The organism is Arthrobacter sp. KN11-1C, from assembly GCF_052180225.1.
In the GTDB taxonomy this organism is placed as follows: Bacteria; Actinomycetota; Actinomycetes; order Actinomycetales; family Micrococcaceae; genus Arthrobacter.
This window is the reverse complement of the sequence record NZ_CP197467.1, coordinates 4326065-4383735: the sequence shown is the minus strand read 5'-3', so window position 1 is coordinate 4383735 and position 57671 is coordinate 4326065. Positions and strand designations below refer to the sequence as shown.

Below are 57671 nucleotides of genomic sequence, written 5' to 3'. Positions count from 1 at the left end.
CCCACAGGAACACCAGATCCGGCTTGATGGCGAGGCACTCCTCCATCACCCGTTCGACGTCGTACACAATGCCATCGAACGTGCAGTTGGTGAGGGCAAGCATCTTGACCTCGTGGAGCCTGCCGGCCCGGCGGTAGTCCAGGAGCATCCGCTTGATGCTTTCCAATGGAACCGCGCCATAGAAGGAGAAGTCGTTCAGCGGGTAGGCGTCCAAATAGGAGACCTGCGCGCCGGCCAGCACGAGGGCGTAGTGGTGCGATTTGTGGCAGTTCCGGTCCACCAGGACGACATCGCCGGGTGCCAGAATCGATTGGTGCACGATCTTGTTGGCGGTGGATGTTCCGTTGGTGACAAAGAGCGATTTCTGGGCACCAAATGCCCGGGCCGCCAGCTTCTGGGCCTGCTTGAGGGAACCATGCGGATCCAACAACGAATCGAGCCCGCCGGACGTGGCCGAGGTTTCCGCGAGGAGCAGGTTGAGGCCATAGAACTCACCAAGATCGTTGATCCACTTGGAATGGATGACCGATCCGCCCCGGGACACCGGCAGGGCATGGAAAACGCCCGCGGGTTTACGGCTGTATTGCTGGACCGCGTGGAAGAACGGCGCCTCATATCGCTCCGCGATGCCGGCCAGCAAGGACAAATGGAGCTCCAGCCCATCCTGGCGGCGGAATATCCGGCGGAATCGGCGGGTCAAGGAACCGGCGAGTTCTTCGATTCCGACCCCAGCCACGAGGTACAGATCAAGTTCTGGGCGGAGTTGGCCCAGCTTCTCCGCCAAGCTCAGGATGCGGTCCAAGGGACGCTGCGGGAGCGACTTCCCCAGGAACCGGTCCAAGAAGCTGCGCACATCCCGGCTCAGGCGCTGCCTGCTGTTCGGGACGAATCCCGGACGCAGCACGCACGCCTGGATGTCGGGGTTGAGCAGGACAGCCACGATGGCGTCCTCGAAGCTCGGCACGAACACGAGCTCGTAATTGAAGGCGTCGGCGGGGCGCCGCTGGCTATGCAGTTCCGTTTGAAGGGCTTCACGGTCGGCGCTGGAGACGTCATCGATCACGAGAACCTCGAACCGTTTGCGCGATTCGGCGGGTTCTTCCACCCGTTCCGTTTCGCGTTCCGGGTCCTGTGCGGGTTCCTGGGCGTGGTGGTTGTGGCCGGCGACGCGTCGCGCGACCGGCTCGATGAGGTTCAGCGCCTCGAGGTATTCTCCAGCCTCCAGGATTCGCCGCAATTCCATGACAAATTGCCGCCCCGGAGCCGCCCAATACATTTCGAGGGACTCCAGCAGCGGCAACAACCTTCGGACGTCACGCGGCAGTTCGCGCGACGGCCGGCCGACGACGGTCCGGCCGACGGCGGTCCGCGAACCTGCAGAGAGCTGTTTGACGGCGTAGCCAAGGAACTCCCAAGCGTCGGCGCGAACCCGCCACGCGCTGCTGGGGACCTCGCCGCCGGGCCCGGAATCGTCGTCGACGTTTGCGTTTGGCCTTGCCGCCAAACCGGGGCCATGCGACGCGCCGCCGGGAAGTGCGGCTGGAGCGGGCGGAAATGGGGCTGACTGCACTGTCGCGAAATCGGCGCGTGCCACGATGACTCCTTTGTCATGGATTGATAGCACTCTCTACTAAACGCCGCGAGCCGTCGCGGTGTACGGCAAATGTTCGGGTTGCCGTCTGGGTTTCCAGATGGGAGCGGCACTTCCCGCTATGGGTGAGCGAGCGTTGGTGGATTTGGCGTTATACGTGAGCGAGCGTTGGGGGATTTGGCGTCATACGTGAGCGAGCGTTGGGGCGTTAGCCCTCACGCCACAGCGGCAACGGGACCACGCTGCGGCTGCGCCCGGACTCGTCCAACACGTGCCCGAGGCGTTTGTAGTTGCGGACAACGGCTTGCCGGGAGATCACGGTGCTCCCCGGCGCGCGCTCCGCCAGTTCGCGCTCGTGGCCCTGGACTTCAAGGTAGTCGCGGACCCACAGCGTCACGAGCAGATTCTGGGCGCCCAGAACCTGGGCGCTGAGCCTGCAATTCGGGAGGGCCGCGAAATAGCGCCCGACGGCGTCAACTTGGTGGGCGGGCACGTTCAGGATGAGACTGACTTCCCTGAGTCCTTGTTGGGCGGAAACGGACGTGTCGCACCGCAGCGTCATGTACCCGGACGCGAGGAACCGCTCCACCCGCCGTCGTGCCGTTTGGGGAGAGACGCCGCAGGCGGCTCCCAGTTCCGCCCAAGTGGCACGCCCGTCCTTGGCCAGTTCCTCCAGGAGGGACGCGTCGAGCCGATCGGGAGCGTAGGCGGCCGGGGCGAGCAGGGGTTCTGCAGACATGAGCCGGGCCCGCGCCGGTTCGAGGGTGCCGCTGCGCCAATCCGAAGCCTGCCGGTACAGCTTGGTGACGAAAACGACCTCCCTGTGCGTCACTCCGGGGAGGCCTGCGAAGGAGCCGGTCACGATATTCATGAGCTCTTCGTGGCTGGAGGCGAAGCAGTCGATGAAGAGATCGTGCGAGCCGGACACGAGCGACACGGTGCCGAATGCCGGCTCCCCGCACAGCTTCTGGACGAGGGCCTCGTTCTCGCTCGGTAACGAAGAAAGACTGATGAACGCCGACCAGCCCGCACTCAGGTAGCGCGGACCCGGGGCCGGGGTGATCCAGGCCAGTCCCTGCTCAGCGAGGGCGTTCCAGCGGCGCGCGACGGTAGGGCCGGACAACCCCAGGACATCCCCAATGCGGCTCCAGTCCGCCCGGGGATTGATCTGCAGGGCATTGACGATTTCAAGATCAGTTTCGGAGATCATGGCTGATTCCTTCAAAATTCGCGATTCTCAGACGATTTCAAACAAATTCCTAGCCAGTGTAGATGGCAGACCTAACGTTGTGACTCGCATCACCCACCCGCATCCAAAGCCCCACCACTCAAGGAAGCACATGGCAAGCAAGACAGCACTTCCAGCGACGGCGGCCGTCGCCCGCCGGACCATCACGGGAATGATCGTGGCGATGGCACTGATCGAATCCCTCAGTGGAGTCACACAGGGTTACCTGAACCCCATCCTCCCTGCCTTGGGGCCGGCCTTTTCGATCGACGACCCCACCATCAACGGTATTTTCCTCATCTCGAACGTGAGCTTCGCGGTGCTCACGCCGATCATCTCGCGGCTCGGCGACAGCTACGGTTACAGGCTCGTCCTTCGGTGGTCGACGGCGGTAGTCGCGGCCGGCGTCGTCATGATGGCGCTGTGGCCGTCGCTGTGGACGGTGACAATCGGCGTCGTCATGCTCACGTGCGTGGTCGGCTTCATTCCGCTCATGATGGGCATCTTGCGGGTGAGCAGCCCGGCGCAGACCCGCACTGGAGTCAGCGTGATGATCGGCATGCTCATGATCATGGTTGGTGCAGGCGGTCTGTTCGCCGGGATCATCGGCGTCGACGATCCCACCCTCGGATTCTGGGTAGCGGTGCCGTTCGCGGTTGTGGGGCTGCTTTGCTCCTTCGTCCTGCCCGACGCCGGAACCCCCACTCACGAGGGACTCGCCCTGGTGCCCCTCATGGCATGTTCCCTCGGACTGATCGGCTTCGTAGTGGCACTTTCGATGGGCCCTGACTGGGGTTGGCTGGATGCCAAGACGCTCGGCTCCGGAATCCTCGGCCTCGCGCTGTTGGCCTATTGGGTGGTCCTGGACTCTCGAAACGTGAACGGGAAGCGCTTCATGGACCTGCGAATGCTTGCCATCCCGCGGATCCGGACGGTCTCGCTGGCCACCTTCTTCTTCGGTTTCGCCTCCATCAGCTACTTCGGCACCAACGGGATCTTCCTGTATTCCGACCCGGACAAGACCGGCTACGGCTTCGCGTTGAGCCCGCTCATGATCGCCGTCGTCCTGGCCGCCGCATCGGTGCTCTCGCTGCTCTCCTCGCTTCTGACCTCAAAGGCCCTCAGCCTGTTCGGCGAACGGGCCACGCTGGTGTTCGCCGGTCTCCTGCTGGCGGGCGGCTTCCTGGTGATGGCAGCTGCGCATGGCTCCCTGGCCGGCTACTGCACCGGATTCGCCATGTTCAACCTCAGCCTTGGCATGTACCAGGCAGGAACCCGCGCACTGTCCGTGGAGGGCGTTCCGCTCGAGGAAACCTCGACGGCGGCCGGCCTCAACGAACTGGCGCTGTCCGTTGGCATCGCGGTGGGAGCCGCCGTCGTGAAGCTCGTTTCCTCGTCTTCGGTCCAGTCCGGGCACATCAGCGAGGGCGGCCTCCTGGCGATCTGGATTGCGCTGGCCATCGCGGCCCTGATCGCGGCTGTGGCAGCAGCCCGTTACCCGAAGCGCCAGACGACAACCGCCGGAGTCACTGTATGAAAGCCGTGAAAGCCGGCTCCCGGGAAACCGCAGCGCCCACCACCATCTCTACGGCCGCCGTCGAGCGCTCCGTCTCTGCCGCGCTGGAGCGCTGGGAACCGGAAATCCTTGGCCTGAGCCACGCGATCCACGCCGATCCGGAGCTCAGCGGGCAGGAGTTCCGGGCCGCCAAGCGGGTCAGCCGGCTGCTCAGGAGCGCGGGCTTCAGCTTTGACGGTCCGCAGCCGATGCTCCCGGCTTCCTTCAGTGCGAGGTTCGGGACGGGTGAGCTGGTGGTCGCGTTGTGCGTTGAGTATGACGCGTTGCCGACCATCGGGCACGCCTGCGGACACAACGTGAACGCAGCCTGTGCCGTAGGTGCGGCACTCGCGCTCGCCTCCGTCGCCGACGAACTCGGGATCACTGTCAAAGTCCTCGGAACTCCGGCGGAAGAGACATGCGGCGGCAAGGTCGATCTCATGGGCGAGGGCTTCTTCGACGACGTATCGCTGGCGATGATGGCCCATGCCGGTGCCGAGGACGTCATCGGCGGCTCATCCTTGGCCATGGGTATGTGGGAGGTGCTTTACGAAGGCCGCCCGGCTCATGCCGCGGCCGCCCCGTCCGAAGGGGTCAATGCCCTCGATGCACTCGTGATCGCACAGACGGCCATTGCCTTGGCCCGGCAGCAGCTTCCGCCCGGCTCGGTTGTTTCGTTGATCGTGACGGAAGGCGGGAGCGCCGTGAACGTCATACCGGAGCGGGCTCGGGCAAACGTCGAGATGCGTTCACCGAGCCTCAGGAACCTGCGCATCATCGAGGACCGCGTGCGGCGTTGCCTGGAGGCGGGAGCCCTTGCCAGCCGGAGCACTCTCAAGGTCACGCCCAGGGGCAATGCCTACGCTGAACTCCGGCAGGACCGGTACCTTTCCGAGGCCTATCGGGAAGCCATGTCCGCCCGGGGGAGGGCTGTTGCGTTCAACGAAGAACCAGTAGCTTCCACGGACATGGGCAACGTCTCGCAACTCGTGCCAAGCATCCATCCGCTGCTGGGCTACGACGTCCACGGAGCCGCCCACCATACTGCCGAGTTTGCTGCCCATGGCTCGTCTGCCTCCGCGGATCGGGCGGTCCTGGACGGCGCTTTCGGCCTGGCACTGGCGGCCTGCGCGGCGGCTGGCGATCCGCGGCAACGGGAACGGCTGCTTCGCAAAACGAGGTGATCGTGGGTGCGGCTCCACAGCTGCGTACCGGCACGCAGCCCCCGGGCCGCACCCACGAATTCACGCCGTCGCACGCTCTGGTTCCCACCGTCGAGCGGGCGGACAATGATCTCAGCAGTTCACGAGGGAGCGCGATGGGATTCTCGGGGCAACAAAAGACGTCGGCGGGCATGGCCGCATTTGGCCGCTCACGTGATCCCGTGATCGATCTCGCCCGGTTCTTCTGCCTCATCCTGGTGGTGCTCTCGCACTGCATGATGGTCAGCCCGGTCCTCCATCCCGATGGCACCGTCACCACTGAGAACACCCTGATGGAACAGCACTGGTTCGAACCCGTTCTGTGGGTGTTCCAAGTGATGCCGCTGTTCTTCGTCCTCGGCGGCATCACCGGACTGGAGTCATGGCGGCGCTTACGCTCCCGCGGCGGCTCCGGCATCGACTACGCGCAATTGCGGCTCTTGCGCCTCATCCGTCCGGCAACCGCGCTGCTGGCCTCGATGTTCATCGGGCTGTGGGCCGCGCGGCTACTTGGCGTCGACCCGCAGGTAGTCCAGCTCATCGCGACAGGCGCGGGCATGCCCTTGTGGTTCCTGGCCGCGTACCTCGCTACGCAATTGAGCGTTCCCGTGCTGGCCCGGCTGCATGGCCATTCCCCGTGGTTGACCCTCAGCGGGCTCGTGGCGGCCGTAATCACCCTGGACTCGTTGCGCGGGACGTTCCCGATGCTCGCCTTCGTCAACATGCTCTTTGTGTGGTGCGCGGTCCAGCAATTCGGCTTCTTCATCGCCGACGGCATCTTCGCGGGACGCAGCCGGGGCTGGTTCGCCGGGTTGATCGTCGGCAGCAACCTGCTGCTGGGGCTCGTGACAGGAATCGGGGTCTACTCCGGAAACATGATCGTGGACCTCAATCCGCCGAACTTCTGCATGCTGCTCTTGGGTCTGTCCCAAGCCGCAACTCTCCAATTGCTGCGCCCCGGTCTTGCCTGGGTGGCCGGAGTGCGCTGGATCCGTTGGGTAGTGGCCGTGGCGGGCAGGCGGTCCATGACGGTCTATCTGTGGCATTTGCCGCTGCTCGCCGCCATGTCCGGGCTGCTGCTCCTCACGGACTTCCCCAAGCCGGCGGCAGGTACGGCCGAATGGTGGTGGGCCCGACCCCTGGTCCTGCTCGGCGTCCTCCTGCTTTTGCTTCCGGTCCTGCTGCTGTGCGGCAGGCTCGAAGAGCGCCCGACGGCGGCCATCCACGCGCGCGGCAGGACGCACGTCGCGGTGGTGACTGCCGGCGTCGTGGTCTTCATCCCGGTGGTGGACGCCGCCTTTAACGGACTCACGCTGACCCTTCTCGGTGGGGGAGCGGCGTGCTTCGCGCTGGGAGTGTTACTGCTGGGACGGGTGCCGGCCGGAGTCCTTGCCGCAGTGGTTCCCGACGGGCCTGCGGTGCCATTGCCAGAGCCCGGTTTACGTGCGAATCTCGACTCATGACTGAGTTCACGGATTCAACCGAAGAGTCGTTCAGCCCGGGCGTGACAACGGTCAGGAATGACAAATTCCACCGCTACGAGCTTCTGGTTGACGGTGAAGTAGCGGTGATCTCGCAGTTCATGGACAAACCCGGCCACATTGATTTCCTCCACACCGAGACGCGCGCGCAGTTCAAGGGCCGCGGGCTGGCCAAGGTCCTCGCGCACTTTGCCTTGGACGACGTCGTCGCCTCCGGCAAGCGGATCATCCCGCATTGCCCGTTCATCGCCGCCTATCTGAGAAAGCATGAAGGCTACGAGCTCGACGTCGATTGGCCGCCGGAACCGCCCGTGGGGGAACCGGACAACGAGTAGCGGGCCCGCCTAGATATCTTGGGCGGAGCGCTGGAACTGTGGCTGCTTATGGCGGGCCTTCGTAAGATTCAAGTCACATGCAATTTCGGCTGTCACACTGGATTGCTATGGGGCAAGTTTCAGAAGACGGTTCGAATGGCGGGGACGCGTCGTTGGCTGTCGGGCACAGCGACCCTCACATCATGGCCATGGTGCGTGACGGCGATGCTTCCGCATTTGATGTGCTGTTCCGGAGACATGTGGCAGCGGCCCAGTTTGTTGCCCGCGCCCAGACCGACAATGCCAGCGACGCCGACGACGTCGTGGCCGAGGCGTTCGCTTCGATTTTCCAAGCCCTCACCGAGGGAAAGGGACCGGACCAGTTCTTCCGCTCCTATCTTCTGACCGCCGTCCGGCGTATTGCCTACGACCGGAACCGGAAGGCCAGGCGTACCCAGATCGTGGGCGACGTCGACGTCTTGGATACGGTTTCCGTCGATGCGGACACCGTGCTGGACGCTTTCGAGTCCAGCACCATGGCGAAGGCGTTCAAATCGCTTCCGGAACGCTGGCAGGCCGTCCTCTGGCATGTGGACATCGAGGGCCTGAAACCTGCCGCGGCCGCACCATTCATCGGATTGAGCCCCAACGGCGTCTCCTCGCTCGTGATCCGGGCGCGTGAAGGGCTCCGGCAGGCCTACTTGCAAAACCACATCACGGTGGTCAGCGACGACTCATGTGTTGAATTTTCGAGCCAGCTGGGAAAGTACGCACGTGGCGGCCTGAAACGCGCATCGTACGAAAAGGTCAAGGCGCACTTGGAGGAGTGTCCGAAGTGCACGGCGGTTCTCGTGGAGCTCAACGATGTCCAGGCGGGCATGAGGGCCCTGGTCTTCCCCTTGGTGGTCGGGGTGGTCTTCACACCGGCAGTGACCGCCGGATTCCTCCCCGGAGCCGGACTGCTGGAGTCGCTTTTCCCCGGAGGGGTTCTCCCGGAACCTTTTCTTTCCGAGCCGTTCCTTGCCGAGCCATTCCTTCCGCGAGGGGCCGAACCGGCCGCTGCCGGACTGCGCTCGGTGGGGGGATTCTGGAAGATTGCGGTCGCCGCGATGGTCCTCGGGGGCCTCGCGATTACCGGCATCCTCCTGTGGCTCGGACAAACCGGCCCGGCGCCAATCGCTGAAGCCAATGTTCCAAACAGCGCTGCACCAGCCCCACCGTCCGTGCCGGAACGTGGCCCGACGGCACCCCTGCCAAGCCCGGCGCCGACGTCGGACCCGCCCGCCACCGCGGTGCCGCAACCTCCCGCGCCCGCGCCAATCGTGCCCGAAGGAGTACCTGCCCCCAAGGAGACGGCAAGGGTAATTGATCCCGGGACCGGCATCACGAACCCCGTTTCGCGGATGGGGTCGTTGACGATCCACAAGTATGAGAAGCCGGCGACGGCGACCGGCTTGCCTAACGACGGAACGGCGCTGACCGCGGTCCAGTTGCAGGGGCTGACTCCGATGGCGGGGGTGACGTTCACGGTGCAGAAGGTGGACAACATTGACCTGACGACGAATGCTGGCTGGGCTGTGGCGGCTGCACTGACGCCGGCCCAGGCGTCGGCGCAGGCAGCGGGCCCGGGTTCGACGGTCACCACCGGCGCGGCCGGAACCGCGACCCTGGGGAATCTTCCGGTGGGCCTGTACCTTGTGACGGAGACCGGTTACCCGGCCGGTGTGACTCCTTCGGCCCCGTTCCTTGTGACGATTCCCATGACGGACCCCACCGGGGGGAACGGCTGGCTGTACGACGTGAACGTTTACCCCAAGAACGCCGTGACTACAGCCACGAAGACCGTGAACGATGCGTCCGTAGTCAAGCTCGGCGATCCCGTGCAGTGGACCATCACCTCCGATATCCCCAATGTCACCCTGATCGATGGGTACCGGATTGTCGACAGGCTGGATCCGAAGTTGAGTTACACGAACTCGACGGTGGCGCTTTCGAACAACGCGGCGTTGGTGCTGAACATCGACTACACCGTCGTGTTGGACACGGCGTCCAACACTCTCACCGTCGACCTCACCGCGAGCGGCCGGGCGGTCCTTGCTGCCAACCCGACGGCGAAGGTCCTGGTCACGGTGAACACCACAGTGAACACGGTCGGTGAAATCACGAACTCGGCCCTTGTCTACCCGAACGCGGCCAGCTTCAACATCACCCCGGGCCAGCCCGGTGGTCCGGTGGTCACGCCTCCGGTGGCGGTGACCAAGTGGGGCAACATCGTGCTGCATAAGAAGGATTCCCAGACGTCCGCGGCCCTGGCCGGTGCCGTGTTCTCGGTGTATCCGAGCCGTGCCGATGCACTGGCCGGTAAGAATGCGATCAGCGTCGGAGGCGTCAGTTCCTGGACCACGAATGCGAGCGGGAACCTGGTGATCTCCGGCCTGCGCTACTCCAACAGGGCGAACGGTAAGGCCGTCAGCCCTGGTCAGCCGGGTTACCAGTCGTACTGGCTGGTCGAGACCAAGGCCCCGTCCGGGTACGGGCTGCTCGCCGAGCCAGTTGAGACCACTGTGATCAGCGACGACCCCTCTGCTGTCACGGTGACGATCGGCAATGTCAAGCAGAACGCCGGATTCCAGCTACCGCTCACGGGCATGGGAACCTGGGGACTGACCGCGGGCGGGATCCTCGTGTTGGCCGGCGCAGCCCTGTTCATGGTCACCGGGCGCCGGAGGCCAACCGAAGCGAAATAGGCGGCGGTCCGCCCGGAACGTGATGGGCTGATGCCACGTTCCGAAAATCCCTTCCCGTTCTCGCGTCACGATCTGCGAATTGCTCCCACTGTTTCAGTGGGTGGCCGTTTCTCGCTCCTTAATTCAAAAATTTGAATCTGTTTTCTGCGACACGAATCGCGGGAAGCGCGTACTTGATGGCTAGAGACCACCTGTGTGCCCGCTCCCGAAAGTGATGCAAGAAAAGCCTATGAAGCAGTCCCTTCCAGCCAAGCTACTGGCAATTCTCCTCACCGCGACGATTGTCGGCCTTGGTTTGGGGGCCACGCTGCCTTCACCCGCACATGCGACGACGCCGGGCACCCCGGGCGTGCCCCAGGCAGCTACCCCGGTCTATACCGAGAACTTCTCCAACCAGAACGCGACGTCGTCTGCGATCAGTATTCTGAACTACACCGGTGGTGCGGCTGCCGCCAACATGACGTACACGGCAGACCCGCAGTACACGCCTGCTGGGAATCAGTGCAACGGGTGGATCCTCAACTCCCTTACGCCGCAGCCGTCATGGTCAGCCGACACCGGATGTTCGAACAACGCGCCATCAGCATGGCAACAACTTCAGCAGATGGCCGTGCAACTGGGTTTGGCGCAAGGCCAGACAGCGGGCCAGGCCGCCAGCAACCAGGCACTTTCGGCGTTCACCAACTCCTCGACAGGCCAAATCGCCGCAGGCACCGAATTCAAGACGGCCAGTGCGAACGCGATTCCCGCCATTCCGGGGCACTACTACGCAGTCTCTGCCTACTTCGCTGCCGTGAACTGTCCTGCGGCAGGCGGCGCAAATCAGCCGAAGGAGACGTTCTCCCTCATTGTGAACGGCACCCCGATCGTGTTGAGCTCCGGGCTGAACCCGTGCACAGACCCTGCGAATTGGGCGACTCAGGTGACGAAGCTGCAGTCCGCTGCTTATCAGCTACCGACCGGGTCGACGGCATCGCTCGGCTTGTCACTGTATAACGCGACAGCAACCGGCAGCGGCAACGATGTGGCATTCGACCTGCCCCAAATCGTCGATGTCACACCCCAGTTGGATAAATCGTTCTCGCCGGCACTGATTGCTCCCGGCCAGACGTCCACGGTGACGCTCACCGTGACCAACACCAACGACCTGAAGGCGAAGAACGACTGGAGCATCGCCGATACGCTCCCCGCCGGCGTCGTGATCGCCCCGACGCCTGCGATCGGCGGGACGTGTGTCCAGCAGGGCGGTGCGGCTTTCGTCAGAACGGGAAGCGCCGGTTCGAATGTTTTCACGGCCACAGGCGGTGACCTTGCCGTGGGGCAGGCATCCTGCACCATCACGTTCAACGTGACCGCGGCGGCGGAGGGGACGTATGTCAACGGCCCGGCCAACATCGTGACCAACCTCAACCCTCCAGCGAACGCCAGCCTGACCGTTCGGGCGCCCCGGATCACCCTGAGCAAGGCGCTCGGAGCACCGCGCGGGGCAGCGACGGACCAGTTCACGATGCAGATCCGTACTGGTGGCGCGACAGGCCCGGTGGTCAACGACACCACGAGCTCGACCACGACCGGCGCCGGATCCACGGTCACGCCCGGAACCGGCACAACCGGGGCCTATGTGGCGACGGCCGGAACAACGTACACCCTGACCGAAGCGGGTGCGGGCACGGCGAACCTGGCGAAGTATGCCGGCACCATGACCTGCACAGACTCGTTCGGCCTGCAGACCGGATTGCCCAACGGCGCAACTTTCACCGGCCCGCTGGCCATCACGCCGGTGGCGGGGGCTAACATTAGCTGCACCCTGTCAAACACGGCTCAGCCCATCATCAACGTAGCCAAGCAGGCAGGCGCGGTCACCGGTCCGGATACGAACGGCAACTTCGTCGCAAACTACACCGTCACCGTTTCCAACACCGGTTCGGCGACCGGGGCCTACGGCACCCTGGCCGACACTCCGGCGTTCGCTCCGAACCTTGCCGTCACGGGCGCTTCCTGGACGACGTCAGGGGTTGGCGCTCCTGCTGGCGGCTCGTCGCCGACACCCGGTCCATACGCGCTGGCCCAGCCGGGAATCGCCATCGGCCCGGGAGTCACGCAAACCTTCAATCTCGCCGTGACGTTCCACTACACGAACACCAACCAGCCAGCGGTGTGCGCAGGCCCAGGCACCGGCCTGTTCAACTCGGTCTCCCTGCCGCCTGGCCAGGAACACGGCCCGACGACGGACAACTCCGCTTGCGTCACCCCGTTGCCCAACCTGGTGGCCTCGAAGACCGTTGACCCGCCCGCCGGGACCATGGTCCAGCCCGGGCAGGTCCTGACGTACTCGCTGGTTTTCGACAACACGAGCGGCACCGCCCCGGCCATTGTCAGTTACACCGACTGGCTCGGGGACGTCTTGGATGCCTCGAGCTTCGTGGCCGGTTCCATCACCACTACCGGCACTCCCTTGCTTGTCACGAACAATTCGGGGGCAGCAACGAAAACCCTGGCCATCGCGGGCACCGCGGCCGCTGGCGCGAAGAGCATCGTCATCTATCAGGTGAAGGTCAACAGCCTCGGTAACCTGGGTGACGCTTCGCTCGAGAATTACCTGACACCCTCAACCACCATCACTCCGCCAACGAGCTGCCCGGCAGGCAGCACCACGTGCACCGTCAACCCCGTGGGCTCATGGACGCTGGGCAAGACGGCATCCCCCGCTTCCGGATCCTCCATCAATCCGGGCGACCCGGCTGCGAGCAGGGTGATCACCTACACGGTCACCGCTACCAATTCCACGGTCAATCCCATCTCTGGTGTCATCCTCAGCGATGACCTGAGCCAGGTCCTGAACAACGCTGCGTTCACCGGCAACTCGGCGGGACTGACCATCAACGGCGGCGCCGCCGTCGCAATTCCTGATCCCGGCACCGACAACAAGCTGGCCACGCCTCCATTCACGCTCCCGGGCAACGGCACAGCTGTGTTGACCTATACGGTGACGGTCAACCCTAATGCATGGCTCGTCACGGTGAAGAACGGGGCGACCGGCAACGGGGTCATCCCTCCGGCGCGATGCGTGACCGGGAGCGCGGCGCCGCTTGACCCTGCATGTTTCACCAGGAATCCCACCTCGGGCCACCTGTTCGTGCAAAAGGCAGGGCCCGGTCCAACCCAGGGTTCCACCGTCCCGCTGCCTGGATCGACCTTTGAGATCCGCAACGATGCTGCCGGGCAAATGGGTCCCACTGTGATCGGCGTGAACAGCGCAGTGCCCGGGCCGCCCGGACTGGTTGAGGTCAGGAACATGCTTCCAGGAACATACTGGCTGCTCGAGACCAAAGCCCCGGGCGGCTACTCTCTCCTGGCCACTCCCGTGAAGTTCACCGTAGCGGCGAACGGCAGCATCGCCTTGGACGCGGCCACCGCGGGAACCTCGGTAACGGCAAACGGCTCGACTATCACCGTCCTGGATATGGCGGCCGTCAAGCTTCCATCCGCCGGCGGGCCAGGCACAGCCGGCCTCTTCGGCGGCACAGTTCTCGGGATTCTCGCGCTCATGACTTCCCTCGCCCTCATCATCTCCAGGCGAGCGAACAAGACCCCACAAACCCACACTCCGTAGCGCAGCTCCGCGCAAATCAATGGGGGAACAAGAAAGGAACACGATGAAATCATCGAAGGTGAGGCGCGGCGTAGTAGCCTCTTTGGCCGCAATAGCCTCAGCCGGGATGCTAGCCCTCGGAGCCGGGGGTGCACTCGCGGCGAACACCGCGAACATCGATCCGTCCAAGACGGGTTCGTTGACGATCCACAAGTACGAGAAGCCGGCCACTCCGAGCAACCTGCCCAACGACGGAACGGCCCTGACCCCGGCCCAGACCGCGGCACTGACCCCGATGGCCGGGGTGACGTTCACGGTGCAAAAGGTCAACAACATTGACCTGACGAGCAATGCGGGCTGGACGGCCGCGGCCGCCCTGACACCGGCCCAGGCCGCGGCGCAGGCGGCCAGCCCCGGCTCCACTACGACCACCGACGCGACCGGAACGGCGATCCTGGGGAACCTTCCCTTGGGCTTGTACCTGGTGACGGAGACCGGCTACCCGGCAGGTGTCACTCCTTCGGCGCCGTTCCTAGTGACCCTTCCCATGACGGATCCGGGCAACCAGAACAGTTGGCTGTATGACGTGAACGTCTACCCTAAGAACGCCGTGACGACAGCCACGAAGACCGTGAACGATGCCGCGGTCCTCAAGCTCGGCGACAACGTCCAGTGGACCATCACCTCCGATATCCCCAATGTCAACCCGATCGATGGGTACCGGGTCGTGGACAAGATGGATCCGAAGCTGAGCTACACGAACTCGATGGTGACGCTTTCGAACAACGCGGCGCTGGTGTTGAACACGGACTACACCATCGTGTTCGATACGGCCTCGAACACCCTCACGGTCGACTTCACAGCCAGCGGCCGGGCCGTCCTGGCTGCGAACCCCACCGCCAAGGTCCTGGTCACGGTGAACACCACAGTGAACACGGTCGGTGAAATCACGAACTCGGCCCTTGTCTACCCGAACGCGGCCAGCTTCAACATCACCCCGGGCCAGCCCGGTGGTCCGGTGGTCACGCCTCCGGTGGCGGTGACCAAGTGGGGCAACATCGTGCTGCATAAGAAGGATTCCCAGACGTCCGCGGCCCTGGCCGGTGCCGTGTTCTCGGTGTACCCGAGCCGTGCCGATGCACTGGCCGGTACGAACGCGATCAGCGTCGGAGGCGCCAGTTCCTGGACCACAGACGCCAGCGGGAACCTGGTGATCTCCGGCCTGCGTTACTCCAACTGGGCCAACGGGGCAACAGTGAACCCGGGTCAGCCGGGCTACCAGTCGTACTGGCTGGTCGAGACCAAGGCCCCGGCCGGCTATGCCCTGCTTGCACAGCCCGTTGAGACCACGGTCAGCAGCACTGACCCGTCCGCCGTGACAGTGACGATCGACAACGTGTTGGCCAACGCCGGGTTCCAGCTGCCGCTCACCGGTGGCGTGGGAACGTGGGCACTGACTGCCGGCGGGATCCTCGTGCTGGCGGGCGCCGGCCTGTTCATGGTCACGGGCCGCCGGAAGCGCAACGAGGCAAAGTAACCATCCCTCGGCGACTTGCACCCCTTGATGCAGGCTATGGGGCATCCACCAACCGGTGGATGCCCCATAGTGTTCCCGTCCATCACAGCAAGAGGTCCCAATGACTCAAACCCTCAAGGAATTCATGGAGGGTTCCGAAACCGGTTCGAACAACCACCGTCGGCGCCCCCGAAAAGGTGGGCGTGGACGCACAAACATCAGGCGTTGCCATGCCGACCGGAGACTTGTGACCATGATGGTCGTCGCCGCCATCGGTCTGGGTCTGGTCCTCTACCCCCAGGCAGCCGACTGGTTCAGCTCGATATCCCACAACAACCAACTTTCCGGCTACGCGCAGGAAGTCGAACAGCTTGAACCCTCGGCCCGGACGAAAGTGTTGGACCGGGCACGCGAATACAACTCTCGGATCCCCGCCGGACAACTGCGGGACCCGTACTCCGCCCACGCCCCGACCCCGGCTTTGGAAGGGCAGCTGCGGGATTATCAGAGCCAGCTCAACGTCGCCAACGACGAGGTGATCGGAAGATTCCGATACCCGTCCCTGAACATCGATCTGCCGATCTTCCACGGAACCAGCGATGACGTCCTGGCCAAAGGAGTCGGCCATCTCTACGGTTCTTCCCTTCCCGTCGGCGGCCCCGGCACTCACAGCGTGCTCACATCGCACTCGGGAATCCCGAACGCGGAACTCTTCAATCCCCTCCACAGCGCGAAAACGGGTGATATCTTTTCCACCGACGTCATGGACCACACGTTTCTCTACAAAGTGGACAGGATCGAAGTGGTCAAGCCGGATGACATCTCCTCACTGAGAATCACCCCGGGCCAGGACTCCATCACCTTGGTCACGTGTACCCCCATCGGAGTCAACTCGCACAGGCTCCTTGTTCATGCCTCCCGGATCGCGGACATCCCCAAAGACGCGCCAGAACAGAAAACCCTCGCGGGACGCCAATCCACCATCGGGTTCCCGTTCTGGGTGGTCTATTTCATCGGCGGCTTGCTCATCTTCTACCTGGCCTCCGGGGCGTGGAACCGCCGGCGAAGCCGATGATTCAAACGCTTAAGGCACGCAGGGCCTCAAGCGCACCTACCCCGACAAGAAAGCACCGCAATGGCCCCACAATTCAAACTCTACGTTGACGCGGACGCCCGGCTTCGGTTCCAACTCGTCACCGAAAACGGAGACGTCCTGCTCACTTCCAAGGCTTTTGAGGACGAGGATGCGGCCATCGCAGCAATCTGGTCAGTACGCGAAGCCGCGGCCAAGGGAAGCATCGTTGATCTCACCGGTTCGATGCCCGAGGACAGCCCCGCCGAGTAAATCATGAACCCGGCATTTCGACGGTTCTTCCGGAGATAACTTGAGACGTTCGCGACACGATTCACACCCCCGCGACACATAGTTAGTGCCTGGCTTGGGATGGAATGAGACTCCTGGCGGACCTGTTGGGGGCCGCTATGGAGGAGCTCGTTCTCGATGGACCGCATGCCAGGCCGTGCCCATGGGGCCGTGCGCCCCCATGCGACTCACGGCCCGGGGCGCGTGCGGGGATCAATGGATCCTTGCAGGGCGTGCGGCTGGATCTGAGACCCCCGGCCGCACGCCACCTCCGTCCTAGCGGTAAGCGGGACGAATGCCGCGGCGCCTGTCCTGCCATCCACGACGGCTGCCTACTTTTGGGCCTTCCGTTTCTGCCATTGCCAAGCGTGCCAGAACAGCAGTGTCGCCAGGATCAGGGCGGCGGCATGGAGAAGCTGCGGAGTCATATTCATCAGGATGTACGCGGTGGGCATCGTATTTCCCGGACTGGGGTTGAAAGGGGCCATAGCCTCGTTGATGATCACCATGATGCCTATGACGAGCGCCACCTCCAGTGCCCACAGCCCAATGATGAACGGATTCACCGAGCCCCTTCGGACGGCTTCAGGTGTCTCTAGGTGATGCTCCAGCGAATTACCGTGCTCGTCGATTTCGCGGAATTCAATCCTGGCATGAGCTTCGTCCACTGTCTGTTCCCCCTTTTTGGCAGCCGTAGCCCCGCCTTCGGCGGGTTTATACGGGCGCACTTTTGAGGCACTCTACCGCGAGCACAGGAAACGAACGAGTACCGCCGTCGAGATGCCGTTTGACGGCCGGGGCGTACATCACCACACGGAGGGTTAACGGGGTTAGTCTGGGCGCATGACAACTCGTGCCAACGAACTCACCGCTTTGGTTACCGGTGCTACTGCCGGCCTCGGTGCCCAATTCGCGCGCCAACTGGCCGAATCCGGCCACCACCTCGTCCTCGTGGCCCGTGACGAAGGACGGCTGCGGGCAAGCGCCGAGGCGCTTTCGCGGGACTTCAGTATTTCCGCGGAGGTCCTGCCCGCAGACTTGACCTCCGACGGCGGGGTTGCAGCCGTCGCGGCCAGGCTGCGGGACGCTTCACGGCCAGTGGACGTGCTAGTAAACAATGCCGGAATAGGTTTGCTGAATTCTTTCGAGAAGAACGATGTGGAAGACGAAAAGCGGCATTTGCGCCTGCATGTCCAGACGCCCATGGAGCTGTGTCACGCGGCGTTGGGCGTGATGTTGGCGCGCAAGTCCGGCCGGATCATCAACGTTGCGAGCGTTGCGGCATTCGCTAACCGGGGGAGCTACTCGGCAGCCAAGGCTTGGCAGGTCAGCTTCAGCCGTTGGGCGAACACCGCCTATGCCGGCAGCGGAGTGAAAGTCACCGCGGTCTGCCCGGGCTTCACCCACACGGAATTCCACGATCGCATGGGCATGGACAAGTCGGTGGCTCCGCGCTTTTTATGGCTCACGGCCGAGCGCGTTGTCCGGGAAGGGCTGGAAGACAACGCCAAGGGCAAAGGGGTGTCCATCCCGTCGAAGCGGTACAAAGCGATCACCGCCGTCATGCGTTTCCTGCCGGCGAAGCTTACGTCGGGTCCGCCCCGCCTCGCGGCGAAGCAACCCGGTCCAGCGAAGTAAGCCGGCGCGCCTGGACCAGGACTGCCACCGCAATCCCGATCACGGCTCCCACGAGCGTCTCCACGCCGCGTTCCAGGACAAGCACGCCCGGATCCGAGGGCGCAGCCAACTGAGTCATGAGCAAGATGACGGGAGTGAAGAACACCATCGCCCAGCCGTAATGCCGGGCCATGAACAACTCGGTCGGAAATTGGAAACCGATCACCAGCAGGGCCAGGATGAGGGCGGTTTGACCGGGGAAATACTGCAGCGGTGACAGTGGTCCGGGAAAGAGCACGACGGCGACAATCGCCAATCCGAGGAACGTCCCCACAATGCGGTGGATGCCGCGATGTAGCCGGCTTGGCATATCGGCTCCCGCCAGCGGAACGGCTGCAGCGGCCATGGCCCAGTGCGGGTGGCCGCTGCCTGTGAGCACTCCACAAGCACCTGCCGCGCCGACGGCGAGCACATACCGTGCCGCGTGAACCCCGGCTGCTTGACGCAGCTGCGCCGAGGAAACCGGTATGTCCCGGACTGCGCCGCGTTCCCACACCCGGTATCGAAGCCACCCGGCAAACCCCACCACCATCGAAAACGCTGCCGATGCCGCGCAGATCAGGACGGCGGCAAGGAACGGGACGTGTGCGGGGACCGAAGCGCATGCTCCAAGGGCCAGGATTCCGAAGAACGGGCCGTTGGGCTTGAGCCCCACTTTGTCCGAGAACAACGAGCCCACGCCCGCCAGGAGCGCCTCGACCACCACCAATCCCCATGAATGGATATGGGAGACGGACAGGAACGTGCCCACGGAGACGCCGGCCAGGAGCGCCGCGGCTGCTTGTGCCTGGTGCTTGAGCCGCAGTTGGTGCGATTCGGCACGCCCGTACATGCCGGTCAGAGCGCCGAACACGGCGTAGATGATGAGGTCCGCCCGGCCAACCGCGAGAAGGGCAAGTGCCGGGACTGCGACGCTCAGCGCGACGCGAACCGCGGCCAAGTGATCGTTGCTTGCCGGCGGAACCGTGTGAAGCGCGCGGGCATGGGCCATGATTGATCGCATCGGGACACCACCAATCAATTCAGCCGATCATTGGGAAGTTATCAGCACCCCAAGATCTGCGCCATTAGCTGGGTCACAACGTTTCCTTGTGCGTCCCCGCCGTCCCCGCCCAACTGACTCGCATTAGATGCCGTTTTGGGGCCTCATAACGACATCTAATGCGAGTTAGTTGGGTTGGGGGGAGGCGGGTCAGGCCGGGAAGCATTGCAACGCCGTCGAGCGGGCGGATTCCAGCGCCTCGCGCACCGGAAGTGAGCGGTGTTGTTCGGAGAGGATTTCCACGCCCCACGGCCCGTTGAAGCCGATCGCCTGAAGGGTTGTGATGAACCCGGTGACGTCTTGGTCGCCCTCTCCGCAAAGACGGCGGTTGTCCCGGGTGTCCTCGAAGAGTGTCCCCTTGATTTCCGCGTCAGCGTCATTGAGTTCGACGCCGAAAATCTGCTCAGGGGTGAGGCTGCGGGACAGCTCATCCAAGCTCGTGCCGGCCCGGAAGACGTGCCAGTAGTCAACCACCAGGCCGCATTCCGGCCTATCGACCGATCGCATGAGTTCGGCGGCCGCGGGCATGGAGCCGACCATCGAAAACGGCATGGGCTCGAGGGCAATGCGCGTCCCTCTTCCCGAGGCTTCCTTCGACAGGCGACGGAGCGGCCCCACGAGGAAATCGAGATCATCCAGGGGCTCACCGAACGCCGTTCCTACCTTGATGAATCGCGCATCAAGCGTTTCAGCGGCATCGAGGAGCAGTTCGAATTGCGGCTTCCATTCGTGGGAGCGGGATTCGTCCCACCAATTACTCAGGAGCTCGACTTCAACGTGGCGGAAACCTGCTTGATCGATGAGTTTCCTGAGGCCGGAGAATCCGATGGTGTCCCTTGCGGCCACCAGGTCGTCGTACGCCAATCCGAACCCTGCCCATCCGGTAGAGGCGATGGCTTCCAGTCGCTCGCCGAGGGGGACCGGGCTTGTCTCGGGGTTGGTCAAAGGCGCGACGTCTCCTGCGCTGGTCCAGCAGGTCGCGATTAGTTCGGGTGTGCTTGAGTACGTCATCGTTCTCCTCGCGACAGTGCGCGGCTAGTTACGGCAGGTGAGGGCATGGACACCCAGTCACAATCCAATTGGAACGCTCCATTGACAATTGGTCAAGCCTTGATTTAGCGTTGGAGCGTTCCACAAAGCGAGCTGGATCACATCGCGAAGTGGATCGCATCCGTTCACAGCTAGATGGTTCCGGCCTCCCACACTGCCTTCGAAGGCACAGGAAACGCGGGCGACGGTCGAAATACGCGACATCAAAGGAGATTTCACGTGGCAAAGTTCAATTGGCGGCGGGGCGCAGTGGCGCTGGCCGTAGTACCGCTTCTGGCACTGGCGGCATGCTCCAGCGGAGGCGGGAAGCCGGCTGACAGCGCCAACGCCGCCGGAGGCGGGCAAGCCGCCAGCACTCCCCGGATCAAGGTAGCGCTCATCACCCACGCCGAGGCCGGCGACACGTTCTGGGACATCGTCCGTAAGGGCGCGGAGGCGGCGGCCGCGAAGGACAATGTCGAGGTTCTTTATACGAGCGACGCCGACGCGGGTCGCCAGTCCCAGCTGGTGCAGCAGGCCATCGACCAGAAGGTTGATGGCATCGCCGTCACCATCGCCAACCCAGGCGCCATGAAGGACGTGCTGAAGAAGGCCACCGACGCCGGCATCCCGGTGGTGAGCTTCAACGCCGGCGGTGACGTCTCCGCGCAGATGGGGGCGTTCACCCACTTCGGTTCCAATGAGACCCTGGCTGGCGAAGCGGTCGGCGCCAAGCTGGCTTCCCAGGGCTACAAGCACCCCATCTGCGTGATCATGTCACAGGGACAGGTGCAACTCGAACAGCGATGCGCAGGCGTGAAGACGAAGGTGCCCGGGACCGAGATCCTATATGTCAACGGGGCCGATATGACGGCAGTGCAGTCCACTGCGACCGCGAAACTTCAGGCCAGCAAGGATGCTGACGTGATCATCGGGTTGGGCGCTCCCTTCACCTTGACAATTCTCAAAGCCGTAGCGGATGCCAACAGCCCGATCAAGGTTGCCAGCTTCGACTTGAACCCCGCGCTGGCGCAGGCGATCAACGATGGCAAGGTCCTGTTCACTGTGGACCAGCAGCCGTGGCTCCAGGGCTACTTGTCCATTGACGCAATCTGGCAGAACAAGCTTGGTGGTTTCAAGATCGGTGGCGGGCAGCCTGTCCTCACGGGTCCGACGATCGTTGACAAGTCCAACATTTCCGATGTTCTGAAGTTCGTTCAGCAGGGCATCCGCTAACGATGGCCGCTCAGCCCGCGCGGCAAGATTTCCTTGCCGCGCGGGCTGATGGAGAAGAAAGGTATTTCATGGCTTTAGTTACTGCCCCGGCACCCAAAACTGCCGCGGATGAGCGGGTCGCGAAGCGGAGCCCGTTGAGCAAGTTGATGGCCCGGCCTGAAGTAGGCGCCCTCGTGGGGGCGGTTGTCCTTTTCATTTTCTTTGCTTCGGTGTCCGGGACGTTTACCCAGCCGAATGCTTTGGCGACGATTCTGTATGGTTCTTCGACGATCGGGATCATGGCGGTGGGGGTGTCGTTGTTGATGATCGGCGGCGAGTTCGACCTCTCCACCGGTGTGGCCGTGATTTCCTCGGCGCTGACGGCGTCCTTGTTCAGCTGGTATTTCTCGATGAACGCCTGGGTGGGTGTGGGCATAGCCCTGTTGGTGTCCTTGGCCATCGGTTTTATCAATGGGTGGATTTTGGTCAAGACGAAGTTGCCGTCGTTCATCGTGACCCTGGCGACGTTCCTGATGCTCACGGGTTTGAACCTGGCGTTGACCCGGCTGATCGGCGGCAGTGTGTCGTCGCCGTCGATTTCGAAGCTGGATGGTTTTGATTCGGCGCATGCGGTGTTCGCGTCCTCGGTCAGCATCGGCGGGGTCGAGGTGAAGATCACGGTGTTCTTCTGGATCATCCTGGTCGCCATCGCGTCCTGGGTGTTGCTGCGCACGAAGGTCGGGAACTGGATCTTCGCCGTCGGAGGGGACGCGAACGCTGCCCGTGCGGTGGGGGTGCCGGTGACGAAGACGAAGATCGGGTTGTTCATGGCGGTCGGGTTCTGCGGCTGGATCCTGGGCATGCACAACCTCTTCGCGTTCGACGCGGTGCAGTCCGGTGAGGGCGTGGGCAACGAGTTCCTATACATCATTGCCGCGGTGATCGGCGGGTGCCTGCTCACCGGCGGGTACGGGTCCGCGGTGGGCGGTGCGATCGGTGCGTTCATTTTCGGGATGGCGAACAAGGGCATCGTGTATGCGCAGTGGAACCCGGACTGGTTCAAGTTCTTCCTGGGCCTGATGTTGTTGCTGGCCACCATCGTGAACCTCATCGTCAAACGCCGCGCGGAACTGAAGTAGAAGGGCGCAAGAACATGAATGCGAAACAGATCGACCAGCAGACCCTGCTGCGGGACGAGAAGGACCCGCTGACCCACACCCCCGTGCACCTGCTCTCGCTGGAGGCGGTGGGCAAGCACTACGGGAACATCATCGCCCTGCGCGACGTGACGATGGCCGTGGACAACGGCCGGGTGACCTGTGTGCTGGGGGACAACGGTGCGGGCAAGTCCACGCTGATCAAGATCATCGCCGGCCTGCACCAGCACGACGCCGGGGTGTTGAAGATCATGGGGGAAGAGCGGAAGTTCAACTCCCCTAGGGACGCGTTGGATGCCGGGATCGCGACCGTGTACCAGGACCTGGCCGTGGTGCCGTTGATGCCGATCTGGCGGAACTTCTTCCTCGGCTCGGAACTGACCACGGGGTTCGGGCCGTTCAAGTCCATGGACGTGCAGAAGATGAAGGACATCACCCTGACCGAACTCGCGCAGATGGGCATCGACCTGCGCGATGTCGAACAGCCCATCGGCCAGCTCTCCGGCGGTGAGCGCCAGTGCGTGGCGATCGCGAGGGCGGTGTATTTCGGGGCGAAGGTGCTGATCCTGGACGAACCCACCGCCGCGCTGGGCGTGAAGCAGTCCGGCGTCGTGCTCCGCTACATCCTGCAGGCCCGCGACCGCGGGCTCGGCGTCATTTTCATCACGCACAACCCGCACCACGCCTTCCCGGTCGGGGACCGGTTCCTGCTGCTCAAGCGCGGCAAGTCCATCGGCTACTACGACAAGAAGGACATCACCCTGGACGAGTTGACGGCCCAGATGGCCGGCGGCGCGGAACTGGCAGAACTCGCCCACGAACTCGAACAACTCGGCGGCCACACCCAGGCCCTCAAGGAAGTCCAAGCCGAAGTCGCCGAAGTCACCGACGCGGCATACGAAAGCAACACCAAGCGCCACTGAGCGCGAACGTTTACAACCTGATGGAGCCACCATGGAAATGCTAATAGCCGGAAACTGGCGCGGTGCTGCCGACGGAAGGACCGAGGAAGTCCGCTCGCCCTTCGACGGCCGGACGATCGACACAGTCCCCGTTGCGACCGTCCGGGACGCCCAAGCCGCACTGGACCGGGCCGAAATCGGCGCCCACCTGCAAAGGACAACGCCGGCCCACATGCGCGTCGATATCCTCCTGCGCGCAGCCGCCCTGGCGGATGAACGTGCCGAGGACATTGCCCAGACTATTAGCGCCGAATCCGGCAAGCCCATCACGGAAGCCCGGGGCGAGGCCAGCCGCTCCGGGAACATCATCCGCCTCGCCGCCTACGAAGGAAGCCAACTGTATGGCTCCACCCTTCCGCTGGATGCAAATGCCGGGACGGGTTTGGACAAGATCGGCTTCACCTTGAGGCAGCCGGTGGGCATCGTCGTCGCCATCACGCCGTTCAACTACCCGGCCCTGCTGGTGTTGCACAAAATTGCACCCGCGCTGGCAGCCGGTAACGCCGTCGTCCTTAAACCAGCCCGCGCAACACCGCTGACGGCGCTGAAGCTGGCGCAGTGCTTCGTCGACGCCGGCCTCCCGCCCGAGGCGCTGTCCGTGATCACCGGGCCCGGCAGCTCCCTGGGCGACGTTCTCGTGACGGACCCTCGGGTCCGCAAGGTGTCCTTCACAGGTTCCACCAGCATCGGAACGCGCATCAGCTCGATCGCGGGCGTGAAGAAGCTGTCCCTTGAGCTGGGCGCTTCATGCCCGGTGATCATCCTGCCGGACGCCGATCTCGAACTCGCCTCCACTGCGGTGGCGGCTGGCGGCTACGTCAACGCAGGCCAGGTGTGCATTTCGGTGCAACGGGTCATCGTTGACCGCCGCGTCGAGAAAGACTTCCTGGACGCGCTGGTCCCGAAGGTCGAAGCGATCGCCGTGGGCAACCCCAAGGAAGAGGACACGCGCCTTGGCTCGCTGATCTCCGAAGAGGAAGCCTCACGCGTCCACACATCGATCCTCGAGGCCCGCCATTCCGGCGCCCGTGTCCTCACCGGCGGTGACCGTGACGGCGCCGTGGTGACTCCCGCCGTCGTCGCCGGCGTCGACCCCCGGTCGCCGCTGAGCCGGAACGAGCTGTTCGGGCCCGCCGTCGCCGTCTCTTCCGCGCCGGACATGGAAAGCGCCATCGCGATGGCCAACGACAACGAGTACGGACTGGGCGCAGGCATCTTCACGAGCGACGTCGCCGGTGCGGTGCAGGCCATGCGGCAGATCGACGCCGGCAACACCCACATCAACTGGTCGCCGCTCTGGCGGGCCGACCTCATGCCCTACGGCGGCTTGAAAGGCAGCGGAATCGGCAAGGAAGGCGTCCGTTCAGCTGTCCAGGAAATGACCGAAGAGAAGACGGTCGTCCTGCACGGACGCCCCTGGTAACCACGACAACGGGAATAAGGCAATGACCACACCATCGCAGACCATCAGGCTCACCACGGCCCAAGCGGTCGTCAAGTACCTCTCGGCACAGTATTCGCTCGCTGACGGCGTCCGCCGCCGCTTGGTCCCCGCTGCCCTCGGCATCTTCGGCCACGGCAACGTGGCAGGCCTCGGCCAGGCCTTGGACGAACTCGCCCACGACATGCCGTTCATCCAAGGCCGGCACGAGCAGTACCTGGCGCATATCTCCACCGCGTACGCCAAGGCGAGCCGCCGCCAGGCAGTCCTCGCCGTCACGGCCTCCATCGGCCCGGGTGCGCTCAACCTCGTGACCGCGGCCGGCCTGGCAACGGTCAACCGGATCCCCCTGCTGCTCCTGCCCGGTGACACCTACGCCACGCGGCATCAGGGTCCGGTGTTGCAGCAGCTGGAGCACCCCACCGAGGCAGATGCCACGGTCAACGACGCGTTCCGGCCCGTATCGCGCTTCTTCGACCGGATCAACCGTCCGGAGCAGCTCCTGACCGCCCTTCCGCAGGCAATGCGTGTTCTCACGAGCCCCACGGACACCGGCGCCGTGGTCATTTCGCTTCCGCAGGACGTGCAATCCCACGCCTACGACTTCCCGGCCGAATTCTTCGAGCCGCGCGACTGGAAGATCCGGCGTCCGCTGCCGGACCTGGAAGAGGTCGACGACGTCGCCCGGCTCATCCGCTCCGCGGAGCGTCCCGTGATCATCGCCGGCGGCGGCATCCACTACTCCGACGCCCACGCGGCGCTCGAGGCGCTGGCAGGACAGGCCGGAATTCCCGTCGTCGAGACCTTCGGCGGCAAGGGCGCCGTGACCAAGGACGAATGGTGGCAAGTGGGCGGCGTCGGGCTCGAGGGCAACTTCGCGTCCAACACCTTGGTCAAGCAAGCCGACCTGGTCCTCAGCGTCGGCACGCGCCTCACCGACTTCGCTACCGGCTCCCAGTCGATCTTCGAAAACCCGGGCGTGCGGTTCGCGTCCTTGAATATCGTGGACGCGGATACCCGCAAGCAGGGCGCCACAGGGATCCTCGCAGATGCCCGCTTGGGCCTGGAAGCACTTGCCCGGGCCTTGGAAGGGCACAGCACCGCTGAAAACTGGCAGGAAACGGTCCATTCCGAGAAGGCAAAGTGGGCGCCCATCCGGTCCCAGTGGCTCGACGCCGACACTGCCTACCGCCCGGAAGACCACCCGGACGCGCCGGTCACGGGAGCCGTCCTGACCCAGCCGCAACTGATCGGACTGATGCAGGAGCACGCCCGCTCCGGCGACACCATCATTGCCGCGGCCGGAGGGCCTCCCGGTGACCTGCAAAAAGTCTGGGATGCGACGGGCAACCGCAATTGCCACCTGGAATTCGGCTTCTCCTGCATGGGGTACGAAATCGCCGCCGGCATGGGCGTCCGCCTGGCCGAAGGTAACAACGACAACCGCGTGGTCACCTTCATCGGCGACGGCACGTTCCTGATGGCACCCACGGAGATCCTCACCGCGGCCCAGGAAGGCCTCAACGTCACGGTTGTCGTTTCCGAGAACCATGGCTACCAGGTCATCCACCGCCTCCAGATGAACCGCATGGGACGCGAGTTCGGCAACGAATTCCGCTACCGCACCACCGGCGGCAGCGTCGCCGTCGACGACGCCCCCAAAGCACGCCTCGACGGCGACTACCTCAAGGTGGACCTGCGGCAGATCGCTGAAGGCCTGGGTGCCCTCGCCATCCGGGCCACCACGGCGGCAGAGGTCCGGGAAGCACTTGCCTCCACCCGCGACGCCCAAGGCCCCGTCGTGATCGTCGTGCCCACGGTTCCCCACGTCGACCTGCCCGGCGGCGACGTCTGGTGGGACGTAGCTCCCGCGGAAGTGTCCGGACAGGAATGGGTCCGCTCATTGCGCTCGGACTACGAGAAGGCGCGCAGCAGCCAGCGGTGGTTCGGATGACCGGCGGCAGTTACGACGGCGGACCGCTCGACGGCGGTCGGCTGCGGCGCCGCTTGGCGGCCGGAGAGGTGACCCTGGGAACCTTCGTTGGCATGGCTTCCGCCACGGCGGTGGAAGTGTGTGCCGCCGCCGGCGCGGACTGGGTGCTGGTCGATCTTGAACACGGCGCAGGAGGTGAGGATGCCGTCCGCGACGGTGTCCTTGCGGCCGGAAGCTACGGAGTCCCCACCCTTGTTCGCGTGGAGAGCGGAGAACGGATCCGCATCGGCCGGGTCCTGGACCAAGGCGCAGCGGGCATCATGGTGCCCCGACTGAACTCCGTGGAGGAAGCCGGCCAGACCGTGAGGCACATGCTGTATCCGCCCCACGGCGACCGCGGCGTGGCGACCTACAACCGTTCCTGCCGCTGGGGCATGGACCGTACTCCGTTGAACGCGGAGCAGCAGTCAGCCGTGGGAATCGTCCAGATCGAGACCCTCGACGCGCTGGAGCACGTGGAGGAGATCGCAGCGCAGGACGGCGTGGACGTCCTCTTCGTCGGACCAATGGACATGTCCTTCGCTTTGGGCGTGCCGATGCAACTGGACAGCAATGTCTTCCAGGAGGCCCTCCAGCGGGTAATCGCGGCCGCCCAACTGCACAACAAAGCTGCCGGCATCCTCGCGGTGGACGGTATGGCTGCGGCCAAGTATGTCCGCCAAGGCTTCCGCTTCGTGGCGATCGGATCAGACTCCACCATCATGGCGGCGGCGTTCAGGGACGCCTTCGACACCGCCCGCAACTGACAAGATTTTTCAACAAGAAAGGCATGAACGTGAGCCCAGAATCCCGCACAGTCGGTGTAGGCCTTATCAGCGTCGGATGGATGGGAAAGCTCCATTCGCGCGCTTACCAGACGGTCCCCTACGCCTACCCTGAGCTTGGCTTGACCACCAAGCTCGTCATCGCGGCGGACACAGCGCCGGACCGGGTGGACTACGCCCGCGATGTCCTGGGCTTCGCGGAAGGGACCACCGACTACCACGATGTCCTGAACCACCCGGACGTCGATGTCGTTTCCATCTGCGCCCCCAACTTCCTGCATGCCGAAATCGGCATCGCGGCTGCCAAAGCCGGCAAGCATTTCTGGATCGAAAAGCCTGTTGGACGCGGCTACGAAGAAACCGCAGCCGTGCAGGAAGCCGCCGTGGAGGCCGGCGTCGTGACCTCCATCGGCTACAACTACCGCCACGCCCCGGCCGTGGAGCACGCCAGGAAGCTCATCGCGGATGGGCGGCTCGGGCGCATCACCAACGTCCGCGCCGTGTTCTTCTCCGGATACGCTTCCGAGCCCAACGGCGCTTTGTCCTGGCGCTTTGACCGGAAACTCGCCGGCACCGGCGTGCTGGCGGACCTGTTCAGCCACGCAACCGACCTGTGCCAATATGTAGTTGGGCCCATCGCCGAGGTAACCGCGCTCACAAGCACGGTCTACACGCAGCGCCCCAAGCTGGCGATGGGGTCAGGGACGCACTTCGCGGTGATCGAAAACGGTGAAATGGGAGAGGTCGAGAATGAGGACTACGCTGCAGCGCTGGTCCGCTTCGGCCCGTCCGCCCGCGGCGCAGGCGCCGTCGGCACCATCGAATCCTCGCGCGTTGCCGTCGGGCCCGAATGCGGTTACCAGATCGAGGTCTACGGGACCGAAGGTTCGCTCAAATGGGACTTCGAGCGCATGAACGAACTCAAGGTCTGCTTGGGCCGCAACAACAACGAGCAGGGCTACACCACGGTCAACGCCAGCCCACGCCACGGCGATTACTCCCACTTCCAACCGGGGCCCGGCAACAGCATGGGATTTGACGACCTCAAGGTCATCGAAGCCAAGAAGTTCCTCGTCGCCGTCACTGGAGGAGCACAGGAAAACTCCAACATCCATGACGCCGCTTCCGCCGCCGCCATTGTCAGCGCTGCTGAAGCATCCTCGCTGTCCGGTCAATGGCAGAAGATCGAGGAAATCCACGGCACCACGGCAGCGCGGGCATAACCATGGCACCTCCATCCGCCCGGCGGCCGACGATCATGGACGTGGCAGAACGCGCCGGCGTTTCCAAGTCCTTGGTCTCCCTCGTGCTGCGCGACTCACCGCGCGTCAGCGACGAACGCCGCCAGCGGGTGCTCAAGGCAGTTGAAGAGATGGGCTTCGAGCTGAACCTCGCAGCCCGGTCCCTGGCAACACGGGACAGCGGAACCATCGGCGTGCTTGTCAGCGACATGCACAATCCGTGGGCCTTTGACGTCGCCGACGCCGCACGGACCGTACTCGAAGAGGCCGGCCATACCGTCCTCTTCAGTGCGGTCACGGCGGCGGGCAGGGGAGTCGACCAGTCCATCCTCCAGGCCTTCCGGGACTTGCGCGTCGCAGGGCTGCTCGTCGTCGGAACCGTGCCCGATAAAGCACCGTTCAGCCGCGCCGTTTCCGGCGGGGCCGTGGTCTTTGCCGGTGGCGGACCGGACTACATCGATACCGCCGATATCGTGCGAAGCGACGATGCCCTCGGCATGTCCATGGTTGTCGAGCACTTGATCGCCCAGGGACACGAGAACATCGTGCACCTTGGCGGACTGGGCGGCTCGGTTGGCCGGGAGCGCGTGGACGGGTATTCGGCGGCAATGGAAGAGCACGGGCTGGCCCGCTACATCCGCGTGGTCGACGCCGACTTCTTCCAGGAGTCCGGCTATGTTGCCGCCCAAAGGGCCCTGGCTTCCCGCTCCGCGCACCAGCGCCCCACAGCACTGGCCTGCATCAACGACCTCGCCGCTTTTGGTGCCATGACAGCTGCCGATGAACGCGGCGTCGAAATAGCCGTCACCGGCTATGACAACATCGCGCTCGGTGCCATGCCGCGCTTGGGACTGACCACTGTTGACCCGGACAGCTCCACCATCGGCGTCACAGGGGCCAAAACCCTCCTGGAACGCATCCACGGTGAAGGCAGCGGCTTCGTCCACCATTCCGTCACGCCCCACTTGGTCGTGCGGAAATCCAGCCTGCTGGGCCTCTAAACCAAGGCGTCTAGAAAACCTCGTAACTACGCCGTTTTCGGCGCAGCCCCATACCTCCACATCTTCAAGGATGACGATGGCTTCCATAACCACACCCCAAATCTTTGTCGCTCTCGGCAGCGTCGAACCCGACTTGGTGGAACCGCTCCTCTCCGAACACCAGCGACTCATCCAGGACCCCACCGACGAGGACCTGGCCAACGCCGACGCGGCCATCGTGAGGGCTGCCTACCGCGTGGACCGGGAACTGTTGGACCGCATGCCGGCCCTCAAAGTGATCGCCAGGACCGGCGTTGGCACCGATCTCGTGGACGTCGCCGAGGCCAAGAGACGCGGAATTCCGGTGGTCATCACGCCCGGAAGCAACACGGCCTCGGTCGCGGAAGGCGTCTTCGCCCACCTGCTGGCGCTCGTCAAGAAGCTCTCTCCGCTGACCGCGCTGGTCCGCGAGGGGCGCTGGGAGCAGCGTGCGGCCGTCGGCGTCGGAGACCTCGAGGGATTCACGCTCGGCATCATCGGGTACGGCCGCATCGGCCGCCGGGTGGCGCGGATCGCCGAAGCCTTCGAGATGAAAGTCCTCGCCTACGATCCTTTTGCCGAAATCCCCTCGGAAATCCGCTGCGACACCGTGGAAGAGCTCCTCGCGGGCAGCGACTTCACCACCCTCCACGCACCCCTGACCCCTGAGAACGTGAACCTCATCAACGCGGACCGGCTCACGCTCATGAAGCCCGGAGCGATCCTCATCAACTGCAGCCGTGGCGGCCTCGTCGACCTCGACGCCGCCCACGACGCACTGCAGTCGGGCAGGCTATCTGGGCTCGGCCTTGACGTGTACGATCCCGAGCCGCCCGCGCACCATCCGCTGTTCGACCATGAAAACGTGGTCCTGACCCCGCACCTGATGGGATTCACCCGGCAAGGCATGGCCCACACCATCAGGGATGCCACCCAGGGGGCGGTAGACGTCCTCGCCGGCCGCACGCCCGCGGCGGTGGCAGGGCCATGACTGTTCCCTCAGTTGAGCGTGTCCCCGTCAACCGGCCACAACCAAGCCAAGGCCAGCCTTCTCCGGGCAGCCCACTAGAAAGGATCACTGCATATGTCCACTGATCGACCCCTCAAAGTCGCGCTGTTCGGATCGGGCCGTATCGGGCAGGTCCATGCCCGGAACATCGCTGCCCACCCGGACCTGGAATTGGCATGGATCGCCGACCCTTTCATCGAGGGGGCCCGCACGTTGGCGGCAGGGACCGGCGCTGTCGCCGTCGAGTCTGCCGACGAGGTTTTCGCGAACGGCGACCTTGACGCCGTCGTGATCGGCTCGCCCACCAGCACCCATGTGGAGCTGATCGCACGCGCCATGGCGCAAGGCGTGGCGGCTCTGTGCGAGAAGCCCATCGACCTCGACATCGACCGTGCGCTGGCATGCCGCGACGCCATCGAGGGCATTAACACGCCCCTCATGCTCGGGTTCAACCGGCGCTTCGATCCCCATTTCGCGGCCATCCAGCGCCGTGTTGCGTCGGGAGAGATCGGCCGCCTCGAGCAGCTGACCATCATCAGCCGCGACCCCGCGCCCGCCCCGGCCGCCTACATTGCCACCTCGGGAGGGATCTTCCGGGACATGAGCATCCACGACCTCGACATGGCCAGGTTCTTCGTGCCGGACATTGTCGAAGTGTCAGCCGCGGGTACCAACGTGTTCTGCGACTACATCGAGGAAGCCGGCGACTTCGACTCAGTGGTCATCACCCTCAAGGGGCGCGACGGCGAATTGGTCACCATCACCAACTCCCGCCACAGCGCCTACGGCTACGACCAGCGCCTGGAGGCGTTCGGCAGCGAGGGGATGCTCAGCGCGGGCAACGTCAGCCCGACGACGGTGCGCAAATACGGCGCCACCGGTACCGAAGAGGCAGACGCCTACCTGCCGTTCTTCCTGGAGCGTTACGCCGAGGCTTACCGGAACGAACTGGACAGTTTCGCCAAGGCCATCCGCTCAGGCACTGCCTGCAGTCCGGGATTCGACGACGGCCTGCAGGCTCTCGCCCTGGCCAACGCAGCCGAAGAGTCCGCCCGTACCGGCCGCGCCGTCAGGATCGAAAACCCAGTCAAGATCGGGCAGCCGCAGCCATGCCACTTCTCCAAGACAAAGTGATCCTCATCAGCGGGGGCACCCAAGGTTTGGGGGCCGGCGTCGCACGACGCGCAGCCGCCGAAGGTGCGGCCGGGATTGCGATCACCGGGCGGAACGCGGATTCAGGTGAACGGCTCGCCGCGGAGATCACAGCCTCCGGCGTCGAAACCCGTTTCATCAAGACGGACCTCGCCGACGTCGAACAGGCCCGGAACTCGGTGCTTGAGACGATCAACGTCTTCGGGCAACTCGACTGCGCGGTCAATGCGGCCGGCCTGACCACCCGCGGCACCATGCTGGACACCACGCCCGAGCTCTTCGACGCGCACATCGCGGTGAACCTGAAATCGCCGTTCTTCATCATGGCCGAAACCATCAAGCATCTTTGTAGCAGGGGTGTGCCAGGAAGCATCGTGAACGTCATCTCGATTGCCGAACTCGGCGGGCAGCCGTACTTGGCTCCGTATGTGGCGGCCAAGGCCGGCCTGGCCGGCGCAACCCGCAACGCGGCGCATGCCCACCGTTGGGACAAGATCCGCATCAACGGGCTCGACATCGGCTGGACGGCCACGGACGGTGAAGCCGAAACCCAGAAGAAATTCCACGGCGCAGGGGAGGACTGGCTCGAGAAAGCCAGCGCGTCCGTCCCCATGGGAAAGCTCGGCCAAGTGGACGAGATCGCCGAATTCATTGTCTTTCTCCTCTCCGACCGGAGCGGTGTTGTCACAGGCTCGGTCATCGACTGGGACCAAAACGTATACGGAGGATCAGATTGAGCACCATCACCAAGCGCCTTGCCGCTGCACCCATTTCCTGGGGCGTCTGCGAAGTCCCCGGTTGGGGCCACCAGCTTGAGGCCGACAGGGTCTTGTCCGAAATGACCGCGCTGGGCATCAGCGCCACCGAGTTCGGCCCGGCCGGGTTCCTGCCCGAACAGGCCGCCCAACGCGCCGAGGTGCTGAAGCGGCACAACCTCCAGGCCATCGGCGGCTTCTTTCCCGTCATCCTGCACGATCCGTCCAAGAGCCCCTTGGACGTTGTGGCCGCTGAGTTGGACGCGTACGAAGCTGCGGGGGCCAGCGTCATGGTCCTCGCCGCGGAGACCGGCGTCGCAGGTTACGATCAGCGCCACGAGCTCGACGCCGAAGGCTGGGAGCTGTTCGGCAGGAACCTTGACGCCGTAGTCAAAGCCGCCGCGGACAAGGGTATCCAGGCGGTGGTCCACCCGCACGTGGGAACCATGATCGAAAGCACCTCGGACGTCGACCGGGTCCTGAACGATACCGCCGCGAACCTGTGCCTGGACACCGGCCACCTGCTTATCGGCGGCACCGATCCCGCCGGGCTCGTTCGCGGCTACGCAGCCCGCATCGGCCACACCCACCTGAAGGACGTGCGAAGCGCCGTCGCTCAGCGGGTCCAGGCCGGAGAGATTTCCTACACGGACGGCGTCAAAGCCGGGATGTACGTGCCTCTGGGCCAAGGCGACGTCGGCATCGCCGGAATCGTCCGGGACCTGCTCGATGCCGGTTACCAAGGCTGGTTCACCATGGAGCAGGACACCATCCTCGAAGCCGAACCTACCGGGGACGGCCCGGTCCAGGACATCCGCCAGTCGGTGGCCTTCCTGCGTCAACTCGAAACGGAAATCAACCGATGAGCGCGGTCCGCTGGGGAGTGCTGACCACGGCACGGATCGCGCAAGGAAGGTTCCTGCCGGCCATGAGCCGCGCCCGGAACGCCGTGGCATCGGCCATCAGCAGCCCGAACGGAAAGGCAGCCGAGGTCGCAGAGCGCTTCGGCATCCCGGCCGCCTATTCTTCGCACGAGGAATTGTTGGCCGATCCAAGCATCGAAGCCGTCTACCTGCCCTTCCCCAATTCGCTGCACGCCGACTGGATTGTTGCGGCCGCCGAGGCTGGAAAGGACATCCTCTGCGAGAAGCCGCTCGTCGCCAACACCCACGACTACCGCCGGGTACTGGAAGCCTGCGAACGCAACGGGGTGAACCTGATGGAAGCGTTCATGTACCGCTTCCACCCGCAGCACCAGAAGGTCCGTGAGTTCATCGATTCGGGCAAGATCGGCGAATTGGTGTCCATGCACGCCCGCTTCCACTTCGTCATGGACCGCAGCGAAGGTGAGGTCCGACTCCAGCCGGGAATGGACGGAGGTGCGCTCAACGACGTCGGATGCTACGCCGTCGACATCATGAACATGGTCATGGGCCGCGCTCCGGAAATCGTCTACGGCAAGGGCACAAGCCGCACGGACGTCGTCGAAACCACCATGGCCGCGATCCTGGACTACGGGGACGTCCTGGGAACGCTGGACTGCGGCTTCGAAGGCCCGCGGACCAACACGTTCCAGATTATCGGCACGAAAGGCCATATCACCCTGGACAAGGCCTTCGACCCGGACCCGGGCGAAATCGCCCGCGTCACCGTGTCCTTCCGCGATGGCCGGACCGAGTCTGTCGACATCGGGGAAGACCCGTTCAAGACCGAAATCGAACGGTTCAGCGCGTGGGTGCGCAACTCAGGACCCGAACTCGTCCACAGGGAATTGACCGAACAGAACCTGGCCGTCCGCTTGGCGCTCCAGGAATCACTCGCCACCGGCTTGCAGCGGGATGTCAGCGACGTTCATGCCGTGGAGCACCACCTACTACAGGAGCAGTAATGACCATCATCAACCACTTCATCAGCGGAGCCGAGGCCACCGGCAGCGGGACGGGCACCAAGCCTGTCTACAATCCGGCCACGGGTGCCGTGACGGCCGAGTTGCGGTTGGCCAACCGCGCCGATTTGGACGCGACGGTTGCCATCGCCAAAGAGGCCGCAGCGTCCTGGGGCGATATTTCGCTGGCCAAGCGCACGGCGGTGCTGTTCAAGTTCCGTGAGCTCGTCGCCTCGCATGTGGACGAACTCGCGGCCCTGATCACCGCGGAGCACGGCAAGGTACTCAACGACGCCAAGGGCGAGATCGGCCGTGGCCTGGAAGTGATCGAGTTCGCTTGCGGCATCCCACAGTTGCTCAAGGGTGAGTACTCGGACCAGGTCTCCACCGGCATCGACGTGTTCTCGTTCCGGGAGCCCGTGGGCGTCGTGGCCGGCATTACTCCCTTCAACTTCCCGGTCATGGTGCCGCTCTGGATGGCGCCGATGGCCATTGCGACGGGCAACGCGTTCATCCTCAAGCCTTCGCACCGCGTCCCTTCGGCCGCGATGCTGCTTGCGAAACTGTTCCGGGACGCCGGCTTGCCCGACGGCGTGTTCCAGGTCCTGCACGGTGACCGTGACGTCATTTCCGGGCTCCTGACGCACCCGGATGTGGACGCCATCTCCTTCGTGGGATCCACCCCTGTCGCGAAGCACATCCTGGAAGTGGGGACGGCGCACGGCAAGCGGGTCCAGGCCCTGGGCGGGGCGAAGAACCACGCGATCGTGCTGCCCGACGCCGACCTCGACAACGCCGCCGACCACCTGGCCGCTGCCGCGTTCGGTTCCGCCGGGCAGCGGTGCATGGCTATCTCGGTGGCGGTCGCCGTCGGCGATGCCGCGGATCTGCTGGTCAAGAAGGTCGAAGAGCGCGCCCTCGATGTCAAGGTCAAGAACGGTACTGACGCCGACGCCGACATGGGTCCCGTGATCAGCCCCGAATCCCGCGAGTTCATCGTCAAGACGGTGACCGAGGCGGAGCAGGCCGGCGCCGCGATGGTCGTGGACGGCCGGGACCTCGTGGTTCCTGGGCATGAGGACGGTTTCTGGGTCGGCCCCACCGTGATCGACCACGTCAAAACTGAAATGAGCGCTTACCAGGAAGAGATCTTCGGGCCGGTCCTGGTGGTGGTGCGCGTGGAGGACCTGGATGAAGGCATCAGGCTCATCAACGCCAATCCCTATGGCAACGGCACCGCGATCTTCACGTCCTCGGGTGCGTCTGCCAGGAAATTCCAACGTTCAGTGGATGTTGGCATGATCGGCATCAATGTGCCGCTGCCTGTTCCGGTGGCGTACTACTCCTTCGGCGGCTGGAAGGCATCGCTCTTCGGAGATAAGCACATCTACGGTCCCGAAGGCGTTTCCTTCTACACCCGAGGCAAGGTCATTACGTCCCGTTGGCCCGAGTCCGCCCACGCTTCGGGAGCTTCGTACAACTTCCCGTCCAACTGAGGCGTACGGCCCACCCAACTAGCTCGCAGTAAGTGTCGTTTTGAACCCGCATAACGACAACAACTGCGAGACAGTTGGGTCGACGGGGGTTTCGAAACGGTGGCAGGATCGAAGCATGACTGTGTCGTTCACTTGCCGTACGCATATCGGAATGGAAGCCGGGGAGCTCTTCGACCTCGCTCGCAACGTCGATGCGCACGTCGGCTCCATGGCGAAGTCCCGGGAACGTGCGGTTGCCGGCGTCGTGTCCGGGCTGCTCTCGGAAGGCGACGAGGTCACCTGGCAGGCCTGGCATTTCGCGTTACCCCTGCGGATGAGCAGCCGCATCACCCGGCTGCGCTTCCCTGAGTCGTTTACGGACGAGCAGGTGCGGGGACCCTTCCGTTTCTTCCGGCACGTGCACGAGTTCATTCCCGACGACGGCGGCACGCTCATGATCGATCGCGTCGAGTTCGCGGCGCCCTTCGGCGCGGTGGGCCGGCTTGTGGAGAAAGCTTTCCTGGGGAGATACCTGCAGAACCTCATTGAAAAACGCAACGAATATCTTGCCCGGAACGGTGCCGCCGCATGATCAGGGCGGCACGAGCGGACGAACTTGAACGGCTCCGCAGGATTGAATTCGCCGCGGGGGAGATCTTCCGCTCTCGCGGAATGGACGCCATCGCCGACGACGAGCCCCTGACCGTCACGGAGCTGGCTATCTTCCAGTCACGGGGCGGTGCTTTGGTCTTCGCCGACGCATCAGACGTTCCGGTGGCCTATCTCCTGGTTGAACACCTCGACGGAAAGGCGCACGTGGAGCAGTTGAGTGTCCACCCGTCGCATGCGCGCGGAGGTCTCGGGAGCGAACTGCTCGACGGTGCCGAAAAATGGGCACACGCCGAGGGCCTGGAGTGGCTCACCCTGACCACTTTCCGCGATGTTCCGTGGAATGCGCCCTACTACCGTCGGCTGGGTTTTGAGGACCTGGAACCGGAGCTGTTGGACGACGGACTCCGGGGCATTCTCGAGTGCGAGGGTCTGGTGGGCCTGAGCCGTTGGCCGAGGATCGCCATGCGGCGGCGCGTCAGGTCAATCCTTGCTCAGGACGATTTCGTCAGCTTGGATTGACAGATTCATGTTGTCAGTTCAAACTGACAGTATGAACGGTGATGAGCTGACTTCCCATATCGCGGCCACGGACCCGGCAATCGGCCTCCGCGCCGTCGGTGCCCTGCACCGACTGGCCGAAAAAGTCGAGGCCACCAACGTGGCCATCGCGCGGCAGCAAGGCTGGTCCTGGGAGCAAATCGGAGATGCTTTGGGCGTCTCCAAGCAGTCGGTCCACGCCAAATACGGAAAGTGAGCCTGCCATGTTTGAACGATTTGCCGGCGAAGCAAGGACCGCTGTCCATGCCGGGGCCGAGGAAGCCAAACGCCGCGGAGACCGGAGAATCGGTACGGACCACCTGCTGCTGGGATTGCTGCATGACCCCGAGAGCTGCCGGACTCTGGAGACGGACCTCGAATCCGCCCGCGCCCAGCTCGACGCTCTCGACCAGCAGGCGCTGGAATCCGTGGGGATCACGCTGGGGGACTTCGGCCTGCTGGGCGCGCCCAAGGGAAGCAGCCGGACTACCTTCACCTCGGCCGCCCGCTCGGTCATTCAGGACTCCTTGGTACTGACCACCCGGGAGAAGGCTCGCAGGATCACCACCCGGCACCTCTTGCTCGCGCTGCTGGAGCGGCACGAACCCGATCCGGCCGCCGTCCTGCTCCATAAGCTGGGCGTGGAGACTGTGGCGCTGAAGGAAAGGCTCCAGAACCCGGGGTCCTAGGCCGATTGTCGCCGCCGGCGCCTGTAGTATAGATCCCCGAAATAGTGTGCCGTAGTAGCGGGCGAGTCGCGCTAGAAGGCTAACCCAGCTCTGCCCAAAGGGAGCGCATTTGGCTTCCGGAAACCCTGCTGGAACCGCGTGTACTTTCCCAGTCGGCTGCGGTCATAGCGCCCACGAAAGCTCTCAACTGCGCATAGGATCGCGGGGTGCCTACATTGCGACGCCGCCAAACCAGCGCCGCGCGATTAGCTGCATCGCGTGGTAACCCGACCATTCGCATCCAAATAGCCTCCTTGGTTCCCACGCCATAAAAAACCATGGACGGCACGTGAACGGAGTCTTCTGGCGCGACACCATCGTTCTGAGCCCAGCTGACCCGCTGGAGCGCCCCCATTCCCCAGCTGACTTTATTGGTCAGACTCGAGTACAGATACGAAGTGAACTCCGAAGCTCGCGATTCGGGGGAGCCCTTCTTGCCAGCGTACTCTGCAATCATCTCCGGAATTGAACGCCCAGAGACCCAATCTCGAACAATGGAAGCAACGCGAATTGAACTGAATTGACCTGGGTCATCCGTTCCAAGTTTCATCTCCGGAAGGTTGGCCAGCATTTCTATTCTCGATGCCAAAGCCGTCGGATCAGCGCCGAACAGCGTGGATGGAGACCAAGAGGACATGTCCTTCAGGCTGGGCTCACGTTCGGCGCGTGCCCGCAGACTGTTAACAGAGGGTGTTGAAAACCCGGTACCATCCGCCAGTGCTACGAGCCCCGGAGTTCCAGAAATCTGTTGCAAATATGTCCGACAGAGTCGCACCAATCGAGCTGCCGTGTCCTCTGACACGGCTTGGGCCTGACGATAGACGAGACTCCCGCGCAGTAGATCTTCAATGTCGCGGGCAGCCGCGGTCGCGCCAGACACGCGCATTGCGTGCGCCAGGTACTGCAGAAACGGGGACAAGGCTTCATGGGCGTAAAGGCTCGTGAATCCTAGGTCTGCACTGATCTCATCGGCGTGCTGAACGACTGTCGCGAGTTGGCTGGCGATCGCTTTTGCCTCGCCTTGGAAAAAGGAATTCCAATCCCTTCTTTGTTCCAAGTTACTTACAGGGTATGCAACAACGCCGAGATCACTGAGACGGCCCCTGCCGGCCCGCCCTGCCGTGTTCCAAAAATCGGAATAGCTCAATTTCTCACCCTGCGCTTTTTGGCGAGACTCAATAATAACGTTGCTTATCGGAAAATTGACGCCCTGAGAAAGTGTTGTCGTTCCAGTAATTGTGTGAATGAGACCATCATGCACAAGATGTTCAATTAAGCGCCGAGTTTCAAGCGACATGCCGGCATGATGGTAGGCAACACCTTTGCGAAGCAGAGGTTCCAGCCAATTATTCGGTCCCAGTTCGTCGGAAACATGAGAAATGACGGCATCCAGAAGTTCACTCATCTGTATTTCGGGCAGGTCCTCAGCCAGCTCCTTAGCACGCGTCATCGAAGTCGCCTTGCCGTAGCAGACTACCAAAGTGACGCCCTTGCGTACCCGCAAGGAATCCACTGCAATCCGAGTCAATTCCTTTAGGCTGTCTGGCTTCCGTTTCTTGTGAGCGAGCGGCAGTTGAAGGCCTTGCTCGACATCAGAGTCCCGAACAGCATCGATAGTTTGGAGAACGACGTCGTAGTTTCGTCTTCCGTGATTAAGGACTTCAATTGCCGCCACAACTCGCCGGTTAGGACGCCACTCTACTGCGATAGGTGACAGGGCTCTTCCATCACCGAGCCAGTTGGCGATTTCGAGAGCATTGGGGAGGAACGGTGACAGCATCAAAAAACGAGCATCAGGTCGGTCTCGACGCAACGTCGCGAGGAGAAGCTCTAGGCGAGCCCCACGGGTGCCGGCTGAGAGATTGTGGGCTTCATCGACGACTACCTGAGAAAGCCGCTGCAAAGCGGGATGGTTCTCCCGAATGAGGAGGTCCATCTTCTCTGCTGTCGTAACTAAGACACTGGGAGGATCTTGGAGGAGGGCGTTCTCCGTGGGGTCAAGTTCGAACACGGGTATCGCCTGTTCGACCGAAAGATCGAGGCCTTTAAGGTCACGTCTAAGCTCATCAACTATCTGGTTGACCAGGACCCTTGTAGGCACGATATACGCAACAGTGGATCCGGGGTTCAGCGCTAGCGTCTGGATAATCGAGAACTTCGCCAAAAGCGTTTTCCCGGCACTCGTTGGCATTTGGACCAGAATAGCTTTTGAATAAGGGTCAAGGAGGTTCTTACGCAGTGCTTCCTGTTGACTCGGCCACAGCTCTAGTAACGGCTCGTTGAGCGTAGGAGAAGCCAGATGCTCAGCAAAGCGCGAAGCGTTATGTCCTAAGCCCTCCACTTGAGTCCAAATGGCGTTCCTTACCAAGGAGCTGCAAATGGTATTTGTCAGGCGGGCCAGTCTAGCAATGACACCATTCTGCGTCAGGGCGGCGGATTCAAGAGCCTGGTCTCGGTGGCGATCAAGCCGAGACAGGACGGCCGTGGAGCCCGGCTGCCCAGATTGTACAAATTCGCCCGTCGTGGTCACCATTTGGGCCAAGTGGTAACAAGCAATCAACTCGATCACTTCCCGGTCACTTGATTCCGGCTCGAAGGAAGCCAGGTAAGTTGATTCCATCTCCGACTGCATGCTTCGCAAGGAATTCATGAGTCCGAGCGCCGTTTCTATGTCCGCCCATCCTTGGCTCTTTCGCACCAATAGGCAAACGGCCAGTGCTACGTCACGGAGGATGGAGGCCTTCCACTCGCCGGTGTCTGCGGATTCAAGGTTTGCAGCGGAAGGAAGGAGTTGGGCCAGGGCATGCTGCGCCTCACTCATACGTTCCGCCGCAGTGCCGGTGACTGCTATGTGGAACGCAACGCTAATTGTCGGACCAAGGTACCCGTTGTCGAGGTTATGTCGTTCCAGATCGGGTTCGAGTGCCAGCAGCTTCCAGCATGAGAACGCACCCGAGAAGCCCCGAATCCGCTCGTCGCCTGACGCCGTCAGAGCCTGCCCTTCAAGCAAGCCGGCAGTGCGGGCCAAAGAACGAGCCGGCAGAGGTTCGAGTTGCGGCCGAAGCGGCGTGACGCGGTCAAGGATCGACTGCGTCTCGGCATCCCGAGAGACTTTGATGGCGCCAACTTCATCCAGGAGGTCCTGTACGGCAAGTATCACTGCGTGGCCTCCAGCGAATCCACAGAAGCCAGGTCGATAAAGTCGTCGACAAGTGCCTCAATGTCGTCGGAATCAGCACGCAGGATATAGAAATCCACGATGGCGCCATCGAATTGATCCGGGTTGTCGCGATAGGAACCGAAGTCCTCAACCGTTCCCGCGCTTGACGGTCGGACGAGTGCACTCGTTGCGTGGACGGTCAGCTGGGGATGGGCCTGTTCGAACATCGTGACGGCGAGGCCGAAAAGCTGTTGTGTCTCCTCGTCGACACAAAAACGGTACGCGTGCCAAATTTTCTCGGCGGTGGCCGTGACATCGGACAGCTGTTTTGCGTGCGATTTACTCAACGAGTCATCTTTAGCGTCGACAACACTTGGCGGGATCTTCTTGTCAGCCGATACTTTGGCTTCTCCGAGCATCAAGGAAATCGTGGTCTTCCCCGACGGTCCAACAGCCATTTTCACCCCGATCTGGTCAAGACTGCGGCCCGGAAGGTTTCGGAGCTCACGGTCCCTTATGGACTGATAACCGTACTGAAAACCTCCGAGTTCCTGTCCGACGTAGTGCAGCAAGACCTCGCCCAAGTCTGACCGAAGGACGTCGAAGTTCCCTCCGCGTCTCGCGGCTAGTTGGGATGTCGCTAGCCGGCTTTTCAAGCTCTCTATGTCGAGGATCTCGACCCCGTCCAACGAGAGAGCCGATGGTTCGATCATCGTGCCGCTGCGAAGGCGTCGGTAGCGAGCCGCGAGGTCCTGAAGCCATGTGGATGCAGCTGGCGTCAGAATAATCAGTCGATGAGGCTCATCTCCATGGTCCGTTTGTGTGAACAGCTCGGGAGCGGATTCGGTGACGCTCATTTTGCACCTCGAGTGCCTTTTCCGTTGGTCACCGTGTCCCCCTAATCCATGCCATGCATGCGAGCATAGCTTGACATGCCAGCCCGGAAGAATCGACGCACGGAGTTTGACCACGCCCCGTCGGCAGCTACGTGATATTGGACTTCTCAGACGCCACAGGCCATTGAGACGAAGCAATTTCCCATGGGTTCATCCGCCTTAGCCAATGTGCCGAACCATTGACCGGAGCTCGGACCTGCCGGTTCCAACTCTGAAGTCACCGGCGGCGCATATCATTTCCGTAGAGCAGGACTAGCTGGTGCCCTTGCGTGGAACCCGGTTGCGGCAAGCCGATTGGTGCTCGGCGCGCTGGCCGAGATCTGCGATTCCGCGCGGCAAGACGAAAGGAAGTCTGACAGTTGTGGCTGCGATTACGCTGCCATAGAGCAAGTTGTGTTTACCGTCGTCGAGCTTGACTCGTGGGCTCCAGGGCTCATCCGCGCTCCCTACCCCGCCACCAGCTCAACCTCGTAGCCGTCCGTATTCACCAGATAGGCGGCGTAGTGGTCGGCCCCGCCTGCATGGGGATACTTGCTTTCGAACATCTCATACCAGCCCGAGTCGGCGCCGAGCTCCCGGAGCCGGTCCACGTTCTCCCTCGTGCCGGCATGGAAGGCGAGGTGATTGAGCCCGGGCTCCGTCCTGCGGTGCGTGCTTCCCGTGAGGGCCGTGGACTGTTCGATCACGATGTACGTGCCTTCGAGTTTCCAACTGCAGCCCTCGGGCCACTCCTGGAATCGTTCGTAGCCCAGTTCGGCCAGCAACCAGCCCCACTCTTCCTGTGCCCGGCCGATGTGGGGTACCCAAATCTCTACGTGGTGCAGCGAACCCACCGGAACATCAGCCATGCGCAGAGTCTACGTTTGCGGGGCGCCGGCGGGAATGCCGGGCAACTCCACTACGAAGGCCGCGCCGCCCTCAGGCGCCGCCCGCACACTGATGCGGCCGCCCAGCCGCTGCACGATCCTTGCCGCGATGGACAAACCCAGTCCGCTTCCAACAGGCCGTTCCCCGCTGTATCTGGCAAAGAGCGCACCGCGTTCGAACGCGACGCCGGCATCCGCCTCCGTGAGGCCAGGGCCGCCGTCGCGCACTTCAACGGTGAGCCCGCTGCCGGTCGCGTAAGCGGCGAGCACAACCGGGGCGCTTTCAGGTGTCACGCGCAGTGCGTTTTCCAGCAGCCCGTCCATCACTTGGCGCAGCCGCTGGCCATCGCTGCGGACCGGCAACGATCCAGAAGGCAGCTCAAGCCGCCCCGCGATCCCGTTCTGGATGCACACCGCCTGCCAGGCCTGCCAGCTCTCGCTCAGAATCAAGGACGCGTCCACGGACTGCAGTTCCACGCGGAAATCGTCGGACTCAAGCCGTGCCAATTCCAGGAGGTCGCGGACAAAACGGTCCAATCGGTTGGTTTCGGCGACGAGCGTCCGGCCCACCCCGCTCACGTCGTCTCCGCTGACCACACCGTCGGCAAGCGCCTCGGCGTAGCCCCGCAGCGCGGTGAGGGGTGTCCGGATTTCATGGGAAATGGAGAGCAGGAACTCGCGTTGGCGCCCCTCGCTGGTCCGGAGCGCGGCGTCGAGGGCAGCCAATGCCTGCGAAACCTCCACCACTTCGGCCGGGCCGTCGGGTGCCACCGCCACGGATCGTTCTCCGGCGGCAAGTCGGTGGGCCGAATGCGCCGTGCGCACCAAGGGCCGGCTCAACCATTGCGCCAGAAGGCCACCGGCCACGATGGCAAACACGAGGCAGACCGCGAGGGCAATCAGCATGCGGCTCAGCAGGGGAGCGGCGGCCGCACGGATTTCGGACACCGGCTGCGCCAGTACCACGCCACCGCCGGCCGCCAACGGCCGGGCCTCGAGGACCACGGTGTTCTGCGGACCGTTCACCGATGTCGAGACCGACTTTCCGGCCAAGACATCCGCCACGGTCTTCGCATCCACCAGCCTCGCCCCGCCGCCAGTCACTCGGCCGTCGGTACCGATTTGCGCTAACCTCGCGCCGTGCGTGAGCAGGTCTGCGCGAAGGTCCTGCAGGCTGCCAAGGCTTGACTGCTTGCTCAGGGAATCGGCCTCGACCGCGAGATACTTCTTGGCTTCGTCCACGGCCGTGGCGTTGACCAGTTGGGCCGCCAGAAGGCCGGCAAGCACGACGGCGACAGTCGCGACGGCGGCAATCACCGCCGTCGTGCGCCCCGCCAGCGTGCCAAACCACCGCCTCACGTGGGTTCCCCGGCTGAGGGGCGGGGTCCGGACGATGGGGAAGCCGCGGCCGAATAGCCCACGCCGCGGCTCGTCGCGATGGGGGAGTGCTCGCCGAGCTTGGCCCGCAGTTGCGCGATGTGCACATCCACTGTCCGTCCGGCGGCGTAGCTGGCCTGTCCCCACACGGCGGACAGGAGCTGCTCACGGGAAAAGACCCGGCCAGGCTGGGCCATGAGGTACGCGAGGAGGTCGAATTCGGTGGCAGTGAGCGTGAGTTCCTCGGTTCCCGCGCGTGCGGTCCGGTTCAACGGATCCAGTTCGACGTTGCCCAGCACCAGTGGTTTGGACCGCGGGGTTCCCTCGGTCCGCCGCAGGACTGCCTTGACTCGCGCGACCAGTTCGGAGGGCGAAAACGGCTTGGTGAGATAGTCGTCAGCGCCGAGCTCCAAGCCAAGGACGCGGTCCACCTCTTCATCGCGGGCCGTGACGAACAGTACGGGCGTCCAATCCTCGGCCCGCCTCAATTGCCTGCAGAGCTCGATCCCGTCCAAGCCGGGTAGCCCGACGTCGAGAATCACCGCGACCGGTTTGAGCCGCTTGATCTGTGCCAGCGCGGAAATCCCGTCCCGCTCCACGTGGACGCCGAAACCTGCGCGGCCCAGATAAAGGCGCTGGATATCGGCAATTGCCTGTTCATCCTCGGCAATCAGCACCAATCCGCGGCTGTCTTCCATGCGTCCATTCAACAGCAAGGACGGAGTGCCTGGAGCGTCTTCGTCATCCGGCGGCCACGGTTTTACATTCCTCGAACATTGGCCGAACAGTCAGTTCATGCGGCCGGACCAGAGTGTTGTGAAGAGCGCCGGCGGATCGACCACCGGCCGGAACAAAGGACACGGACCATGAACAACACCATCCCGAGCTCCATTACCCCCGTCGAGGGCCGCAAGCGCACCAAGGCCCGCACGGTCGTCGTCGGCGTCCTTGCAGCAGGCCTCCTGCTGGGCGGCGGCGTGATCGCTGCCAACGCGGCTACCTCAAGCGGCGCAAGCACGACGGCGGCAGCCACCTCCCAGCCGACAGCAGCGGCTGCCGTCGCGGCCAAGACGGCACTGGCGCGGCATCCGCTGGCGGTTGGCCTGCGGTTCTTCGTGAACGGGGACAGCAGCAAGCCCACCTACGGCCAGCGCGCCGCAAGAATCGCCACCTTCATCCTCGACAAGCGCCCGAAGCTGGCCGCAAAGCTTCCGGCCGCGCTGCAGGCGGACCTGAAGGCGCTGAAGGATGCGGCGGCCGGCGACCGGGTCGCGAAAGCCACCCACATCAGGGACACCGCTTTGAACGGCGGCTACGGCCCGAAGATCCAGGCGCAGGCAAAGCGGATGCAGGAGCAGAAGGCCGACCGCAAGGCCTGAAGGACAGGGCCTTAAACGACGGCAAGGCTGGTTGTTTGCAGCGATACCGCTACCAAACAACCAGCCTTGCCCCGCAGGCACGGGCCGCCCGCAGCCCGGGCCCGCAGTCTGCCTAGGCCGGGACCGGGTCCCTGCCCGAACCAGCCGCCACGAGGTTGCCCTCATCGAACGGCATTTCGTCCAGGTCGATCAACGGGTTGGTGTCCTGGGTGGCCACCAGCTCGTGGGCCTCGGCCTGGGTGTCCACGCTCGGCATGGAGCCCGGGAGCGGGCGCTGCGCGGATTCACGCAGGAAGTAGATGGCGATTGCGCCAACCACCGAGGTGCCCATGAGGTAATACGCGGGCATCATGTCGTTGCCGGTGCCCTGGATCAAGGCGGCCACAATGAACGGCGTGGTGCCGCCGAAGATCGCTACGGAGAAGTTGTAGGCGATGCCCATTCCCCCGTAGCGGCTAGAGGTCGGGAACAGTGCCGGCAGCGCAGAGGCAAGGTTTGCCACGTAGAACGTCACCGGGAACGCGATCAGGGCCAAACCGGCAAGGGTGGACCAAATATCGCCGATGCCGATCAGCAGGAAGGCCGGAACAGCGAACACGACGGTGCTGATGGCGCCGATCCACAGTACGGGCCGGCGGCCGATCCGGTCGGAGAGCTTGCCCGTCAGCGGGATGCAGACTGCCATGATGACCAACACGGGGATGGTCAGCAGTGTGCCGTGAACGGGGTCGTAACCCTTGGACTCGGTCAGGTACGTGGGCATGTACGAAGTCAGCATGTAGCCCACGGTGTTGGCGGCCGCGGCAAGGATCATGGCGAGGATAATCTGGCGCCAGTAAGCCTTGACGATGCCGATGGGGCCCTTGGCTACTGCAGCATCGCCCGCTGCGGCATCCGCGGCAAGGGCTTCCTGGGCATCCAAAGTGGCCTGGAACTGGGGTGATTCCTCGATCTTGCTACGGAAGTACACGGCGATGACGCCGAGCGGACCCGCGATGAGGAACGGCAGTCGCCAGCCCCAGTCCTCCATGGCCGACTGGCCGATGGTGAGCTGCAGGACGGACACCAGGGCCGCACCAAGGGCGAAGCCGATGTACGAGCCCATATCCAGGAAGCTCGCAAAGAAGCCGCGGCGCTTGTCTGGAGCGTATTCGCTCACGAACGTGGTGGCGCCGGCGTATTCGCCGCCCGTCGAGAAACCCTGGATGAGTTTCAGGATGACGAGGAGTGCGGCCGCCCAGATGCCGATCTGTGCGTATCCAGGCAGGAGTCCGACGGCGAAGGTGCTCGCAGCCATCAGCAGGAGTGTTGTGGCGAGCACCTTTTGGCGGCCCACCTTGTCACCCAACCAGCCGAAGACGACGCCGCCGAGCGGCCGCGCCACGAAGGTTGCGGCGAAGGTTCCCAGCAGGAACAGGGTCTGCACGGACTTGTCGGCCTCGGGCAGGAAGACTGGCCCCATCGTGGTGATGAGGTAGCCGAACACGCCGACGTCGTACCATTCCATGGTGTTGCCGACGATCGTTCCGCCGAGTGCTTTTTTAAGCATTGGCTGGTCAACGACGTTGACGTCGGATACCTTGAGTCGACGACGTGTTGGAAGTTTCAATTTTGAGGCACCTCGAGGTGCGGTCTTGCTCGTTGCAGCGGCGTTCCTAGCGCCTGCTGAAGAGTCGGTGATGCTTCGGTCTGTGGGCATTTTGACTTCTCCTAGGGAGATCATTTGCTTGCGACATACAGCTGCTCCGCTCTGGGCAGGGTTTCAATTTTACGCGAGATTCGCCGGATTTGAGAGTCGTGCTCCGAATTTTGGGGCCCTTCCGGGCCCTTTTGGGCGCAAATGTCTGACATCCATCTGCCGCCTACAGCCGCGGAATCACGCGGATTTTCCGCCTTCCGGGACTTCGTTACCAAATTGTTTGGTTCACGACCGCCAAATGCACAGTTTGCTGATCAATCCCGGTGGATTTCCTGTCGTTTTCCGAGCACCATCGTGGCGTCGAATTCTTCGGAATGGACCACCCGCGGGGACAGCCCGGCGCTCTCGAACAGGGCCGCCGTCGTCGGCGCCTGACGGACGCTCGTTTCGATGAGGAGCTGACCCCCGGGAGCCAACCACAACGGAGCCTTCTCGGCGATCCTGCGCTGCACGTCCAAACCGTCCGCGCCGCCGTCGAGCGCCACCCGCGGTTCATGCACGCGGGCCTCCGGCGGCATCATCCCGATCGCCTCCGTGGGGACGTAGGGAGCGTTGGCCACAAGGACGTCAATCCGGCCGCGAAGAGCGTGCGGCAGCGCCGAATAGAGATCGCCTTCATGGACATTTCCCCCCGCCGGCCCGATGTTGCGGCGGGCGCAGCGGACCGCGGCGGGGTCGACGTCGGCCGCGTGAAGCTCGATGCCGCCCACCGCGGCGGCCAAAGCGGCACCCACGGCTCCCGAACCACAGCAGAGATCGACGACGACGCCGCCCGGCCGGGCGAGGCGGGCCGCCTCCTGGACGAGGTACTCCGTGCGGCGGCGGGGGACGAAAACGCCCGGGTCCACGGCGATCTGTTGGCCGCAGAATTCAGCCCAGCCCAGGAGGTATTCAAGGGGCAAACCCGAGACGCGCTGCTCGACCAAGCGGTCGAGGTCTCCGGGGGCGTGCGCCGCCGCGATCAAAAGCCGGGCCTCGTCTTCGGCGAAGACGCAACCGGCAGCGCGGAGCCGTGCTGTGACGGCGGAATGTGAAGGCTGGAACGTGGGTGCTGACATGGGAGAGCCTTTCGGGACACCGAGGGGTGCTCTGCGGGTCATGCTAGCCGAGAGTGGACCTGGAGGCCACGAGTGAAACGGCTCCGCCAAAACCGGGGTTCACAAACACGGCCCGGAGTGTCTAGGGTGGGTGCATGGGAACACTGATTTTTGAATAGACCAGCGGGTCACCGCTGAGTTTGAACCGACAAAAATCCATGCCTGTTGAGGCTTCGCCTCCGCGCCGTTCCTGTTGCTCTCATCAGACCCAGGGTCTCGCAGCGGACGTCACGTCCCGATACCTCCTCCGGCACATCGAGAGCTTTAAGGAGTCCACTGCATGACACCGAACACACCCGATACCGACGTCGGGCACGAACCAGAAGCGCAGGAAAGCGATGCCCCGGCCGAGGGTGTCAGATCGAAACTGACTGACGCCCAGAAGGCGATGCTCGCCAGCAAGTCCCGTGGCGGGGCCGGGAACGGCTGGCAGAGTATGGGAAAAGGGCACAAGCCCACTCAAGCGAGTGGCAAGCTGGCCAAGTCCGAGAAGAAAGTCCGCTGGTAGATCCCGCAGACAAGCGGACCGCTCCCACCTAGTATGGAAAATCCCTTCGTTTCAATGCAGAAAGGAAGAACAATGGTTGCGAAGCGCGTTGAGCAACAAATCAACTCCGAGGTGGCCAGCCATCTGGTCGAGTCCATGGACAAGGCGCCCATGCCGGCCCCTGAAACTGTGGCCATGACCCTGGGCTCGACCCAAGGACCTGCCTGGCCGGACGGCAGCGGCAAGACCAAGCACCCCAAGGATCGCGGTGCCAACCACGGCCGCGCGGGACAGCAGGCTGCGGTCACAGCCGTCCACCGCACCAGCCGTCCCCAGCTGCCGCACTCCTCATAGGAACACCCACCCTCCTCAGCCCAACTAACTCGCACTTAATGTCGTTATGAGCCCTCATAACGACACCTGCTGCGGGGGCCCACGCCGCCAGGGTTCCCTGGCCGAGCTTGCGAGGCGAGGGTGGCGGTGGGGACAGTTGGGCTGAGCTACGTGCGGGAGGGGTGAGCGTGGGCGCTGTCCTAGGCGCGCTCGACGTCGGCGGGGGACTTGTCGGGGCGCCATCCGCGCCAGACGGGGTGCCGCATCCTCTCGGTGCCGGTCCAATCGCCGAACGTCACCTCTCCCACGAGCTCAGGGGAAACCCAGTGCGCGGTGGCGGCGTCCTCGGCGGGGATGTCGTGGAAGGGTGAGTCCGGGCGATCGAGTCCCTGCAGGCGCTTCAGGATGTCGCGCAGCTGCCAGTCCTTGAACCCCGTGCCCACCCGGCCGGCGTAGCGCAGCTTGTCGCCGTCGGGAATCCCCACCAGCAACGCGCCGATGGTCCCATGCCTCGCTCCGGCGCCGGGCCGCCAGCCACCCACCACCACTTCCTGCGTGCGTTCCAACTTGAGCTTGATCCAGGATCTGCTCCGCCGGCCGGGCTGGTAGCGGCTGTCGGCGCGCTTGGCCATCACGCCCTCCAAGCCAAGCTCGGCGGCGCTCGCCAGGAGGTCGTCGAGGTCATGCTCCAGGACCTCGGACACATGGATCGGAGACCCCCTCGTCAGCAGTTTCGCGTGGAACGTCGCCAGCCTTTCGCGGCGCTCGCTGAGCGGCAGGGAGGTGAAGTCGGCGCTGCCGCGGGAGCCGGCGTCGTACAGGAGATCGAACACCATGAGCTGCACGGGGACCGCCGCCCGGGCGCGTTCGACGTCGCCGGGTTTGAAGAGGTTCATCCGCTTCTGGAGCAACTCGAAGCTGGGCCGGCCGTTCTTGCTGAGTGCGACGATTTCGCCGTCCGCCACGAAGTCGTGATCCGGCCAGTAGCGCGGATCCGCCAGCTCAGGATAGGTGGGTGTCATGTCGATCCCGGACCGGCTGGTCAACCTGATCTTGCCGTCCGACCCCGAAACGATGGCACGGAACCCGTCCCACTTGAGTTCAAACAACCAGTCGCCGGAGGAGACATCGACGGTGGTTCCGGAGGTCGCGAGCATAGGTGCGTAGCTGGGGGTTCCGTTCGACTGCGGAGCGGGGCCGGGCAGCAGTACCGTCCGGTGGCCCGGTTTGTCCTTCATCAAGTGGATCAGCCATTGCGACGGCGACTCCCCGGTGTGGATGAGCGCGAAACGCCGGGTGCCGTGCAAGCCGCCGCCGGGCTTGCCGGTGAGGATGGCAATGACTTCCTTGCCGTCGCGCCATTTTTCGCATTCGAACTCGCCGCTGTCCCAGATGCTGACCGTCCCCGCGCCGTATTCGCCCTTAGGAATGATTCCCGCGAATTCCGCATATTCCATCGGGTGGTCCTCCGTGCGCACCGCGAGGTGGTTCTTGTCCGGAGTGTCCGGCACGCCCCGCGGCAAGGCCCATGAGGCGAGGACGCCGTCGTGTTCCAGCCGGAAATCGAGGTGGAAACTGCGGGCGTGGTGCTCCTGGATGACGAAGATGCCGCCGGGCGGATTGGGTTCCGCGTCGTCCTGGAGCGGGCGCGAACCTGGTTGGTGTCCGACGGCGGGAAACGGTTCCGGGGTCCGCTGCGGATCGCGCTTGTCCACGTAGCTGGCCAGCCGCGGGTTCACGGCGGTGGCCGCGGCTGCGGTGCTGACGCCGGATGCGCCGGGTGAGCCGCCGTCGTCGTCGTTCTTGCCGGCCGCCACCGCGGCGAACGGGTCCTTTCCCTCTTTGACGCGCTTCATGACGGCCGTGAAGTCCAGATGCTCGAGCTTGGGGGAGGCAAGTTCCCGCCACGTCCTCGGTGCGGCCACCATGGGGTGCGCCCGGCCGCGGAGGGAGTACGGGACGATGGTGGTCTTGTTGCCGCTGTTCTGGCTCCAGTCCACCAGCACCTTGCCGTGGCGCAGGGTCTTTTTCATGTCGCTGACCACGAGGTCCGGATGGTCGGCTTCGAGCGAGCGTGCCAGCTCGTGCGCGAACGCGGAGACTTGCTCCCATTTGCGGGTCCCATCGAGGCCGGCGTAAAGATGGATGCCCTTGCTCCCACTCGTCACCGGAACCGGATCAAGTCCGACGTCCTGCAGGATGCTGCGCGCCAATTTGGCGACTTCGACGCATTCGGAAAGGCCGGTCCCCGGACCCGGATCGAGGTCCAGGACGAGGCGGTCCGGCGGCAACATGGTTCCGTCGGCGTCCACTTTCCATTGCGGCACGTGGATTTCCAACGCGGCAATCTGGGCCAGCCAGGTGAGTGTGGCTAGGTTGTTGACCAGCGGGTAAACGTTGCTGTGTTCCCTGTGCTGGATGGTTACACGGGGAACCCATGACGGCGTGGAGTCGTCCAGGTTCTTCTGGAAGAACATCGGCCCGGGATCCGACGTGGTCCCTACTCCGTGCACCCAGCGCTTCCGGGTGGCGGGCCGGTTGGCGGCGGCCGGGATCAGGAACCGGGCCACAGCGGCATAGTATTCGAGCACTTCGGCCTTGGTGGTGCCAGTCTCCGGGTAGATGATTTTGCCCAGATTGGTGAGCGTCAGTTCATGGCCTTCAACGTTGACGCGCTCCCTTTGGCTGGTTGCCACCTCTTCACCTCCGCCTTGTTGTGATGTTCACTTAGTGCATGAGGGCCATATGGAAGGGTTCTATCGCGTTCGGGCTGGTCAACGTACCCGTCAAGCTCTACAGCGCCACCGAGGACCACGATGTCAGTCTCCACCAGGTCCACAACAAGGACGGAGGCCGCATCCGTTACCAGCGGAAGTGCGAAATCTGCGCCTCTGTTGTGGATTACGAGGATATCGACAAGGCCTACGAAGAGGAAGGCCGCACAGTGGTGCTGTCCGCGGCCGATTTGAAATCGCTGCCCGCGGAGAACAGCCGCGAAATCGAGGTGGTGGAGTTCGTTCCGGCCGAGCAGTTGGACCCCATCATGTACGAGCGGCCGTACTATCTCGAGCCGGATTCCAAGTCTCCCAAGGCGTACATGCTCCTTCTGCGCACTTTGCAGGACACCGAGCGCGTTGCCATCGTGCAGTACGCGCTCCGACAGAAGACCAGGCTGGGCGCACTGCGCGTCCGCGGGGACGTGCTGATGCTGCAATCCCTGCTCTGGGACGACGAAGTCCGCGAAGCCAACTTCCCGTCGCTGGAAACCGACGTCAAGATCTCGGACAAGGAACTGGAGATGTCCTCGGCCCTGGTGGACTCCATGGCCCGAGACTTCGAACCAGAGCAATACACCGACAACTACCAAGTTCAATTGCGCCAACTCATCGCAGCCAAGCTCGAAAAGGGCGACTCCATCGACACCGAGGAGACGTTCGGCGTCGCAGCCAGCGAAGGAGAAGGCGGCGAGGTCATCGACCTCATGGAAGCCCTCAAACGGAGTCTCGACAAGAAGCGGGGCAAGGCGTCCGCTGGATCCGCCACTGCGTCGTCCACCGAAGAGTCCGACGACGGCGCCACCGCCAAGGCGGCCAGCAAGCCCAGAGCGAGGGTCAAGAAAGCCTGACGCACCGCCGTCGTACGCTCCACGAAAACCGGACATGTCCCTCTGGGCCTGCGCGCGAGCTAGGCACATGTCCCTTGTGCGTGGCTAGGGGTGGACATGATGGGATTATGTCCATTCGTGGGTTCGGGCGGAGGGCATGTCGCTTGGGGCGTGGGTGGTTCTTCCCGCGAAAACCGGACATGTCCCTCCGAGCCTGCGCGGGAGCTAGGCACATGTCCCTTGTGCGTGGCGAGGGGTGGACATGATGGGATTATGTCCATTCCTGGGTTCGTGCGCTGGACATGTCCCTTGTGGGCATGGGTGGTTCTTCCCACGAAAACTGGACATGTCCCTCGGAGGGCTAGTGGTTTCGCAGCGCCGAGATCAGCTCGGCTTTTTTCTTGCCTGAATACCCGCTGAGCCCCAGTTCCTTGGCGCGGGACCTAAGTTGGGGCACGGTCCAGTCTTCATAGTCGCCCGAAGTGCCGCCACGATGGCCGATTTCCTTGCGGCCTTCCTTGGCAGCGGCATTCGAGATCCTCGCGGCCTTTTCCTTCGAGGCGCCATCTTCCCTGAGGGTTTCGTAGAGTTCGGGATCCTTGAGGCTGGGATTCTTCTTGTTCGGCATGGGTTCCTCCTCCGGTCGAGCTCCAGGTTAGGACGGAAGCTCCATCCGGAACCCGCAGCGGCACTGCAACACCTTTGTCGCCAGATACACGTCGAGAAGGTCGACGGCGGGGTCCTCAGTGGACATCGGCGCATACACGCTGTGGAATCCGGTTCCTGAAATTTTCATGGGTTCGCCGCAATGGATGTATTCGCCGCCGAACTGCAGCACGCCTGACACCGTGCCTCGCTGGTTCAGGATGGCCGCGACATCCTGGAACGTCGCAGGATGGGTGTAGAACGTATCGCATTCGACGCAGGTGTAAGCGACATCCACGAGCCCTGGCACTGGTGGTTTAAGCGGCTCGATGGAATCCATGATCACGTGCTCGGCAGTGCGGCAATTGCCGCACCAGATTCGTTCCGCTCGCGGGTGAGGCGCGCCGTCGGGAACGATCGGGTCAGAGATAGTCGGCATCGACTTAACTCCTTGAAGCGGGAAGTGCGGCTCCCGCGCGAGGCGGAAGCCGCACTTCGAGCGGATTTAATCCTTCTTGAAAGCGTCCTTGACCTTTTCGCCGGCCGACTTCAGGTCGCTCTTGGTCTGATCCATCTTGCCTTCGGCTTCGAGCTTCTCGTTACCCGTCAGCTTTCCAGCCGCTTCCTTGGATTTGCCTGCAAGCTTTTCTCCGGCGTTCTGGATCTTGTCATCTGCACCCATGGACGTACTCCTTTTGCTGGTAATGGATTTACTTCATTCCGCCAAGCGTGTGGCGCCTGGCCGCTGGCCAAGTCTCGGAATGCCGTGGTCGGTCAGACGCCGTGCGACCTGCGGCCGGACATGAAGCTGAGAAGCCAGCCGATAGCCGCGACGATCAGCAGGACCACGCCGACCCAGAGGAGCCAGCTCACGGCCTGCGAGAAACCGCCGACGAGCAGAAGAACGATTGCCACAACGCCTGCAATGATCAGAAGAGTGTTCACAATGACACATTCCTTACTTCAGCGGGACCGCCGGCAAGCGCCCCGGCCCCTTGCGATGTATTCGGTTGTCAGTTCGCTCGCGAACTGTTGTTCCCCACCAGGCCCCCAGACCCCATGCGAGGTCTTGTTACAGCGGATGCCGCCTGTTTCCCGGAATTTTCGTCCGGTACGAACCGACATCGACTTCATCCATGGTACTACTAAGCACGCTTACCAAATCAAGTACTAAGTACACTTACAAAGATTTTTGGGTTTAGTCGTAGGCTAAACGGAAGGTCGTGCGTCGGTTTCCGGCGCCCGCATCGGACGGTCGTCTAGGAGGAGAAAACGTGAAAGCATCGCAAACCCTGGCAGATAATCTCCAGCTGGTCCTGACGGATCTCATTGAACTCCAGCTCCAAGGAAAACAGGCCCATTGGAACATCGTTGGCCCCAATTTCCGGGATCTGCACCTACAGCTTGACGAACTTGTCGCAGCCGCCCGGGAGTTCGCCGACGAAACCGCCGAACGGATGCGGGCGCTCCATGCCCTTCCCGATGGCCGGAGCGCCACCATCGCCGCATCAACCCGGCTGGATCAATTCCCCGCAGGATTGACCAACACCAGGGATGCCGTGAAGCTGATCACCGACCGCCTGGAGCGGACGGTCCAGACCATGCGTGATGTCCACGACGAAGTGGACGAAGAAGACCCGACGACGGCGGACCTCCTCCACGCGTTCATCGCCCGTTTGGAGCAACTCGCCTGGATGGTCAGCGCCGAAACCATGTCGGCCGGTGCGCCCGTGGCGGACCCACAGGAAGCCTAGAAACCCGGGAACGTAGGCGAACGGCGTCAGGGGCATGCCACGGCTCCGCCGGAGCAAACCCGGCACACCGGGGATTTCCCGGCGAAAGTCCGGCCGCGGCTTCAGCTACTACCGCCCGGACGGATCTCTTATCGCGGGCGGGGAGCGCAAGCGCCTTGACGCGCTGGCGATTCCGCCCGCGTGGGCCGATGTCTGGATATGCCCGTTCGAGAACGGGCATATCCAGGCAATGGGGGTGGACGACGCCGGGCGGAGCCAATACATCTACCACCCGGAATGGCGTGCTCGTCAGGATACTGAGAAGTTCGCCCGGGCTGCGCGTCTCGGAGCCCTCTTGCCGCAGGCCCGCCGCCTGGTCTCGCGGCATCTTCGGGAGTCACGTTCGGAGAAGACCAAATCCTTGGCCGCGGCCGTGCGGCTCATGGATCTCGGCGCGTTGCGCGTTGGTTCCGATGGCTACACGCGCCGCAACGGCTCCTATGGGCTCACCACGCTGAGGTGCAAGCACGTGCAGGTCAACGAGGATACGGTTTCCCTGAATTTCCCGGGGAAAAGCGGTCAAACCTGGGATTCAACCATCGAGGACGCTGTCCTGGCCAGATTCCTGGGGCCCTTGGCAGGCAGGCCCGGCAAGCAACCCCTCCTGGTCTTCGAGGAGGGTGGGGGACCGGTCTCCCTGAATGCCGCGATGGTCAACGAGTATCTTCGCCACATCACCGGCGGCGACTACACGGCTAAGGACTTCCGCACCTGGAAAGGCACAGCAGCGGCCGGCATGGCGCTCGCAGGCCCTGCTTCGAAAATACCGCCGCGCCAGCGGGTTCTCGAGGCCATCAAGCAGACCGCCGAACTTCTCGGCAACACTCCAACGGTGGCCCGGGCGGCCTACGTCGATCCGCGGCTCGTGGAGGGATTCCTGGCTGGTGATCTCGAAAAACTCAAGGCCAGGGAGTCGGATATCGCGGCCTACTTGGGGTCTTTGCCCTGACTAAACAAAGGAGCATGCTCCCCGTCGGCTACGAGGGATGGACAGATTAGGAATATGTCCATCCCCGAGTGCCAACGGAGAGCATGCTCAGTGGGGTTACTCGGCGTCGTGGTCCGTTTCGAGGATCTTCACGAGGCGGTCCAGGGCTTCGTCGGCCCCGGCACCCTCGGCGCGCAGGACAACGACGTCGCCGAATGAAGCTCCGAGGCTCATGAGGGACAGGATGCTGGCGGCGTCCATGGCGTCGTCGGCGGGCTCGCCTTCGCGGGCGATGGTGACCTCGATGTCCAGCTCGCCGGCGGCTTCGGCGAAGATGGCTGCCGGGCGGGCGTGCAGGCCGACGCGGCTGGCGATGGTGGCGGTACGTTCGGACATTGTTGCTCCTTCGATTGTGGGCTTGGGGAAAGTCTAGAGACCCAGCTCGTCCAGGATAGGCAGCTGGGCACGAACAGCTTGGCGCGCGGCGGATGCACTCGGGGCGGACAGCGCCGCCGTCGCGAGCTTTTGGGCCTGTGCCACGGTGACGGTTGCCAGGACGGCGGAAACGGCGGCAAGGGCGCGTGCGCTCATCGAAAGCGTCGCGACGCCTAGTCCAACGAGTACGACGGCGAGGGCCGGGTCCGCGGCTGCCTCGCCGCACACTCCTACGGGCCGGGCGGTGCCGCCCGCGCTGGCGGCAGCAGCGCCGTCGGCGGTCAACTTCACGAGCTGAAGCACGGCCGGCTGCCACGGATCATTGAGCGTGGCGAGTGGACCGAGTTGGCGGTCCGCGGCCATGGCGTATTGGGTGAGGTCGTTGGTTCCGAGCGATGCGAAACTGACTTCGCGCAGCACGGAAGCAGCGGTCAGGGCAGCCGACGGGACTTCGACCATGACGCCGGGGGTCTTCAAACCAGCGGCCGAACAGAGTGAAGCGAAATGGCGGCTTCCTCGGCCGTGGAGATCATGGGTGCCATGACCCAAACTTCGGCCTGGTTGGCGGCCTCTGCGGCGGCAATCGCCGCGAGTTGGCGTTCGAGCACCCCGGGGGAAGTGAGATCGGTGCGGTAGCCTCGGACGCCTAGCGCGGGATTCGGCTCGTCCGCGTTGGTGAGGAACGGCAGG

The 57671-nt window shown here is 63.6% G+C and carries 52 protein-coding genes and 1 pseudogene (2 of these 53 running past the window's edge); 34 read left to right on the top strand and 19 right to left on the bottom strand.

The window, feature by feature from the left end; genetic code table 11:
* Nucleotides 1–1504: the 5' portion of an aminotransferase class I/II-fold pyridoxal phosphate-dependent enzyme gene (locus tag ACSBOX_RS20530; protein WP_442546079.1), read on the bottom strand. It extends 1304 nt beyond the left edge of the window; only the first 1504 of its 2808 coding nucleotides appear in the window; its start codon is at nt 1502–1504; its stop codon lies off the left edge, out of view.
* Between the two features lie 295 nt (nt 1505–1799).
* Nucleotides 1800–2801 (bottom strand): Lrp/AsnC family transcriptional regulator, encoded by a 1002-nt coding sequence (locus ACSBOX_RS20525; protein ID WP_442544115.1) that lies wholly within the window; start codon nt 2799–2801, stop codon nt 1800–1802.
* Between the two features lie 130 nt (nt 2802–2931).
* Between ACSBOX_RS20525 and ACSBOX_RS20520 the strand changes: the two genes are divergently transcribed.
* The 9 genes from ACSBOX_RS20520 to ACSBOX_RS20480 all read left to right on the top strand — a co-directional run bounded on the left by ACSBOX_RS20520 (nt 2932) and on the right by ACSBOX_RS20480 (nt 16571).
* Nucleotides 2932–4356 carry an MFS transporter gene (locus ACSBOX_RS20520; RefSeq protein ID WP_442544114.1) on the top strand — a complete coding sequence of 475 codons (1425 nt, stop codon included), beginning with the start codon at nt 2932–2934 and terminating at the stop codon, nt 4354–4356.
* Nucleotides 4353–5558: a M20 family metallopeptidase gene (locus ACSBOX_RS20515; protein WP_442544113.1), complete on the top strand. Its 1206-nt coding sequence runs from the start codon at nt 4353–4355 to the stop codon at nt 5556–5558. Before ACSBOX_RS20520 ends, ACSBOX_RS20515 begins: the two co-directional genes overlap by 4 nt.
* Nucleotides 5559–5692: 134 nt before the next feature.
* Nucleotides 5693–7039 carry an acyltransferase family protein gene (locus ACSBOX_RS20510; RefSeq protein WP_442546078.1) on the top strand — a complete coding sequence of 449 codons (1347 nt, stop codon included), beginning with the start codon at nt 5693–5695 and terminating at the stop codon, nt 7037–7039.
* Nucleotides 7036–7392: a GNAT family N-acetyltransferase gene (locus tag ACSBOX_RS20505; RefSeq protein WP_442544112.1), complete on the top strand. Its 357-nt coding sequence runs from the start codon at nt 7036–7038 to the stop codon at nt 7390–7392. The genes ACSBOX_RS20510 and ACSBOX_RS20505 overlap by 4 nt, the downstream gene beginning before the upstream one ends.
* A gap of 107 nt (nt 7393–7499) precedes the next feature.
* Complete coding sequence (locus ACSBOX_RS20500; RefSeq protein ID WP_442544111.1) at nt 7500–10118, top strand: SpaH/EbpB family LPXTG-anchored major pilin; 2619 nt, start codon at nt 7500–7502, stop codon at nt 10116–10118.
* Nucleotides 10119–10347: 229 nt separating this feature from the next.
* On the top strand, nt 10348–13731 hold the full coding sequence (locus tag ACSBOX_RS20495) for a DUF7927 domain-containing protein (protein ID WP_442544110.1): 3384 nt from the start codon (nt 10348–10350) through the stop codon (nt 13729–13731).
* Between the two features lie 43 nt (nt 13732–13774).
* Nucleotides 13775–15247, top strand: a complete 1473-nt coding sequence (locus tag ACSBOX_RS20490) for a SpaH/EbpB family LPXTG-anchored major pilin (protein WP_442544109.1) — start codon at nt 13775–13777, stop codon at nt 15245–15247.
* Between the two features lie 232 nt (nt 15248–15479).
* The gene (locus ACSBOX_RS20485; RefSeq protein ID WP_442544108.1) at nt 15480–16301 is read left to right on the top strand and encodes a class C sortase; all 822 of its coding nucleotides are present in this window, start codon (nt 15480–15482) and stop codon (nt 16299–16301) included.
* A gap of 60 nt (nt 16302–16361) precedes the next feature.
* Entirely contained in the window at nt 16362–16571 is a 210-nt protein-coding gene (locus tag ACSBOX_RS20480; RefSeq protein WP_442544107.1) for a YegP family protein, read from the top strand.
* A gap of 350 nt (nt 16572–16921) precedes the next feature.
* On the opposite strand, the gene ACSBOX_RS20475 is transcribed toward ACSBOX_RS20480, so the two are convergent.
* The gene (locus ACSBOX_RS20475) at nt 16922–17257 is read right to left on the bottom strand and encodes a hypothetical protein (RefSeq protein ID WP_442544106.1); all 336 of its coding nucleotides are present in this window, start codon (nt 17255–17257) and stop codon (nt 16922–16924) included.
* 175 nt (nt 17258–17432) lie between these two features.
* Between ACSBOX_RS20475 and ACSBOX_RS20470 the strand changes: the two genes are divergently transcribed.
* Nucleotides 17433–18227, top strand: a complete 795-nt coding sequence (locus ACSBOX_RS20470; RefSeq protein ID WP_442544105.1) for an SDR family NAD(P)-dependent oxidoreductase — start codon at nt 17433–17435, stop codon at nt 18225–18227.
* On the opposite strand, the gene ACSBOX_RS20465 is transcribed toward ACSBOX_RS20470, so the two are convergent.
* On the bottom strand, nt 18175–19269 hold the full coding sequence (locus ACSBOX_RS20465; protein WP_442544104.1) for an FUSC family protein: 1095 nt from the start codon (nt 19267–19269) through the stop codon (nt 18175–18177). The genes ACSBOX_RS20470 and ACSBOX_RS20465 overlap by 53 nt on opposite strands.
* 189 nt (nt 19270–19458) lie before the next feature.
* The gene (locus ACSBOX_RS20460; protein WP_442544103.1) at nt 19459–20319 is read right to left on the bottom strand and encodes a sugar phosphate isomerase/epimerase family protein; all 861 of its coding nucleotides are present in this window, start codon (nt 20317–20319) and stop codon (nt 19459–19461) included.
* Nucleotides 20320–20577: 258 nt separating this feature from the next.
* Between ACSBOX_RS20460 and ACSBOX_RS20455 the strand changes: the two genes are divergently transcribed.
* From ACSBOX_RS20455 to ACSBOX_RS20370, 18 genes are all read left to right on the top strand, one after another.
* The gene (locus tag ACSBOX_RS20455) at nt 20578–21573 is read left to right on the top strand and encodes a substrate-binding domain-containing protein (protein ID WP_442544102.1); all 996 of its coding nucleotides are present in this window, start codon (nt 20578–20580) and stop codon (nt 21571–21573) included.
* Nucleotides 21574–21641: 68 nt separating this feature from the next.
* Complete coding sequence (locus ACSBOX_RS20450) at nt 21642–22691, top strand: ABC transporter permease (RefSeq protein ID WP_442544101.1); 1050 nt, start codon at nt 21642–21644, stop codon at nt 22689–22691.
* A gap of 14 nt (nt 22692–22705) precedes the next feature.
* Nucleotides 22706–23632 (top strand): ATP-binding cassette domain-containing protein, encoded by a 927-nt coding sequence (locus ACSBOX_RS20445; RefSeq protein WP_442544100.1) that lies wholly within the window; start codon nt 22706–22708, stop codon nt 23630–23632.
* 31 nt (nt 23633–23663) lie between these two features.
* Nucleotides 23664–25094: an aldehyde dehydrogenase family protein gene (locus ACSBOX_RS20440; protein WP_442544099.1), complete on the top strand. Its 1431-nt coding sequence runs from the start codon at nt 23664–23666 to the stop codon at nt 25092–25094.
* Between the two features lie 22 nt (nt 25095–25116).
* Nucleotides 25117–27066 (top strand): 3D-(3,5/4)-trihydroxycyclohexane-1,2-dione acylhydrolase (decyclizing), encoded by a 1950-nt coding sequence (gene iolD, locus ACSBOX_RS20435; RefSeq protein WP_442544098.1) that lies wholly within the window; start codon nt 25117–25119, stop codon nt 27064–27066.
* A complete protein-coding gene (locus tag ACSBOX_RS20430) occupies nt 27063–27851 on the top strand; it encodes an HpcH/HpaI aldolase family protein (protein WP_442544097.1) in 789 nt (262 codons plus the stop codon). The genes iolD and ACSBOX_RS20430 overlap by 4 nt, the downstream gene beginning before the upstream one ends.
* Nucleotides 27852–27880: 29 nt before the next feature.
* Complete coding sequence (locus tag ACSBOX_RS20425; protein ID WP_442544096.1) at nt 27881–29092, top strand: Gfo/Idh/MocA family protein; 1212 nt, start codon at nt 27881–27883, stop codon at nt 29090–29092.
* A 2-nt stretch (nt 29093–29094) separates the two neighbouring features.
* Nucleotides 29095–30111: a LacI family DNA-binding transcriptional regulator gene (locus ACSBOX_RS20420; RefSeq protein ID WP_442544095.1), complete on the top strand. Its 1017-nt coding sequence runs from the start codon at nt 29095–29097 to the stop codon at nt 30109–30111.
* 76 nt (nt 30112–30187) lie between these two features.
* Entirely contained in the window at nt 30188–31120 is a 933-nt protein-coding gene (locus ACSBOX_RS20415; protein WP_442544094.1) for a hydroxyacid dehydrogenase, read from the top strand.
* Between the two features lie 93 nt (nt 31121–31213).
* Nucleotides 31214–32272, top strand: a complete 1059-nt coding sequence (gene iolG / locus ACSBOX_RS20410; protein ID WP_442544093.1) for an inositol 2-dehydrogenase — start codon at nt 31214–31216, stop codon at nt 32270–32272.
* Nucleotides 32248–33027 (top strand): SDR family oxidoreductase, encoded by a 780-nt coding sequence (locus tag ACSBOX_RS20405; RefSeq protein ID WP_442544092.1) that lies wholly within the window; start codon nt 32248–32250, stop codon nt 33025–33027. Before iolG ends, ACSBOX_RS20405 begins: the two co-directional genes overlap by 25 nt.
* Nucleotides 33024–33911, top strand: coding sequence for a sugar phosphate isomerase/epimerase family protein (locus ACSBOX_RS20400; protein WP_442544091.1), 888 nt, complete (start codon nt 33024–33026; stop codon nt 33909–33911). The genes ACSBOX_RS20405 and ACSBOX_RS20400 overlap by 4 nt, the downstream gene beginning before the upstream one ends.
* On the top strand, nt 33908–34933 hold the full coding sequence (locus ACSBOX_RS20395) for a Gfo/Idh/MocA family protein (protein ID WP_442544090.1): 1026 nt from the start codon (nt 33908–33910) through the stop codon (nt 34931–34933). Before ACSBOX_RS20400 ends, ACSBOX_RS20395 begins: the two co-directional genes overlap by 4 nt.
* On the top strand, nt 34933–36426 hold the full coding sequence (locus ACSBOX_RS20390) for a CoA-acylating methylmalonate-semialdehyde dehydrogenase (RefSeq protein WP_442544089.1): 1494 nt from the start codon (nt 34933–34935) through the stop codon (nt 36424–36426). The genes ACSBOX_RS20395 and ACSBOX_RS20390 overlap by 1 nt, the downstream gene beginning before the upstream one ends.
* 115 nt (nt 36427–36541) lie before the next feature.
* Nucleotides 36542–36997 carry an SRPBCC family protein gene (locus tag ACSBOX_RS20385; RefSeq protein WP_442544088.1) on the top strand — a complete coding sequence of 152 codons (456 nt, stop codon included), beginning with the start codon at nt 36542–36544 and terminating at the stop codon, nt 36995–36997.
* Nucleotides 36994–37536 carry a GNAT family N-acetyltransferase gene (locus ACSBOX_RS20380; RefSeq protein WP_442544087.1) on the top strand — a complete coding sequence of 181 codons (543 nt, stop codon included), beginning with the start codon at nt 36994–36996 and terminating at the stop codon, nt 37534–37536. The genes ACSBOX_RS20385 and ACSBOX_RS20380 overlap by 4 nt, the downstream gene beginning before the upstream one ends.
* A gap of 31 nt (nt 37537–37567) precedes the next feature.
* Nucleotides 37568–37771, top strand: coding sequence for a hypothetical protein (locus tag ACSBOX_RS20375; protein ID WP_442544086.1), 204 nt, complete (start codon nt 37568–37570; stop codon nt 37769–37771).
* A gap of 7 nt (nt 37772–37778) precedes the next feature.
* Nucleotides 37779–38243: a Clp protease N-terminal domain-containing protein gene (locus ACSBOX_RS20370; RefSeq protein ID WP_442544085.1), complete on the top strand. Its 465-nt coding sequence runs from the start codon at nt 37779–37781 to the stop codon at nt 38241–38243.
* Nucleotides 38244–38322: 79 nt separating this feature from the next.
* Here the strand turns inward: ACSBOX_RS20370 and ACSBOX_RS20365 are convergent, their stop codons facing one another.
* The 5 genes from ACSBOX_RS20365 to ACSBOX_RS20345 form a co-directional block, all read right to left on the bottom strand.
* Nucleotides 38323–41442, bottom strand: a complete 3120-nt coding sequence (locus ACSBOX_RS20365; RefSeq protein WP_442544084.1) for a DEAD/DEAH box helicase — start codon at nt 41440–41442, stop codon at nt 38323–38325.
* Entirely contained in the window at nt 41439–42299 is an 861-nt protein-coding gene (locus ACSBOX_RS20360) for a hypothetical protein (RefSeq protein WP_442544083.1), read from the bottom strand. Before ACSBOX_RS20360 ends, ACSBOX_RS20365 begins: the two co-directional genes overlap by 4 nt.
* A gap of 485 nt (nt 42300–42784) precedes the next feature.
* Nucleotides 42785–43186: a VOC family protein gene (locus ACSBOX_RS20355; protein WP_442544082.1), complete on the bottom strand. Its 402-nt coding sequence runs from the start codon at nt 43184–43186 to the stop codon at nt 42785–42787.
* Between the two features lie 9 nt (nt 43187–43195).
* On the bottom strand, nt 43196–44563 hold the full coding sequence (locus ACSBOX_RS20350) for a sensor histidine kinase (RefSeq protein WP_442544081.1): 1368 nt from the start codon (nt 44561–44563) through the stop codon (nt 43196–43198).
* Complete coding sequence (locus ACSBOX_RS20345; RefSeq protein WP_442544080.1) at nt 44560–45279, bottom strand: response regulator transcription factor; 720 nt, start codon at nt 45277–45279, stop codon at nt 44560–44562. Before ACSBOX_RS20345 ends, ACSBOX_RS20350 begins: the two co-directional genes overlap by 4 nt.
* Before the next feature lie 168 nt (nt 45280–45447).
* Here ACSBOX_RS20345 and ACSBOX_RS20340 point away from each other — a divergent pair, with 168 nt between their 5' ends.
* The gene (locus ACSBOX_RS20340) at nt 45448–45960 is read left to right on the top strand and encodes a hypothetical protein (RefSeq protein WP_442544079.1); all 513 of its coding nucleotides are present in this window, start codon (nt 45448–45450) and stop codon (nt 45958–45960) included.
* Between the two features lie 112 nt (nt 45961–46072).
* Here ACSBOX_RS20340 and ACSBOX_RS20335 read toward each other — a convergent pair whose 3' ends face one another.
* Nucleotides 46073–47659, bottom strand: a complete 1587-nt coding sequence (locus ACSBOX_RS20335; protein ID WP_442544078.1) for an MFS transporter — start codon at nt 47657–47659, stop codon at nt 46073–46075.
* A gap of 254 nt (nt 47660–47913) precedes the next feature.
* Nucleotides 47914–48717 (bottom strand): putative protein N(5)-glutamine methyltransferase, encoded by an 804-nt coding sequence (locus ACSBOX_RS20330; protein ID WP_442544077.1) that lies wholly within the window; start codon nt 48715–48717, stop codon nt 47914–47916.
* 319 nt (nt 48718–49036) lie between these two features.
* Between ACSBOX_RS20330 and ACSBOX_RS20325 the strand changes: the two genes are divergently transcribed.
* Together ACSBOX_RS20325 and ACSBOX_RS20320 are read left to right on the top strand one after the other, a co-directional pair.
* Nucleotides 49037–49264, top strand: coding sequence for a hypothetical protein (locus ACSBOX_RS20325; protein WP_442544076.1), 228 nt, complete (start codon nt 49037–49039; stop codon nt 49262–49264).
* Nucleotides 49265–49336: 72 nt separating this feature from the next.
* Entirely contained in the window at nt 49337–49597 is a 261-nt protein-coding gene (locus tag ACSBOX_RS20320; RefSeq protein ID WP_442544075.1) for a hypothetical protein, read from the top strand.
* A 179-nt stretch (nt 49598–49776) separates the two neighbouring features.
* Here ACSBOX_RS20320 and ACSBOX_RS20315 read toward each other — a convergent pair whose 3' ends face one another.
* Entirely contained in the window at nt 49777–52272 is a 2496-nt protein-coding gene (locus ACSBOX_RS20315) for an ATP-dependent DNA ligase (protein WP_442544074.1), read from the bottom strand.
* Between the two features lie 38 nt (nt 52273–52310).
* Between ACSBOX_RS20315 and ku the strand changes: the two genes are divergently transcribed.
* On the top strand, nt 52311–53201 hold the full coding sequence (gene ku, locus ACSBOX_RS20310; RefSeq protein WP_442544073.1) for a non-homologous end joining protein Ku: 891 nt from the start codon (nt 52311–52313) through the stop codon (nt 53199–53201).
* 340 nt (nt 53202–53541) lie between these two features.
* Here ku and ACSBOX_RS20305 read toward each other — a convergent pair whose 3' ends face one another.
* The 4 genes from ACSBOX_RS20305 to ACSBOX_RS20290 form a co-directional block, all read right to left on the bottom strand.
* Nucleotides 53542–53808: a DUF7218 family protein gene (locus tag ACSBOX_RS20305; RefSeq protein ID WP_442544072.1), complete on the bottom strand. Its 267-nt coding sequence runs from the start codon at nt 53806–53808 to the stop codon at nt 53542–53544.
* Nucleotides 53809–53835: 27 nt separating this feature from the next.
* Entirely contained in the window at nt 53836–54264 is a 429-nt protein-coding gene (locus ACSBOX_RS20300; RefSeq protein ID WP_442544071.1) for a hypothetical protein, read from the bottom strand.
* A gap of 66 nt (nt 54265–54330) precedes the next feature.
* Nucleotides 54331–54507: a CsbD family protein gene (locus ACSBOX_RS20295; protein ID WP_442544070.1), complete on the bottom strand. Its 177-nt coding sequence runs from the start codon at nt 54505–54507 to the stop codon at nt 54331–54333.
* A gap of 92 nt (nt 54508–54599) precedes the next feature.
* On the bottom strand, nt 54600–54770 hold the full coding sequence (locus ACSBOX_RS20290; RefSeq protein ID WP_139359614.1) for a DUF2207 domain-containing protein: 171 nt from the start codon (nt 54768–54770) through the stop codon (nt 54600–54602).
* A 329-nt stretch (nt 54771–55099) separates the two neighbouring features.
* Here ACSBOX_RS20290 and ACSBOX_RS20285 point away from each other — a divergent pair, with 329 nt between their 5' ends.
* Together ACSBOX_RS20285 and ACSBOX_RS20280 are read left to right on the top strand one after the other, a co-directional pair.
* On the top strand, nt 55100–55579 hold the full coding sequence (locus tag ACSBOX_RS20285) for a Dps family protein (protein WP_442544069.1): 480 nt from the start codon (nt 55100–55102) through the stop codon (nt 55577–55579).
* A 34-nt stretch (nt 55580–55613) separates the two neighbouring features.
* Nucleotides 55614–56567: a DNA topoisomerase IB gene (locus tag ACSBOX_RS20280; protein ID WP_442544068.1), complete on the top strand. Its 954-nt coding sequence runs from the start codon at nt 55614–55616 to the stop codon at nt 56565–56567.
* A 96-nt stretch (nt 56568–56663) separates the two neighbouring features.
* Here ACSBOX_RS20280 and ACSBOX_RS20275 read toward each other — a convergent pair whose 3' ends face one another.
* Together ACSBOX_RS20275 and ptsP are read right to left on the bottom strand one after the other, a co-directional pair.
* Nucleotides 56664–56942 (bottom strand): HPr family phosphocarrier protein, encoded by a 279-nt coding sequence (locus ACSBOX_RS20275; protein ID WP_059388405.1) that lies wholly within the window; start codon nt 56940–56942, stop codon nt 56664–56666.
* 33 nt (nt 56943–56975) lie between these two features.
* Nucleotides 56976–57671 (bottom strand): annotated as a pseudogene (gene ptsP / locus ACSBOX_RS20270) (phosphoenolpyruvate--protein phosphotransferase); it runs 1013 nt beyond the window's last position.

Coding starts and splice junctions, on each gene's coding strand:
- ACSBOX_RS20360 (WP_442544083.1), bottom strand. CDS start 42,299: ATGAGCGTCACCGAATCCGCTCCCGAGCTGTTCACACAAACGGACCAT.
- ACSBOX_RS20355 (WP_442544082.1), bottom strand. CDS start 43,186: ATGGCTGATGTTCCGGTGGGTTCGCTGCACCACGTAGAGATTTGGGTA.
- ACSBOX_RS20520 (WP_442544114.1), top strand. CDS start 2,932: ATGGCAAGCAAGACAGCACTTCCAGCGACGGCGGCCGTCGCCCGCCGG.
- ACSBOX_RS20445 (WP_442544100.1), top strand. CDS start 22,706: ATGAATGCGAAACAGATCGACCAGCAGACCCTGCTGCGGGACGAGAAG.
- ACSBOX_RS20525 (WP_442544115.1), bottom strand. CDS start 2,801: ATGATCTCCGAAACTGATCTTGAAATCGTCAATGCCCTGCAGATCAAT.
- ACSBOX_RS20275 (WP_059388405.1), bottom strand. CDS start 56,942: ATGTCCGAACGTACCGCCACCATCGCCAGCCGCGTCGGCCTGCACGCC.
- ACSBOX_RS20395 (WP_442544090.1), top strand. CDS start 33,908: ATGAGCGCGGTCCGCTGGGGAGTGCTGACCACGGCACGGATCGCGCAA.
- ACSBOX_RS20485 (WP_442544108.1), top strand. CDS start 15,480: ATGATGGTCGTCGCCGCCATCGGTCTGGGTCTGGTCCTCTACCCCCAG.
- ACSBOX_RS20295 (WP_442544070.1), bottom strand. CDS start 54,507: ATGGGTGCAGATGACAAGATCCAGAACGCCGGAGAAAAGCTTGCAGGC.
- ACSBOX_RS20280 (WP_442544068.1), top strand. CDS start 55,614: ATGCCACGGCTCCGCCGGAGCAAACCCGGCACACCGGGGATTTCCCGG.
- ACSBOX_RS20430 (WP_442544097.1), top strand. CDS start 27,063: ATGACCGGCGGCAGTTACGACGGCGGACCGCTCGACGGCGGTCGGCTG.
- ACSBOX_RS20330 (WP_442544077.1), bottom strand. CDS start 48,717: ATGTCAGCACCCACGTTCCAGCCTTCACATTCCGCCGTCACAGCACGG.
- ACSBOX_RS20415 (WP_442544094.1), top strand. CDS start 30,188: ATGGCTTCCATAACCACACCCCAAATCTTTGTCGCTCTCGGCAGCGTC.
- ACSBOX_RS20480 (WP_442544107.1), top strand. CDS start 16,362: ATGGCCCCACAATTCAAACTCTACGTTGACGCGGACGCCCGGCTTCGG.
- ACSBOX_RS20340 (WP_442544079.1), top strand. CDS start 45,448: ATGAACAACACCATCCCGAGCTCCATTACCCCCGTCGAGGGCCGCAAG.
- ACSBOX_RS20380 (WP_442544087.1), top strand. CDS start 36,994: ATGATCAGGGCGGCACGAGCGGACGAACTTGAACGGCTCCGCAGGATT.
- ACSBOX_RS20495 (WP_442544110.1), top strand. CDS start 10,348: ATGAAGCAGTCCCTTCCAGCCAAGCTACTGGCAATTCTCCTCACCGCG.
- ACSBOX_RS20345 (WP_442544080.1), bottom strand. CDS start 45,279: ATGGAAGACAGCCGCGGATTGGTGCTGATTGCCGAGGATGAACAGGCA.
- ACSBOX_RS20320 (WP_442544075.1), top strand. CDS start 49,337: ATGGTTGCGAAGCGCGTTGAGCAACAAATCAACTCCGAGGTGGCCAGC.
- ACSBOX_RS20335 (WP_442544078.1), bottom strand. CDS start 47,659: ATGCCCACAGACCGAAGCATCACCGACTCTTCAGCAGGCGCTAGGAAC.
- iolG (WP_442544093.1), top strand. CDS start 31,214: ATGTCCACTGATCGACCCCTCAAAGTCGCGCTGTTCGGATCGGGCCGT.
- ACSBOX_RS20460 (WP_442544103.1), bottom strand. CDS start 20,319: ATGACGTACTCAAGCACACCCGAACTAATCGCGACCTGCTGGACCAGC.
- ACSBOX_RS20465 (WP_442544104.1), bottom strand. CDS start 19,269: ATGCGATCAATCATGGCCCATGCCCGCGCGCTTCACACGGTTCCGCCG.
- ACSBOX_RS20470 (WP_442544105.1), top strand. CDS start 17,433: ATGACAACTCGTGCCAACGAACTCACCGCTTTGGTTACCGGTGCTACT.
- ACSBOX_RS20450 (WP_442544101.1), top strand. CDS start 21,642: ATGGCTTTAGTTACTGCCCCGGCACCCAAAACTGCCGCGGATGAGCGG.
- ACSBOX_RS20305 (WP_442544072.1), bottom strand. CDS start 53,808: ATGCCGAACAAGAAGAATCCCAGCCTCAAGGATCCCGAACTCTACGAA.
- ACSBOX_RS20500 (WP_442544111.1), top strand. CDS start 7,500: ATGGGGCAAGTTTCAGAAGACGGTTCGAATGGCGGGGACGCGTCGTTG.
- ACSBOX_RS20420 (WP_442544095.1), top strand. CDS start 29,095: ATGGCACCTCCATCCGCCCGGCGGCCGACGATCATGGACGTGGCAGAA.
- ACSBOX_RS20510 (WP_442546078.1), top strand. CDS start 5,693: ATGGGATTCTCGGGGCAACAAAAGACGTCGGCGGGCATGGCCGCATTT.
- ACSBOX_RS20515 (WP_442544113.1), top strand. CDS start 4,353: ATGAAAGCCGTGAAAGCCGGCTCCCGGGAAACCGCAGCGCCCACCACC.
- iolD (WP_442544098.1), top strand. CDS start 25,117: ATGACCACACCATCGCAGACCATCAGGCTCACCACGGCCCAAGCGGTC.
- ACSBOX_RS20325 (WP_442544076.1), top strand. CDS start 49,037: ATGACACCGAACACACCCGATACCGACGTCGGGCACGAACCAGAAGCG.
- ku (WP_442544073.1), top strand. CDS start 52,311: ATGAGGGCCATATGGAAGGGTTCTATCGCGTTCGGGCTGGTCAACGTA.
- ACSBOX_RS20405 (WP_442544092.1), top strand. CDS start 32,248: ATGCCACTTCTCCAAGACAAAGTGATCCTCATCAGCGGGGGCACCCAA.
- ACSBOX_RS20440 (WP_442544099.1), top strand. CDS start 23,664: ATGGAAATGCTAATAGCCGGAAACTGGCGCGGTGCTGCCGACGGAAGG.
- ACSBOX_RS20300 (WP_442544071.1), bottom strand. CDS start 54,264: ATGCCGACTATCTCTGACCCGATCGTTCCCGACGGCGCGCCTCACCCG.
- ACSBOX_RS20505 (WP_442544112.1), top strand. CDS start 7,036: ATGACTGAGTTCACGGATTCAACCGAAGAGTCGTTCAGCCCGGGCGTG.
- ACSBOX_RS20385 (WP_442544088.1), top strand. CDS start 36,542: ATGACTGTGTCGTTCACTTGCCGTACGCATATCGGAATGGAAGCCGGG.
- ACSBOX_RS20490 (WP_442544109.1), top strand. CDS start 13,775: ATGAAATCATCGAAGGTGAGGCGCGGCGTAGTAGCCTCTTTGGCCGCA.
- ACSBOX_RS20375 (WP_442544086.1), top strand. CDS start 37,568: ATGAACGGTGATGAGCTGACTTCCCATATCGCGGCCACGGACCCGGCA.
- ACSBOX_RS20370 (WP_442544085.1), top strand. CDS start 37,779: ATGTTTGAACGATTTGCCGGCGAAGCAAGGACCGCTGTCCATGCCGGG.
- ACSBOX_RS20390 (WP_442544089.1), top strand. CDS start 34,933: ATGACCATCATCAACCACTTCATCAGCGGAGCCGAGGCCACCGGCAGC.